This window comes from Chryseobacterium sp. X308 (assembly GCF_020733145.1).
Taxonomy (GTDB): Bacteria; Bacteroidota; Bacteroidia; order Flavobacteriales; family Weeksellaceae; genus Chryseobacterium; species Chryseobacterium cupriresistens.
On the sequence record NZ_JAJFZH010000006.1, the window covers coordinates 1 to 57,671 of the forward strand.

General features: G+C 37.2%; 47 protein-coding genes and 4 tRNA genes (1 of these 51 running past the window's edge). 16 read left to right on the plus strand and 35 right to left on the minus strand.

The features are described 5' to 3' along the window. Positions 1-44: 44 nt before the first annotated feature. The gene (locus LIV57_RS08375; RefSeq protein ID WP_227942262.1) at positions 45-4,835 is read right to left on the minus strand and encodes a translocation/assembly module TamB; all 4,791 of its coding nucleotides are present in this window, start codon (positions 4,833-4,835) and stop codon (positions 45-47) included. Positions 4,836-4,839: 4 nt separating this feature from the next. Here LIV57_RS08375 and tsaD point away from each other — a divergent pair, with 4 nt between their 5' ends. The 3 genes from tsaD to LIV57_RS08390 all read left to right on the plus strand — a co-directional run bounded on the left by tsaD (position 4,840) and on the right by LIV57_RS08390 (position 7,209). Next, positions 4,840-5,856, plus strand: coding sequence for a tRNA (adenosine(37)-N6)-threonylcarbamoyltransferase complex transferase subunit TsaD (tsaD, locus tag LIV57_RS08380; RefSeq protein WP_227942263.1), 1,017 nt, complete (start codon positions 4,840-4,842; stop codon positions 5,854-5,856). A gap of 50 nt (positions 5,857-5,906) precedes the next feature. Next, positions 5,907-6,410 (plus strand): IS200/IS605 family transposase, encoded by a 504-nt coding sequence (tnpA, locus tag LIV57_RS08385; protein ID WP_227942264.1) that lies wholly within the window; start codon positions 5,907-5,909, stop codon positions 6,408-6,410. A 103-nt stretch (positions 6,411-6,513) separates the two neighbouring features. Further along, entirely contained in the window at positions 6,514-7,209 is a 696-nt protein-coding gene (locus LIV57_RS08390) for an RsmE family RNA methyltransferase (protein ID WP_227942265.1), read from the plus strand. 40 nt (positions 7,210-7,249) lie between these two features. Here LIV57_RS08390 and LIV57_RS08395 read toward each other — a convergent pair whose 3' ends face one another. Further along, complete coding sequence (locus tag LIV57_RS08395; protein WP_227942419.1) at positions 7,250-7,930, minus strand: TrmH family RNA methyltransferase; 681 nt, start codon at positions 7,928-7,930, stop codon at positions 7,250-7,252. A gap of 161 nt (positions 7,931-8,091) precedes the next feature. On the opposite strand from LIV57_RS08395, the gene LIV57_RS08400 reads away from it, so the two are divergent. From LIV57_RS08400 to LIV57_RS08415, 4 genes are all read left to right on the plus strand, one after another. Further along, on the plus strand, positions 8,092-9,108 hold the full coding sequence (locus tag LIV57_RS08400) for an asparaginase (protein WP_227942266.1): 1,017 nt from the start codon (positions 8,092-8,094) through the stop codon (positions 9,106-9,108). Positions 9,109-9,163: 55 nt separating this feature from the next. Continuing rightward, positions 9,164-9,250: transfer RNA gene (locus tag LIV57_RS08405), tRNA-Ser, on the plus strand. A 187-nt stretch (positions 9,251-9,437) separates the two neighbouring features. Beyond that, positions 9,438-9,854, plus strand: coding sequence for a hypothetical protein (locus LIV57_RS08410; protein WP_047428034.1), 417 nt, complete (start codon positions 9,438-9,440; stop codon positions 9,852-9,854). A 405-nt stretch (positions 9,855-10,259) separates the two neighbouring features. Next, complete coding sequence (locus LIV57_RS08415) at positions 10,260-11,054, plus strand: DUF2490 domain-containing protein (RefSeq protein WP_227942267.1); 795 nt, start codon at positions 10,260-10,262, stop codon at positions 11,052-11,054. Between the two features lie 104 nt (positions 11,055-11,158). Here LIV57_RS08415 and LIV57_RS08420 read toward each other — a convergent pair whose 3' ends face one another. The 7 genes from LIV57_RS08420 to LIV57_RS08450 all read right to left on the minus strand — a co-directional run bounded on the left by LIV57_RS08420 (position 11,159) and on the right by LIV57_RS08450 (position 21,334). After that, positions 11,159-11,854, minus strand: a complete 696-nt coding sequence (locus LIV57_RS08420; protein WP_227942268.1) for a hypothetical protein — start codon at positions 11,852-11,854, stop codon at positions 11,159-11,161. A 343-nt stretch (positions 11,855-12,197) separates the two neighbouring features. Beyond that, on the minus strand, positions 12,198-13,730 hold the full coding sequence (locus LIV57_RS08425; RefSeq protein WP_227942269.1) for a M20/M25/M40 family metallo-hydrolase: 1,533 nt from the start codon (positions 13,728-13,730) through the stop codon (positions 12,198-12,200). A 386-nt stretch (positions 13,731-14,116) separates the two neighbouring features. After that, positions 14,117-14,881 carry a type I methionyl aminopeptidase gene (gene map / locus LIV57_RS08430; protein ID WP_227942270.1) on the minus strand — a complete coding sequence of 255 codons (765 nt, stop codon included), beginning with the start codon at positions 14,879-14,881 and terminating at the stop codon, positions 14,117-14,119. Between the two features lie 196 nt (positions 14,882-15,077). Then, positions 15,078-16,535: a TolC family protein gene (locus LIV57_RS08435; RefSeq protein ID WP_227942271.1), complete on the minus strand. Its 1,458-nt coding sequence runs from the start codon at positions 16,533-16,535 to the stop codon at positions 15,078-15,080. Beyond that, positions 16,507-19,698 (minus strand): efflux RND transporter permease subunit, encoded by a 3,192-nt coding sequence (locus tag LIV57_RS08440; protein WP_202843431.1) that lies wholly within the window; start codon positions 19,696-19,698, stop codon positions 16,507-16,509. Before LIV57_RS08440 ends, LIV57_RS08435 begins: the two co-directional genes overlap by 29 nt. Positions 19,699-19,719: 21 nt before the next feature. Next, on the minus strand, positions 19,720-20,802 hold the full coding sequence (locus LIV57_RS08445) for an efflux RND transporter periplasmic adaptor subunit (RefSeq protein ID WP_410673557.1): 1,083 nt from the start codon (positions 20,800-20,802) through the stop codon (positions 19,720-19,722). Positions 20,803-20,947: 145 nt separating this feature from the next. Then, positions 20,948-21,334 carry a hypothetical protein gene (locus tag LIV57_RS08450; protein ID WP_110009503.1) on the minus strand — a complete coding sequence of 129 codons (387 nt, stop codon included), beginning with the start codon at positions 21,332-21,334 and terminating at the stop codon, positions 20,948-20,950. Positions 21,335-21,970: 636 nt separating this feature from the next. On the opposite strand from LIV57_RS08450, the gene LIV57_RS08455 reads away from it, so the two are divergent. Further along, positions 21,971-22,363 carry a multicopper oxidase domain-containing protein gene (locus LIV57_RS08455; protein ID WP_120233455.1) on the plus strand — a complete coding sequence of 131 codons (393 nt, stop codon included), beginning with the start codon at positions 21,971-21,973 and terminating at the stop codon, positions 22,361-22,363. Between the two features lie 38 nt (positions 22,364-22,401). Next, positions 22,402-22,836 carry an META domain-containing protein gene (locus LIV57_RS08460; RefSeq protein WP_202843434.1) on the plus strand — a complete coding sequence of 145 codons (435 nt, stop codon included), beginning with the start codon at positions 22,402-22,404 and terminating at the stop codon, positions 22,834-22,836. 53 nt (positions 22,837-22,889) lie between these two features. Here LIV57_RS08460 and LIV57_RS08465 read toward each other — a convergent pair whose 3' ends face one another. The 9 genes from LIV57_RS08465 to LIV57_RS08505 form a co-directional block, all read right to left on the minus strand. Continuing rightward, entirely contained in the window at positions 22,890-23,147 is a 258-nt protein-coding gene (locus tag LIV57_RS08465; RefSeq protein WP_227942273.1) for a SemiSWEET transporter, read from the minus strand. A gap of 34 nt (positions 23,148-23,181) precedes the next feature. Beyond that, the gene (locus tag LIV57_RS08470; protein WP_227942274.1) at positions 23,182-24,216 is read right to left on the minus strand and encodes an NAD(P)/FAD-dependent oxidoreductase; all 1,035 of its coding nucleotides are present in this window, start codon (positions 24,214-24,216) and stop codon (positions 23,182-23,184) included. A gap of 139 nt (positions 24,217-24,355) precedes the next feature. After that, positions 24,356-25,294, minus strand: coding sequence for a gliding motility protein GldN (gene gldN, locus LIV57_RS08475; protein ID WP_110009508.1), 939 nt, complete (start codon positions 25,292-25,294; stop codon positions 24,356-24,358). A gap of 22 nt (positions 25,295-25,316) precedes the next feature. Then, positions 25,317-26,909: a GldM family protein gene (locus LIV57_RS08480; RefSeq protein WP_202843440.1), complete on the minus strand. Its 1,593-nt coding sequence runs from the start codon at positions 26,907-26,909 to the stop codon at positions 25,317-25,319. A 51-nt stretch (positions 26,910-26,960) separates the two neighbouring features. Next, positions 26,961-27,653 (minus strand): gliding motility protein GldL, encoded by a 693-nt coding sequence (gene gldL / locus LIV57_RS08485; protein WP_137904895.1) that lies wholly within the window; start codon positions 27,651-27,653, stop codon positions 26,961-26,963. Between the two features lie 60 nt (positions 27,654-27,713). Then, on the minus strand, positions 27,714-29,135 hold the full coding sequence (gene gldK / locus LIV57_RS08490) for a gliding motility lipoprotein GldK (RefSeq protein ID WP_110009511.1): 1,422 nt from the start codon (positions 29,133-29,135) through the stop codon (positions 27,714-27,716). A 108-nt stretch (positions 29,136-29,243) separates the two neighbouring features. Then, complete coding sequence (gene glmS, locus LIV57_RS08495) at positions 29,244-31,097, minus strand: glutamine--fructose-6-phosphate transaminase (isomerizing) (RefSeq protein ID WP_110009512.1); 1,854 nt, start codon at positions 31,095-31,097, stop codon at positions 29,244-29,246. Positions 31,098-31,127: 30 nt separating this feature from the next. Next, on the minus strand, positions 31,128-32,777 hold the full coding sequence (locus LIV57_RS08500) for a DUF4270 family protein (protein WP_227942275.1): 1,650 nt from the start codon (positions 32,775-32,777) through the stop codon (positions 31,128-31,130). A 14-nt stretch (positions 32,778-32,791) separates the two neighbouring features. After that, positions 32,792-33,562 carry a glycogen/starch synthase gene (locus LIV57_RS08505; protein ID WP_110009514.1) on the minus strand — a complete coding sequence of 257 codons (771 nt, stop codon included), beginning with the start codon at positions 33,560-33,562 and terminating at the stop codon, positions 32,792-32,794. Positions 33,563-33,732: 170 nt separating this feature from the next. Between LIV57_RS08505 and panC the strand changes: the two genes are divergently transcribed. Further along, positions 33,733-34,581: a pantoate--beta-alanine ligase gene (gene panC / locus LIV57_RS08510; RefSeq protein WP_110009515.1), complete on the plus strand. Its 849-nt coding sequence runs from the start codon at positions 33,733-33,735 to the stop codon at positions 34,579-34,581. 181 nt (positions 34,582-34,762) lie between these two features. Here panC and LIV57_RS08515 read toward each other — a convergent pair. The 3 genes from LIV57_RS08515 to LIV57_RS08525 all read right to left on the minus strand — a co-directional run bounded on the left by LIV57_RS08515 (position 34,763) and on the right by LIV57_RS08525 (position 35,081). Continuing rightward, positions 34,763-34,835: transfer RNA gene (locus tag LIV57_RS08515), tRNA-Lys, on the minus strand. Positions 34,836-34,890: 55 nt separating this feature from the next. Then, positions 34,891-34,973: transfer RNA gene (locus LIV57_RS08520), tRNA-Leu, on the minus strand. Positions 34,974-35,008: 35 nt separating this feature from the next. Beyond that, positions 35,009-35,081: transfer RNA gene (locus tag LIV57_RS08525), tRNA-Lys, on the minus strand. Between the two features lie 115 nt (positions 35,082-35,196). Between LIV57_RS08525 and LIV57_RS08530 the strand changes: the two genes are divergently transcribed. Next, positions 35,197-35,712: a shikimate kinase gene (locus LIV57_RS08530; RefSeq protein WP_047428102.1), complete on the plus strand. Its 516-nt coding sequence runs from the start codon at positions 35,197-35,199 to the stop codon at positions 35,710-35,712. Positions 35,713-35,731: 19 nt separating this feature from the next. Here LIV57_RS08530 and LIV57_RS08535 read toward each other — a convergent pair whose 3' ends face one another. Next, positions 35,732-36,169 (minus strand): RNA-binding S4 domain-containing protein, encoded by a 438-nt coding sequence (locus LIV57_RS08535; protein ID WP_110009516.1) that lies wholly within the window; start codon positions 36,167-36,169, stop codon positions 35,732-35,734. A 55-nt stretch (positions 36,170-36,224) separates the two neighbouring features. On the opposite strand from LIV57_RS08535, the gene LIV57_RS08540 reads away from it, so the two are divergent. Further along, positions 36,225-36,992 carry a hypothetical protein gene (locus LIV57_RS08540; RefSeq protein ID WP_227942276.1) on the plus strand — a complete coding sequence of 256 codons (768 nt, stop codon included), beginning with the start codon at positions 36,225-36,227 and terminating at the stop codon, positions 36,990-36,992. A gap of 63 nt (positions 36,993-37,055) precedes the next feature. Here LIV57_RS08540 and LIV57_RS08545 read toward each other — a convergent pair whose 3' ends face one another. The 5 genes from LIV57_RS08545 to LIV57_RS08565 form a co-directional block, all read right to left on the minus strand. Then, the gene (locus tag LIV57_RS08545; RefSeq protein WP_110009518.1) at positions 37,056-38,573 is read right to left on the minus strand and encodes an FMN-binding glutamate synthase family protein; all 1,518 of its coding nucleotides are present in this window, start codon (positions 38,571-38,573) and stop codon (positions 37,056-37,058) included. Positions 38,574-38,627: 54 nt separating this feature from the next. Continuing rightward, positions 38,628-39,974: a tRNA (N(6)-L-threonylcarbamoyladenosine(37)-C(2))-methylthiotransferase MtaB gene (mtaB, locus tag LIV57_RS08550; RefSeq protein WP_110009519.1), complete on the minus strand. Its 1,347-nt coding sequence runs from the start codon at positions 39,972-39,974 to the stop codon at positions 38,628-38,630. 66 nt (positions 39,975-40,040) lie between these two features. Further along, the gene (locus LIV57_RS08555) at positions 40,041-40,631 is read right to left on the minus strand and encodes a DUF1572 domain-containing protein (RefSeq protein ID WP_227942277.1); all 591 of its coding nucleotides are present in this window, start codon (positions 40,629-40,631) and stop codon (positions 40,041-40,043) included. A gap of 84 nt (positions 40,632-40,715) precedes the next feature. Next, the gene (locus tag LIV57_RS08560) at positions 40,716-42,818 is read right to left on the minus strand and encodes a T9SS type B sorting domain-containing protein (RefSeq protein ID WP_227942278.1); all 2,103 of its coding nucleotides are present in this window, start codon (positions 42,816-42,818) and stop codon (positions 40,716-40,718) included. A 199-nt stretch (positions 42,819-43,017) separates the two neighbouring features. Next, positions 43,018-43,815, minus strand: coding sequence for a hypothetical protein (locus LIV57_RS08565; protein ID WP_227942279.1), 798 nt, complete (start codon positions 43,813-43,815; stop codon positions 43,018-43,020). A 204-nt stretch (positions 43,816-44,019) separates the two neighbouring features. Between LIV57_RS08565 and glgP the strand changes: the two genes are divergently transcribed. Beyond that, positions 44,020-45,684 (plus strand): alpha-glucan family phosphorylase, encoded by a 1,665-nt coding sequence (gene glgP, locus LIV57_RS08570; RefSeq protein ID WP_202843469.1) that lies wholly within the window; start codon positions 44,020-44,022, stop codon positions 45,682-45,684. Positions 45,685-45,686: 2 nt separating this feature from the next. On the opposite strand, the gene LIV57_RS08575 is transcribed toward glgP, so the two are convergent. The 5 genes from LIV57_RS08575 to LIV57_RS08595 all read right to left on the minus strand — a co-directional run bounded on the left by LIV57_RS08575 (position 45,687) and on the right by LIV57_RS08595 (position 51,156). Next, a complete protein-coding gene (locus LIV57_RS08575; protein ID WP_227942280.1) occupies positions 45,687-46,784 on the minus strand; it encodes a formylglycine-generating enzyme family protein in 1,098 nt (365 codons plus the stop codon). Positions 46,785-46,828: 44 nt separating this feature from the next. Continuing rightward, positions 46,829-48,439, minus strand: coding sequence for a sulfatase (locus LIV57_RS08580; RefSeq protein ID WP_227942281.1), 1,611 nt, complete (start codon positions 48,437-48,439; stop codon positions 46,829-46,831). A gap of 16 nt (positions 48,440-48,455) precedes the next feature. Next, complete coding sequence (locus tag LIV57_RS08585; RefSeq protein ID WP_227942282.1) at positions 48,456-50,051, minus strand: sulfatase; 1,596 nt, start codon at positions 50,049-50,051, stop codon at positions 48,456-48,458. 430 nt (positions 50,052-50,481) lie between these two features. Then, positions 50,482-50,670 (minus strand): DUF6496 domain-containing protein, encoded by a 189-nt coding sequence (locus tag LIV57_RS08590; protein WP_227942283.1) that lies wholly within the window; start codon positions 50,668-50,670, stop codon positions 50,482-50,484. A 12-nt stretch (positions 50,671-50,682) separates the two neighbouring features. Continuing rightward, a complete protein-coding gene (locus LIV57_RS08595) occupies positions 50,683-51,156 on the minus strand; it encodes a hypothetical protein (protein WP_062675487.1) in 474 nt (157 codons plus the stop codon). Between the two features lie 120 nt (positions 51,157-51,276). On the opposite strand from LIV57_RS08595, the gene LIV57_RS08600 reads away from it, so the two are divergent. After that, positions 51,277-53,406 (plus strand): S9 family peptidase, encoded by a 2,130-nt coding sequence (locus LIV57_RS08600; RefSeq protein WP_227942284.1) that lies wholly within the window; start codon positions 51,277-51,279, stop codon positions 53,404-53,406. Between the two features lie 57 nt (positions 53,407-53,463). Here LIV57_RS08600 and LIV57_RS08605 read toward each other — a convergent pair whose 3' ends face one another. The 3 genes from LIV57_RS08605 to LIV57_RS08615 all read right to left on the minus strand — a co-directional run bounded on the left by LIV57_RS08605 (position 53,464) and on the right by LIV57_RS08615 (position 55,471). Continuing rightward, the gene (locus LIV57_RS08605; protein ID WP_227942285.1) at positions 53,464-54,285 is read right to left on the minus strand and encodes a GLPGLI family protein; all 822 of its coding nucleotides are present in this window, start codon (positions 54,283-54,285) and stop codon (positions 53,464-53,466) included. Positions 54,286-54,410: 125 nt separating this feature from the next. Next, positions 54,411-55,208: a GLPGLI family protein gene (locus LIV57_RS08610; RefSeq protein ID WP_227942286.1), complete on the minus strand. Its 798-nt coding sequence runs from the start codon at positions 55,206-55,208 to the stop codon at positions 54,411-54,413. 89 nt (positions 55,209-55,297) lie between these two features. Further along, positions 55,298-55,471, minus strand: coding sequence for a bacteriocin-like protein (locus LIV57_RS08615; RefSeq protein WP_227942287.1), 174 nt, complete (start codon positions 55,469-55,471; stop codon positions 55,298-55,300). Positions 55,472-55,735: 264 nt separating this feature from the next. Here LIV57_RS08615 and LIV57_RS08620 point away from each other — a divergent pair, with 264 nt between their 5' ends. Further along, a complete protein-coding gene (locus LIV57_RS08620; protein ID WP_227942288.1) occupies positions 55,736-57,391 on the plus strand; it encodes a peptide MFS transporter in 1,656 nt (551 codons plus the stop codon). A gap of 134 nt (positions 57,392-57,525) precedes the next feature. Beyond that, positions 57,526-57,671: the beginning of a peptide MFS transporter gene (locus tag LIV57_RS08625; protein WP_227942289.1), read on the plus strand. Its footprint extends 1,609 nt past the window's final position; only the first 146 of its 1,755 coding nucleotides appear in the window; the start codon lies at positions 57,526-57,528; the stop codon falls past the right edge of the window.

Genomic DNA, 57,671 nt, shown 5'->3' on the forward strand with positions numbered 1-57,671 from the left:
CCCCCGCAACACCTTCCGGAACTCCAAATGTATTAAAGCTCCAGTTATTTACCATTCGATTTTATAGAATCTGTTTTTATTTCACCTTTTGCATCTGAAGTTTTTTTGTCTTTTTTCTTCTTTTTAAACAAAGAATTGAAGCTTTTACTCCACACTACCCCTCCGCCATAAGCTTGATTAGCAGAACCGTTTGTACTCACCATACCGATGTTTGTAGGCTTGGAATACGCACGTATCACCAATGAGCCATCATTCTTTTTAGACAGATCATATTCTACAGATCCTTCCGTGGAAAGGTAATTGTTTTGTGCACCATCCGTTTTTGATAAAGGAATACCTAAACCGGTCTTGATATTGACTCTCGGGGAAAGGGCTACACTTACTCCCGCATTGGCTCTGTCTCCATAATTTGAGTTCTGATCTCCTTTCACATAATTAAGGTCAATCTGAAATTCGTTACTCATCGTATTAAGAACAGATCCCAACTGCTTCAGAAGTATATTATATCCTGAGGATTCCGCTACATTTCCTACATTTACATCGAATCCACCTGTATTGGATACGTTAAAGGTACTCAATAGCAATACAGATCCGAACTGGAGAACCTTCTCTCCTTCCTGGCTCATTTTCGCTGCAAGGGTTTCTCTTACCTGGCTGGATACGTCCATTGCAGTCACATTAAGATCAATCTGAGGGTCTACCAACGACTGGGTGATATGGGCCTGCAGTAGAATACTGATAGGCTGCAGTTTCCCCATACTAAGATATTCTCCCGCATTGGAAACCATTCTGATGTAGTTGGCATTAATATCCAGCATTGGTTTCATCGCATCACCATCCCACCTTATACTGCTGTTTCTTTCGATCTGGAATGTTTTATTAAGAATGGCCTTAGAGACAAATGTTCCGTTATCTACTTTATAGGTACCGCTCATCGCAATATTCCCCTGTCTGTTCATATGGAACCTCAACGGATCAGCTGATCCTTTTACCGTAATATTTCCCACATCGTCTCCTACCAGTACATTTACGGTGGTTCCTTTATCTACCGCCAGATTGAAGTCAATATTCATATTGGCTCCTGTTTTCTTCTTTTCTTCCAGCGTAATCAGACCATCTTTTCCTTCTTTCAGGAACCTCAGCATTTTAAATTCTTCTACATTGGACGTTGAGCTGGAATTAAAGGTAAAGGTACTTCCGTTAAGCGCCTTCATATTAGGAGTAGTTATACTTAATCCTGAAACTGGTCCGTCCACGTACAGATCTCCTTGTCCGTACACTCTTCCCCAGAACAGGTCAAAATCTTTTTGCGTAGTATTCAGCATCAACAGGTTGTCTGCTCTCATTACGAGAGATACCCCCATGGAAGAAAGGGTTTCAAACTGAATCGCTCCGGAGATATTCCCTTTGGAATTGGTTCTTCCGTCGTGTACTTCAATATTATTGAGGATAGCAAGTCCTTTGGAAAGCTGAATCACAGTATCATCAAATGAATAATCTACCCCGGTAAACAATAGTTTTAATCCAAAATCTTTTAAAGCAATATCTCCGCTATAATCAAGATTGTTAAGCTTTCCATTGATTTTAAGATCTCCTGTTGCCTTTCCGCGAAGGTTTCCGAAAATAGTCTGCACAAACTGCTGCGTAAATGCCAGGTCAAAATCACGCATTTCCGCAGTAAGATCAATAATCGGCGAAGAAGTATTATTATTAACTGTTCCTGTAAGGTTAAGGCTGTTGTTTCCAAGTACGCCGGCAGAGTGAACTTTCACATCGATATCATACACATTCAGCGAGAATCCATTAGTGGCAGAGATAGAGATATCCCCCATATCATCGCCATTCATCTTAATATCATCAATATTAAGATCTACCAGTGGCTGAAGTGTACTTTTATCCATTTTGATTTTAACGCTTCCGTTGGCAAGACCTTTAATATCCATAGTATTTCCTCCGGATTGCATTTCCAGCAGCTTTTCTACCGCAAAATCGTTGATGTCTGCATCTACATAAAAGTCTTTTGCTGACTTAAACTGGGCTTCCTTAATAAACAAAGCACTTTTATCGGAATATACCCTCAGATTCCTGATATCAAAATCTCCAGTTTTCTTTCTGTAGGTAATAGAGTGATTCAGTTCAGGGCTGGTATCTATAGCCCAGGTAACTTCATTGAATTTTACCTCGGTAGGTTCAAACCTGAATACATAATCACCAGCTGCATCCGTAGACTGATCCACATTGATCGCATATTCTTTAAGCTTTTCATTAATTTCATCATCAGGACTGCCATGCTTGAACACGGTTGCTAAATGGAGTGTATTTCCATTTTCATTATTCCCTTTAAGCTCAAAATCTTTAATTACATTTTTATTATAAATGACCCTGTTGATCTTAGCATACAATTGCTGGTTAAGGTCTCCGGTATTAATTCTCACTTTAACACTATCCACCATTGCACTGTCTCTGCTGAGATTTTTTCGGTCATTAATTTTATAATCAGGATTTGAAGATGCCAGCGACTGGTCAGCATCTGTAATCTCATCTTCCTTGGTCATTATATATTTTAAAGATGCCGCATCAAGATTCAGGATCAGGTTGTTGGAATTCCCATCATATTCCCCTTCTACAAGCGCCCCCTGTGGCAGTCTCAATTCGGGTAAGAAATAATTAACAAGGCCCTGCTGGACATCAAACTTCAACGCAAAATTCTGTCCACGGTATAATTTTCTTGGCGGCGGTCCCACTAATATTTTCCCTACTCCATTTTCTACCATTCCTGCAAGATCTGCAAGGTTATATTTTCCTGAAATTTTACCTGTGGCAGCTCCCGGAGCATCTACATCAATGACACGACCTCCTGCTTCAACAAACGTTTTTAACCTGGCATTCGGAATATTATATTTTTGAGTAGCTGAAGCAAAGTGAAGGTTATTGGCATTCACATCTAAAGTTAGATCGTTGATAGAAGACATGGCCATTTTCCCTTCAACCTGACCACTTACCACCTGAGTGCCGGGCTTGTTGGTAAAGTAATTCATGTTCAGGTAAGTGACGTCTGCATTAACGTCCATAGCAATCCTTGAAGTACTGAAATCGATCAATCCTTTGACTGTAGCTTTAGCCTGCTCATCATTAACAGTGATGAGTCCGTTATATTTTTTATGATCCAATAAACCATCCAGATATAGATTATTGATCGTTTTATCCATAATTTCAATACTGGCAATCTGAGATTTCGTGGTCAGAAGCATGGTATTGACATCAAAGCTTTGTCCGTTAAGATCAAATTTACCGGAAATTAAGCCTACCGATTTATTCTTTGTGATGACTGAGGTATTCAGATCTTTTACATCAAGATAACCGGAATATTTCGGCATAGCAGTACTGTAGCCAGTCAAGGTAAGCTTGGAAATTTTCGCCTGCCCTATTCCTGTCATTAAGTTACCATTATCCACATAAATCTGATCCGGATTCACTTTTGCGGTTCCGTTATATTTCAGTTTTCCGAAATCATCTGCAAAGTTCTTCATCTTTTTGGAGATGAATGAAGGCATCATGGCTTTTAAATCCTTGTACGTAAAATCTGTGGAAAGATCTTTTGTTTCAATAGCAAAATTTCCTTTCAGTAAATTATTAACCTTCATCGTTTTGGTAGCAATATTGACGTCAGGGTTTCTGATCAGAAAATTTTCAAGATGAAATTTGTTCAACGGACCAGTCATAACCCCAGAGAGATTGAAAGGTTTGATATTATCCCAGTTGGTTACAAAATAACTGATATCATATCCGCTTAGCTGGCTTCCCTGTTTGATATTCATATCCCAGCGTACTTTGTCTGCAAAATCTGCCCAGGATCCGTCGTGAAGATTAAATTTGATATCTCCCTGAAGTAAGGTATGATCTGTATTCAGGGTAAGGTCTTTTAATGACAAAAACTGCTTCGTTAAAGACAGTTCTGTTGAAAAGGTATCCACAAAGTGAAATTTCCCCCACCTTGAAGTTACAAATGACATATTATTAATCAACGCCGAAACATTCGGTCCGTTGACTTTTACGTTCGGTGCTTTTAAATTGAATTTTGTTGCGGTAAGCCATTTTCCCTGGTCTCCGGGAGAATTTTCATTAACGATGGAAACCTTAGAATCAATGATCTGAATTCTGGAATTCAGCTGAAAAGGAGGTTTCTTGGGATCTCTTTTCTTACCATTATCAAAGAGTTCTACAAACCTTACAAAATTGGATATACTATCCCCTTTATAAGTAATCACTTTTACATCGGCATTCACAAGAGCCAGAGAGTTAAAACTTAAAGAATTGCTGTTTCCTGAGATAGCATTTACCGCCAGAGACATCCAGTCTGAGTCTGCACGAAACTCACGGGCTGTAATAAAATCAAACCCTTTATAATCTTTTACTTTTAAGCCTTTAATGGTTACATCACCGAAGTAATTTACATCTACACTTTCTGTAGAAAAATCAGATTTAAAATCATTATTAACAAGCTTCAGCGCCTGATCAGCGGCCCATCTTTTCGTTACCGGAAGGTTGATGGCAATAAGGACTCCACCTACAAGGAAAATACCCAGCCAAAAGAGAATCAAGAGAAGCTTTGCCCACCAGGTATAGCTGGTAACATCTTTTACAGCCTGTTTACCAAACTCTTCAGCTGTTTCCACAGGATGATGTATCGCATCCGAAGCAAGCTCAGATGCTTCTTTCACTGTTTCCCTTACTTTTCCCTCTACATTTTCAACAGTTTTCTGTACCTGATCCCCTAGGTTTTCAGCTACTGATTTTTTATTCTCATTCTCGTTATTATTCTCTAACTTTGCCATTATTATGAGCGACTCTATAATTTTAGGTATTGAATCGTCCTGTGACGACACCTCAGCAGCTATCATCAAGGGAAATTCTATTCTTTCAAACATTGCCGCGAACCAGGCCATCCACAAAGAATATGGCGGCGTTGTCCCTGAATTGGCTTCACGAGCCCATCAGCAAAATATTATCCCCGTTGTTGAAAAATCTTTTTCTAAAGCAAATATACAACAAAATGCTATCTCTGCTATAGGATTTACTCGCGGACCGGGACTTTTAGGATCTCTTCTTGTAGGAACATCATTTGCTAAGTCTTTGGCGATGAGCCTGAATGTACCATTGATTGAAGTAAATCACCTCCAAGCCCACATTCTGGCCCATTTCATCGAGGATGCAAATCCTGTGCCGCCTACCTTTCCTTTCTTATGTCTTACCGTAAGTGGCGGACATACCATGATTGTATTGGTAAAAGACTATTTTGATATGGAAATCATCGGCAAAACTATTGATGATGCAGCAGGAGAAGCTTTTGATAAAATAGGAAAGATTTTTGACCTCGATTACCCCGCAGGCCCTATCATCGACAGGTTGGCTAAGGAAGGAAACCCTGATGCTTTTACATTCAACAAACCGAAGCTTGAAAACTACGATTATTCTTTCAGCGGTATTAAAACTTCCGTGTTGTATTTCATTCAGAAAGAAGTCAGAAAAAACCCGGAATTCATCAAGGAAAACCTTAATGACCTTTGTGCTTCTGTACAGAAATCCATCATTGAAATCCTGATGAATAAGCTTGAAAAAGCAGCCAAAGATCTCAATGTAAATCAGGTGGCTATTGCAGGAGGTGTATCTGCTAATTCTGCACTTAGAAAAGCAATGGAAGACAATAAAGAAAAACTGGGATGGAGTATTTATATTCCAAAATTTGAATATACAACAGACAATGCAGCCATGATCGCTATGGTGGCAAAACTGAAGTTTGAACGTGGAGAATTTACCGATCTGAGAACTTCTGCAACAGCAAAGTATGATTTGTAAGATTGCGGAGCCACGAAGTGGTGACGTAAAAAGCAAAGAGGCTTAGCCCTTTGAAAATAAATCAGCCTAATAATAAAGAGCTACGAAGTAGCGGGATAAAAATGGGACAGTCTCTTGTTAAAAATTATGTTCATATTATTTTCTCTACTAAAAACAGAGAACCGATAATTGATGAAGCAATACAGGAGGAATTATTTTCATATCTGGCAGGAATCTGCAAAAATATGGAATGTAATCCCGTTAAAATCGGAGGCTATAGAGATCACGTTCATATTCTTTGTCTTTTATCAAAAAAAGTAACTCTCATAAAGCTTTTGGAAAGTTTTAAATCTCATTCTTCAAAATGGATTAAAACTAAAGATAAAAAATACTCTCATTTTTACTGGCAAAACGGATATGGAAGTTTTTCAGTGAATCCAAAAGAAATAGAAACCGTAGCACGCTACATTGATAACCAAAAAGAACATCATAAGATTAAAAATTTTAAAGATGAATTTTTAATATTTCTTAAAAATTATGAAATAGAATTTGATGAAAGATATATTTGGGATTAATATTTCGCTCTTTCAGAGCTCAAGGTCATATAAACAACTTTAACCAAAGACCTGCAGTCTTTGCTAATTATAGCGCCACTTCGTGGCTTGTAAAAAAAAGAAAATGAAACTATTTTACGGAGAAATAACAGATCAAAATGTCACCATCCATGACGAAGAACAGCAGCATATCGTAAAAGTTCTTCGCATGAGAGATGGTGAAACGATTCACGTGACGGATGGAAAGGGAAAACTGGCTTCCGGAAAACTGATTATAGAAGGCAAGAAAGCAGGGATTGAAGTTTCTGAGATCAAAGAAAATCTGCAGGAATTCAATCCTCAACTTCATATTGCGATTGCTCCCACTAAAAATATTGACAGAATTGAATTCTTTGTGGAAAAAGCGGTGGAAATGGGGATTTCAGAAATAAGCATTATTATCACTGAAAAAACGGAGCGTAAAAACATCAACATCGATAAAATCAGAAAGCAGGCTGTTGCAGCATCAAAACAAAGTCTGAGGTTTCATTTTCCGGTGATCAATGATGCTGTAAAACTGACGGATTTTCTGAAAAATATTGATCCGGAGCATACCTTTGTAGCGCATTGTCATCAGAATCTGGAAAGAATTGATCTTAAAAATATTCCTCAGCTGAAGCAGCTTACTTTTTTAATAGGCCCTGAAGGTGATTTTTCTGAAAAGGAGATTGCATTTCTGGCAGAAAACAAAGTAAGGGCGGTTTCTTTCGGAAATCAAAGACTGAGAACTGAAACAGCGGGAGTTTTTGTAACCGCATGGAATTATTACAATATGATATAAACGAGAAGGCACAAAACCTTCTCGTTTTTATTTCAGTTAACTATTTCCAGTCAATATTATTTTCTCTCAGATATTTTTCAAAAATCTGCTGTCCGCTTCTGATTGAATTGACAGCCCAAAGGATTTTCATTCTCAGAAGCTTTTCCTCATTTAATTTATAATCAATATCAGACTTTATCAGTTTTTGCTTCAGTTCATACATACAGATTGAAGCTGCGACAGAAACGTTAAAACTTCTCGTAAATCCATACATTGGAATAGCCAGTGTCTCGTCGGCAAAATCCAAAATTTCCTGGGAAACACCTTCCATTTCAGTTCCAAAAACCAAAGCAATAGGTTCTGTCACTTCATATTCAGGCAGCATTTTAGCATTTTTTTCCAATGAAACAGCCACTATTTTATATCCTCTGTTCTTAATATTCTGAAAAGACTCCATATTCCGGGGAAGCTTTTCTACTTCAACCCACGTATCTGCCCCTTTTGTTACGCGAAGATTGGGTTCGAAGCTGTATTCTTCCTGTAAAGCCACTACTTTATGGAAGCCGCAGGCTTCCACAGAGCGTACAATTGCGGCTGCATTTCTGAACTGATAGACATCTTCTACAACCGGAAGTACAAAGTCTGAACTTTCCTGCGAGAAATGTTCAATTTTCGCCAGTCTTTCTTCCGTTAAAAACTGTTTTAAATATTCAAAAGTTTGCGATAAATCACTCATCTGCATTTCGTTATTTTTTTCAATAGCCCTATGAAACCTCTCCATTTCTCATCCTATTTTTATAAAATTTCATGATAAACGTTTCATTCATTTTCAAATCTTTGCAAATTAACGTAATTTTGACCTATGAACCCTAATCGGGCTCCAATTCTTAATAAAATTAGTACATGAAGCGAAAAGTCCTGCTCATCTATACCGGTGGAACCATCGGAATGGAAAAAGATTATGAAACCGGAAGTCTCCGTGCCTTTGATTTTGGAAATATATTCGAAAAGATGCCTGAAATGAGGCTTATGGAGTGCGAAGTCTTTGTTCATCCTTTCGCCAAACCGCTGGACTCTTCGGATATGGGACCTGAAGAATGGAGAGTGATCGCTAATTACATTCACAAAAATTATAACGACTACGATGGCTTCCTGATTCTTCACGGAACGGATACCATGTCTTATACGGCATCTGCGCTTAGTTTCATGCTGAAAGGATTAAGAAAGCCTGTCATCATGACCGGCTCCCAGCTTCCTATTGGTGATCTGAGAACAGACGCCAAGGAAAATCTTCTGACCAGCCTTTATTATGCCAGCCTTTATGAAAATGACGAAGCAGTCATTCAGGAGGTTGCCATTTATTTTGAGTACAAATTATTAAGAGGAAACAGAACGCTGAAATATTCCGCAGAATATTTTGATGCTTACGCAAGCCCGAATTACCCTATTTTGGGACAATCCGGAGTTCATCTGAATATTATTAAAGATAACCTTTTCCGTTGTGACCCGACAGTAGAATTTCACGTGGATGAACATATTTCTGAAGATATTTTATTCTGGAGGATTTTTCCGGGAATGCATCTGAGTCACTTCAGAGAAATTCCTAAAATGAAGGTTCTTATTCTTCAGGTTTTTGGTTCGGGAACCATTTTCAGCAGTGCAAAAACGCAGGAAACGCTTCAGGAAATCCGGGATAACGGGACTGAAATTGTAGTGGTAAGTCAGTGTATTTCAGGAGGCATCTCATTCGGAAAGTATGAAAACAGTAATATTTTCGCCAGAATCGGAGCGATCAGCGGAAGAGACATGACAGCGGAAACAGCGATTACCAAAGCCATGCACCTTATTGATAACCCTAACTACTCCGGAAGCTTTGCCGATAACTTCACCAGAAGTCTTTGTGGAGAAATTACAGATTAATTTGTAAGAATAATTTGGATATTCCAGAAAATACACTATTTTTGCAATCTCAAAAAGAAAGGTGTCCGAGTGGTTGAAGGAGCTACCCTGGAAAGGTAGTATACGGGTAACTGTATCGAGGGTTCGAATCCCTTCCTTTCTGCAAGAAAGTAAAGCCTGTGCTATTAAATAGTACAGGCTTTTTTATGATCAAAATTTCTTGATTATTTTACATTCGTTCCTATAAGTATTTATACTCAGTTTAATAATTGGTCATTTATACGCTACTGCAAGTGCCTTGTTCTTCGTTACTTTGATACACAATCTAACAAACTAAAAACCAAACCAAAATGACATCAACAAGTGTAAATGCAAATTCTTCAGGTCAGTTAGTACTTGGAAACGGAGCACAATTCTGGGTGTATCTTTCCCCACAAAACGATACCTCCAAAATGATTTCTACATGGCGTGTAACTTTTTCACAAGGAGACTGGAGCGACTTCATCTCAAGTGAAAATCCTACCAAACAGATTCAGACTCCCAATCTTTCAGGAATCTTTGAAATCAGAGTAGAATTATTAAGCGGATCTACCGGTACCTGGCGCCAGATTCCACCTCAGGCCGGAAGTCATAATGAAATAGGCTGTAATTCCAACTGTGCTTCTATGGTAGGAATTGTTGCTGACAGTACCAATCCGCCTATCGGAGCTATTAATGCCCATTTCTGGACAACATGGGATGCTATGTGCGGAGTAAGACAGAATTAATAGTAAATAAACCAGTCCATAAACCAAATTGCCACAGTATTTATATTGTGGCAATTTACTTTATATACCATACAAAATAAAATAATTACACAGTAAACCAATAAATACATAGTGCTTTTCCACAAACTACTAACAAGTTACTCACATTTTATCCACAATTAAAATATTATTACAACATTCAGTTTTTCCATTAGAATCCTATTCCTAATTCTATCCTAAATCAGGCCTTTACTTTGTCTTGTTTTTAAACAGTATTAAAAGATTTTGAATAAACATTCTATGAACAAAGCCCCTAATTTTGGTATTATAAAGTATTCTCTCTGCGTATCAACAGCATTCTTATCCGTCTCATGGTTTCGCAGTTATTTAAAATTAACAGTAAAACAAATATTCCCCCTATTGAGCATGAAGAAATTTTTTGCAGGATTATTTTTATTGGGATGTATAGGAACATCTATCAAAGCACAGATCAGCCCGCCTGGACTGGGAGACGCCAACAATGCATTCTGGGGAGCCTTCGGAGTGAAGCGACAACTTGATTCTCTGGGAAAAAAGCAGGCTTTGAGCTATGTTGCCATCGGAAGAAAAAGCAGTCCGGATCACCATAATCTGTTTTCGAAGCAGGCTATCATTGTGTTAAATCATGAAGTCTATCATTCATTTGCTCCTCACCAGCAGTATAGCTATGCATTAAGTTACCGTCGTCAGCCACAGTATGAAAGCACGGCTCCTTATGATAAGGAAAATACAGAACAGGAATTCAGACTTTACGGAAGATACACCTACACTTTTGATCTTGGCAGGAAATGGAAACTTAAAAATACCGTACGGCAGGAATTCAGGAAGTTTTTTGATGCAGACTTTCATCAAGTAGAGGAAGATTTTCAATTCAGGACCCGTATCAAAAGCCAATTAACCTATAATGTATCTCCCAAAAATAATCAGAAACTGGCCTTGAGCGCAGAAGCTTTGTTTTCGATAAGTCATCTCAATGAGCCGGATAAGGAGTGGAGTTCCTTTGGATATCGTGAAATGCGTATTGCTGCTTATTATATGTTTACGATTCCCAATTCCCCTTTTACCGTAGATATAGGCTATATGGATGATCTGATCAGAGACAGCAGAAGTATTCATCATGGAGGTGTTCATTATCTGGCCGCCGATCTGGTATGGAATATCCCGTATAAAAAAAACAGGTAAATAAGCTATTAATACAAAATCCCGTTCATTACTGACCGGGATTTTGGGTTGAAAAACATAAGTTTTCCGCAATATAATTAAGTATGAATGTTTGGTGTACAATTTTAGTTGCACAAAGTCAGAAACTGACGGCTCAACTGCACATTGAATTTGGCTTCCGCTCTTGAGCGTGCATAAATAGTCTGTTTAAAAGCATGCACAGTTTTTAATTTCTGATCTATAAATTCTGCAATCTGAACAACAGAAAAAAGGAAATCCCTGTATAGCGCCATATTAACCGTCTGACCATAGTATGGCAGGTACGCCTTTAAAAAAGGAATGGCTTTCTGATGGCGGTTGTAGCTGATACAATACCCTACTCCCTCCATAGAGGTAATAATAGTATAGTCATTAATATAATCCTGAATATTTTTGCTGCCATCAAGAGCATGAGCATTTTTTGAACAAAACTTATTGATCTTATCCAGAATATGCTGGGCATACTCCATCATGGAAATATTTTTAAATTCAAATACCTGATTCATTCCATTGGATGGAGAAGTTTCACTTTCACAATCAATACAGAAAGAGATTCCTATTTTTTCATGATAAGGAAAAAAGCAGTCTTTCACTTCAATGGAAGCATCCGGCTTTAGCATATCATCTGCAAAGTTATAATACACATAGGGCCTGTAAAGCTCAGCAAGCGCTTCCAGATAATCTGTTTCGCTGGTATTATGATATTCTTCAAACCATTTTTCAAGGTTATCGTAATAATTACTTTCAAAGTCGTTAAAGTTTAAGTAAAATGGCAATTCCATAGCTCTGTAATTTTGATATGACAAAGCTATATGTGTAATGCGACAAAACTTGACGTAATATATTTTTTTGTAAAAAGATTTTTGTCAATGGTCAATTTTTGCTTCGCAAAGTCAATGGTCAATCATAATTAACACTAAAGTTCGGAAGGTTTATTAATATACAGAATTTATCAGTTCGCAAAGACACTCCGTTGAGCCAAAGACATTAGTGTGTACATTGCTGAGTGAAACGTCTCTACGATCGGAAAAAATAAACATCATAAAAAACTTTGCGAACTGCGTTTAATTATATACGAACTTATAAAATTCACAAGCGCAGCGAATTGACCATTCACCATTTACATTACCTGTCGTAATTCTTCATGATGTACTCAAAATAGTGAATCATCTTCAGATAGTTTTCAATGCTAAGGTATTCATTGGTACTGTGAATACTCTGCTGCTCGGCACTGTTGATCTTGATCGGCATGAACCTGTAGACATTTTTGCTTACAATTTCATATTTACCAGCATCGGTTCCAGCCATAGTAAGATAAGGCGTAACAATGGCTCCGGGATGAATTTCTTTCACTCCGGCTTCTATCATTTTAAAAGCTCTTGTATTGGTTGGGGAAATAGCGGAGGCTTCCCTTGTATTATCAATTTCTTCTACTTCTACATCAAAGCCTTCAGTCGCTTTAGCAATATGATCTTTTACATCTTTCACCGAATTTCCGGGAAGTAATCTGAAATTAACAACAAATTCCACTTCGGGAGAAAGTACATTGGTACCATCACTTCCCTTCATCATCGTTAAAGCTGTTGTGGTTCTCACCAAAGCATTCGTTGTATTGTTTTTGGTAAGCTGAGAAATCAGTACCGGTTTTAAAAGCCATTGATTGGCCAGTGCCATTCTTGTGGCAAAAGGCATTTCACCTCCAATATTATTAAAAAATTCTTTGATTAAAGGGGTAATAACAGGCTTCATCTGATCATCTTCCAGACGCTGCATGATAACAGCTGCTTTACCGATAGCACTTTCCATTGGTGGCATTGATGAATGCCCGCCAAGTCCTTTAACTTTTATCTTTGCGGAAAGAAAACCTTTTTCTGCACATCCCACAACAGCCACATCCGTATCAATTCCGGCTACATTTCCTTTTCGCATAATCAATCCTCCTTCGTCATAAACAGCATCGAATTTCAATCCTTTTTTCTTAAAATAATCTGCGATCTGAATAGCTCCTTTTTGTCCTCCAACCTCTTCATCAAAACCGAATGCCAGATAAATATCACGTTGCGGAACCTGCTTATTTTTAATCATCGAATTCATGGATTCCATTAGGGAGAATAACATTCCTTTCATATCTATTGCCCCTCTTCCATAGATTCTTCCATTGGCTACCGCTCCTGAAAAAGGAGCAAAATCCCAGTCTTCGGCAACTTTTGAAACAGGCTGTAATGGTTTATCATCCGGACGGTATATATTTTCTTCGTTATTTTTAACATCGGCATCTCCCGGCGGAACAACATCCATATGGGAAAGAAATAAAATGGGTTCCAGAGCAGGATTGCTTCCTTTAAGCCTGAACACCAGTCCATATTGGTTGACCTCAACATTTTCCGTATTTAGATAGACCAATGGGTAGGATGTTTTCAGATAGGTTTTAAACTGATCAAACGGAGCGTAATCAAATTCACCCAAGCTCCCTGTAGAAACGGTAGGCACTTTTATTCCTCCTGAAAGTCTCATGACTGCAGAATCATTTTTTACCGGTTTCCAGCCCTCGCCTGCTCCGATATTATTTTTCTTAAACGGATAAGTATAGGTTTTAATTAATACTACAGCAGCCAGAATGACTATGATTCCCAAAAGGATTAAAAGAATTTTTTTCATAGCGAATAGTTTGTGAGGTGATTTTATTCTATAAATATAACAAAGTATTTTATGCCCAACAATTTAAAGTCTGGCTTTTTCATCAATGGAATATTTACAGCAGATTCTTTTGGGTATAAGATGACGGATCGTTTTTATAGTAAACGCAAAGTTTTCTATTCTTAAAACTGAATATAAGGGAGCAAAGCTGCAATCAAAAAGTTGATTGGATGAAGCTTGGTGATTACAGTAACGCTGTTAGTTTGTTTTTAACGCAAGGGCACAAAGTTTTTACTACTGATCTATATTTAAGGCACAAGAAAATCAAAGATTTTCAGCAGGGAATTGCAATAACATTCTTGTGCCTTAAAAATGATTATGATCGTTTTCGCACCGTTGCGGTTCTTTTAATTCAGGATTTCGTTCATTTCGGTTAAAATGATAGGTTTTCCATCGGTGATTACAATGGTATGCTCATGCTGGGCCATGTAACCGCCTTTATTCCCTACCATAGTCCATCCGTCTTTTAATTCTACAGCTATATTGGAATCGGTGGAGATAAATGTTTCAATAGCCACCACAGAGTTTTTCTTAAAACGTCTGGAATCAAACCGGTTTCTGTAGTTCAGCAGTTCATCAGGCTGTTCGTGTAAGCTTCTCCCTACTCCATGGCCTGCAAGATTCTTAATAACTTTAAGACCTCTTTTCTTCGCTTCTGTTTCCATTAAATGTCCTATGTCTGCTATTTTGACACCGCCTTTTATATTGTCGATAGCTTTTCTCAGGATATCTTTGGATGCCTCTACCAGTTTCTGATGTCCGTGAATATCTTTTCCAATCACAAAGGAACCTCCGTTATCCGCCCAAAATCCGTCCAGTTCTGCTGAAACATCAATATTGATCAGATCGCCTTCTTTCAAAATCCTTTGATCTGTTGGAATCCCATGGCAGAATTCGTTATCCACGCTGATACACGTCCAGCCTGGAAATCCATACGTCAGGTAAGGTGCTGATTTTGCTCCGAAACCTTTCAGTATTTGGGCTCCATATTCGTCCAGATCTTTGGTGGTCATGCCGGGTTCAGCGTAATCCATCATTTTCTTCAGTGTATAGGCAACAGCCTCACTTACTTTTTGCATTCCCAGCATCTGATCTTCGTTGGTGATTGACATAGTTTTGTTTTGATTGTTATTGAGAACTACAAAGTTAGGAAATTAAAACGTTCTGAGATGACCTGTTTTCATTTAACACGATCCTCCAACTGGCGCGGCCGCAACGACAAAACCTGTCCTCTTAAAAAAAGGGCCAACTCAAAAGAATTGACCCTTCCAAAAAACATTAACTGTTTATTGATAGAATTATGATATTTTATTTCCAGCCTCCACCTAAACTTTTATAGATGTCAACTACTGTGCTGAGCTGTTTCTGTTTTGCCTCAATAAGTTCCATTTTAGCATCCAAAGCATCTCTTTGGTTTAAAAGAACCTCAAGATAATCTGCTCTTGAATTTCGAAATAGCTGATTGGCAATATCTATAGACTGATCCAGGGCTTTCGTTTCCTGAGATTTCAGTTGATAATACTGATCTATGTTTTTAACCTTTGACATCAGATTGGCAACATCCAGATAAGCATTCAGAATAGTTTTATCGTATTCGTACAACGCCTGAACCTGTTTGGCATCTGCTGTCTGAAAATTAGCCTTTATCGCACTTTTGTTAATTAATGGTCCTGCTAATTCACCCACAAGATTGTAAGCTATTGATTCCGGCATTTTAACAAGGTATGAAGGTTTGAAAGCCTCCAGGCCTAATGTTGCCGAAATTTCCAGAGAAGGATAAAATTCTTTTCTTGCTGCTTCTACATCCAGTTTTGAAGCTTTCAATTCCAGCTCGGCGTGTTTGATATCAGGACGGTTGGCTAATAACTGAGATGGAATTCCGGTATAGACTGTCGGAGGAATGGTAGACATAAAGTTTTCCTTTGTTCTCACGATCGGTTGTGGATATCTTCCCAGCAAAGCATTGATTTCATTTTCTTTTTCAGTAATCTGCTGACGGATGGTATATTCTGCAGCTTTGGATTTCGCCAGTTCTGCTTCAAATTTCTTCACTGCAAGCTCCGTTGCAGCAGCAGCTTCTTTCTGAATTTTGGAAATTTCCAGCGCTTTTTGCTGAAGTTTAATATACTGTTGTATAATGTCCAATTGATTATCAAGTGCCAGCAATTCATAATAATTATCTGCAACTTCTTCAATAAGATTAGATAAAACAAAGTTTTTCCCTTCTACTGTAGAAAGATAATGGGCTACGGCAGATTCTTTTTCCGTTCTGAGCTTTTTCCAGATATCAATCTCCCAGCTGGCATTTAATCCTGCTTCAAAATTTCCAAGTGGATCCGGCATTTCCTTTCCCGGTTCAATTTCTGTGGTAGCATCACCTGCCCCTTCACTGGTATAGCGTCCGGATTTTTTCAGTCCTGCTCCTACTCCTGCAGAAACGGTTGGAGTCAATCTTCCTTTTTTAGCTAACACACCACTTTTAGCAATTTCAATCTCCTGAAGTGTGATCAGCAGCTCCTGATTATTTTTTAAAGCTGTTTCTATAAGAGTTACCAGGTTTGGATCCGTAAAGAACTGTCTCCAGGGTGTGGTTCCGCTGTTATTGTTGCCATCCTGCTGCTCTTCCTGATTAAAGTTCTGAGGAATATTTTCTTTTACCTCATCTTTTATAACAGTCGCCATCGGTGCCTTACAACTTGCGAGTACAAGTGATAAGGCAATGGCTGTGATTATATTTTTAGTCTTCGAATTTTCCATCATGTTCATAAGGTTCAGTTTGTTCTGTTAAAGGATTCTCTTCTTCATATCTCGCCAATCGTGACTTATCAGCAATGGTTCCGAAGATATAATACAATCCGGGGATAATCATCAATCCGAAAATGGTTCCGATTAGCATTCCTCCTGCTGCCGCTGTACCAATGGTTCTGTTACCTATTGCTCCCGGCCCCGTTGCAATCACCAATGGAATTAATCCGGCAATGAAGGCAAATGAGGTCATCAAAATCGGACGGAAACGGATGGCAGCACCTTCAATAGCTGCTTTTGCCACAGGGATTCCTTCTTCGGCTTTCTTCTGCACGGCAAATTCAACGATCAACACCGCATTTTTACCTAATAGTCCGATCAGCATAACCATCGCTACCTGTGCGTAAATGTTATTCTCCAATCCTAAGAGTTTTAAGCATAAAAAGGCTCCAAAAATACCTGTAGGCAGAGATAAAATAACCGGAAGCGGAAGGATGAAACTTTCATACTGTGCAGAAAGAATCAGGTAGACAAATCCTAAACAAACCAGGAAGATAAATATAGCTTCATTACCACGGCTTACTTCGTCTTTAGAGATACCCGCCCAGTCGATACCAAAACCTCTTGGAAGTGTTTTATCTGCAACTTCCTGAATCGCTTTGATCGCCTGCCCACTACTGTATCCGGGAGCAGGCGTTCCACTTACTTCTGCAGAGTTGTACATATTGTGTCTTGTAATTTCCGATAGTCCGTATACTTTTTCAAGCCTCATAAAATCTGAGTAAGGAACCATCTGGTCTTTATCATTTTTAACATACAGCTTCAACAGGTCAGTTGGAAGTGCACGATATTGAGGGCCAGCCTGAACAATTACCTTATACGGTCTGTCAAAGCGGATGAAACTCGTTTCATAGTTGGAACCGATCAATGTAGATAGATTATCCATTGCTTTTTCAATGGTTACTCCTTTTTGCTCTGCGAGATCATTGTCTATCCTAAGCATATATTGCGGGAAACTCGCAGAATAGAATGTAAATGCCGAACCAAGTTCCGGGCGTTTTTTAAGCTCCTTCACAAAGTCATTACTTACCTGTTCCATTTTATGATAATCTCCACTTCCTGCTTTATCCAGCAGACGAAGCTCAAAACCTCCTGCAGCTCCATATCCAGGAACGGAAGGCGGTTGGAAGAATTCAATATTGGCTCCCGGAATATTTTTGGCTTTTTCCTCAAGTTTTTCAATGATTTCTGCAGCTGATTCTTTACGCTCTTCCCAGCTTTTAAGGTTGATCAGACAGGTTCCTGAATTGGATCCGGTACCTTCAGTCAAAATCTCATATCCTGCAAGAGAAGAAACGGATTGTACGCCGTCAATATCTTCAGATTCTCTCAAAAGTTCTCTGGCAATCTGATTGGTTCTTTCCAATGTAGATCCCGGAGGCGTCTGAATAATGGCATAGATCATCCCCTGATCCTCGGCCGGAATAAATCCTGAAGGTAAAGAATTGCTCAGGAAGAATGTGCAGGCACAAAATGCCAATAACAATGGTAATGTTATTGTCTTTTTTGTCACTGTTTTATTCAGTAGCTTCTCATATCTTCCGGCTCCTTTTGTAAACAGGTTATTGAATTTATCAAGGAAAATAGTAATCGGTGTTTTCTTCTTCGCTTTTCCATGATTATTTCTTAAAATCAAAGCACATAAAGCCGGTGTCAAAGTAAGTGCCACTACCCCTGATAAAATAATGGATGAAGCCATTGTAATAGAGAACTGGCGGTAGAATACCCCAACCGGTCCGGACATAAATGCAATCGGAATGAATACCGATGCCATTACAAGTGTAATTGCGATAATTGCTCCACTGATCTCATGCATTGCTTCTTCGGTAGCCTTCAATGGGGAAAGATGTTTTTCTTCCATCTTGGCGTGAACAGCTTCAATAACTACAATCGCATCATCTACCACAACCCCGATGGCCATTACCAGGGCAAAGAGGGAAATCATATTCAGGGTAATTCCGAAAGCAGACATGACAGCAAATGTTCCCACCAATGAAACCGGAACAGCTAATGCCGGAATCAATGTTGAGCGCCAGTCTCCAAGGAACAGGAATACTACGATAGCAACCAGAATGAAGGCCTCAAACAACGTATGGATAACTTTTTCCATGGAGGCATCCAGGAATCTTGAAACGTCATAACTGATGTCGTAATGCATTCCCTTAGGGAAGTTATTTTTTTCAAGATCTTTCATCAATGCTTTCACATTTTTGATAACGTCACTTGCATTGGATCCGTAGGATTGTTTTACGGTGATCGCTGCGGAAGGTTTTCCGTTCAGTGTAGAATAAATATCATACATGGAACTTCCAAACTCAATATCGGCAACATCTTTCAGCCTTACAGATTCTCCGTTCGGTTTGGCTTTTAAAATAATGTTTCCATAATCTTTTTCGTTATTAAAACGTCCGGGATATTTTAATACATATTCGAAAGACTGTGAACGTTTTCCGGAACTTTCCCCTGTTTTTCCGGGAGAAGCTTCCAAACTCTGCTCATTCAGAGATTCCATTACTTCATCTGCCGAGATGTTATAGGCGGTTAATCTATCCGGTTTAAGCCAGATACGCATGGCATATTCACGGGTTCCCAGGATATCGGCAAAACCAACACCGCTTACCCTTCTCAATTCGGACATTACATTGATATCTGCATAGTTGAAAAGGAATTTCTGGTCAGCTTTAGGATCATCACTGTACAGGTTAATATACATCAACATGTTGGGTTCCTCACGAGTGATTTTTACTCCTTCACGTACTACCAGAGGCGGAAGTTTATTGACCACTGAAGATACACGGTTCTGCACGTTTACTGCAGCTACATTGGGATCCGTTCCCAGATCAAATACAATCTGAATGGAAGCTTCCCCGTCATTTCCGGCATCTGAGGTCATATATTTCATACCGGGAACTCCATTTAATCCTCTTTCTAAGGGGATTACTACGGATTTAATCAACAATTCGTTGTTGGCTCCGGGATATTCTGCGGTAATATTTACTTTAGGCGGAGAGATGGATGGGAACTGTGTCACCGGAAGTTTTACCAATGACAATATTCCCATAAATACAATAATCAATGAGATTACTATGGACAGAACTGGTCTGCGAATGAATTTCTTAAACATACTGTTTCGTTTTAGAGACCACTACTCTGCTTTTAGTTTCAATGATTGAAGAACTTTCTTAGGATCCTGGAATTTTGTTTTCACTTTCTGATCATCCTTTACTTTCTGAACTCCTTCCAAAAGAATCTGATCTCCTTTTGAAATTCCTGATGCTACCACATACAAGTCCTGTAGTTCATAAGCTACTTTGATATTTCTGGATTTTGCTACTCCATTTTTATCAATCACGAATACATATTTCTGATCCTGGATTTCATAGGTTGCTTTCTGTGGAATGATCAATGCATTATGAACCGGCATTGACATCTGTACTTTTCCGGTTTCTCCGTTTCTCAGAAGTTTATCAGGATTAGGGAATTTCGCTCGGAAAGCAATATTTCCTGTTTCATTATCAAATTCTCCTTCAATCGTCTGAATTTCTCCTTTTTGAGTATACATTTCTCCATTGGCTGTAATCAGAGAAACCTGGTTGCTGCCACGATCTGCAGCATGAGTCTGATAGCTCAGATATTCAGGTTCGGAAACATTGAAATAAGTGTAGATACTTGTATTGTCTGACAATGAGGTAAGCAGATCACCTTCATCTACAAGACTTCCCAACTTCAGAGGAATTCTGTTGATAATACCGGAAAACGGTGCTTTGATATCAGTAAAGGAAAGATGGATCTGCGCCAGTTTCATATCTGCGTTGGCAGCATCCAGCTTGGCTTTTGCCATTGCTCTTTCATTTTTAGAAACGATATTGTTTCCTGCTAATGTACTTGCGTTTTTCAGCTCAATGGAAGCCTGTTCCACTTCTGCTTTTGCTTTTAATAATTCTGCCTGATACAATTTAGGCATGATCCGGAACAATGTTTGTCCGGCCTGTACGTACTGGCCTTCATCTACAAAGATTTTTTCCAGGAAACCTTTTTCCTGAGCTCTCACTTCAATGTTTTTTACAGATTGAATCTGGGCTACGTATTCTTTATTGATTACGGTATCCATTACCACAGGGGATGTCACCGGATATACGGTAACTTCTTCTTTTTCTTCTTTTTTCTTATTGCAGCCAACTGCCAGCAGAAGGACACTCAGTGCAATTCCCGAAACAACTCTCTTTATCATAATTCTAGAGTTTATATAAATCGTTAATGTTTTGATAGAATAAAACGGTAATAAAAGGGGTACGGTGTGATGATTACCGGCATACACAGCGTAGAGTATTTCTACCCGCAATCAGGCAGAAAATCAATAAAACGGGGAATTCTTAAATTCTAATGGAACGGATAAGAATGAATCTTTTGGTAGATAAGCCAAGAACAAAACCATGAATATCCGGTTTTGAACGCTTACAACTTTTCAATCCAAAAATATAAACAAGACTGAAAACTCCGGCAAAAACAACAATAGCCTGCCATACATCAGACAGCTGGAAATCGTTTTCGGTAAGTTCTAAAGTGGAATTGTCTACATTGTCTGCCATTTGCTGAATAGAGAGCTTTTCAAAAGTCTGATTCAGGCGGTTGGCTCTTTTGGGCATATGATGAGAAACATGACCGGAATAGTCATTTCGAAGCGTTTTAACGTTGAGTCTGCTTTCCACTACAAAGAGCAGAAAAAGACCGGTTAAAAAGTATACTATAAAGTTTCTCATTTTGAAGTTGCAAATGTACACCCAGATTATGATACTATCATAGTAGATTAACAAAATTTAACTCTCCTTTAAAATACCTGAAAATAAAACACTGAAAAGTATTTAACATTTCCTTTATTTAAGCATAATTCAAGCAATTCTAATCTTTCACCTGTGCTCATTTAAAATTTCAAATATTAAGCCACTTTTTTGGATTTAAGGAAATTTTAATTTTAAAGCTGTTGCTTTTTTGAACATTTTCACGTGTCCCGGTATTCTATTTTGACCCACTTATCCAAACCTAAACTTTATCATAATTTCAGATTATTAACATTAACTTATTGTTCTTCTCTTCTTTTTGAATTATTTTTGCCAAAAATTTACACAACAAATGAAAAATGAAGAAAAACTACACTATCCTCCCCGAAACAAGTCCTTTTAAAAATCCTGAATTAACAAGGTTTATCCTAAATTTTCCACAATAATTATTGCCTTCTGTTTCGTGCATTCTGTTTCAAAAAACTGTGAGTTAAATGAGCTAATATTTTAATATTCTGTTAGTTTATGAAAAATTAACACATATTTACTAAAAATATTTGTAAATTTATATAGCATTAACAGCATCATTCATGAAACACTTTAAAATCACTTATCACTATGAAAAATTTATTAGTACCAATCCTTTTCGGATTGACCCTTATTTCCCTAACAGCGTGTAAGCATCCCGGAAAAGAAGCTGAAACCATTACCGCTGCTGCCCCAGAAAATACAGATGACATTTCAAAAAATGTGTATGTTGACAGTTATGGAGAAAAAATAGAAGTGACCATCAACAATACCAAAAATACAGCAACAATACATTTAAACGGTAAAACTTTTGACCTTAAAAAAAGTGATGCCTTACCTGAATATACAGCCTCTAATGAAGAGTATCAATATTCTGATATTAAAGGCAATATCACTTTCCTGAAAAAGAATGTAGATATGGTTCTGTTTCATCTTAAACAGGCAAAAAAAGAGTCTGGTCCTGCAAAAATGGCATCGTATTAGCATAGGGATTAGCAATTCTAATTAAAAAAATAAACATTATGAAAAGTTTATATTATTATTTTTCGGCACTTGTTATCGCAACATTTTTAGTTGTTTCGTGTAAAACACAAAATGCTCAAAAAGCGACAACTGATATTACAGGGAAAACGTGGAAACTTACAGAGCTTAACGGGAAACCGATTGAACTGAAGAATCCTAAAAACAATCCTTATTTCAAGCTTGAAATGGATGGAATGAGATATCAGGGACATGCCGGATGTAATGGCTTGGGAGGAACATTTGAGATCAAACCTGAGGTAATGAGAATTAAGTTCAATCAGGGAATGTCTACCATGATGGCTTGTGAAGATCTTGATATTGAAAATCAATTTACGAAAGCAATCCTGGCAGCAGATAATTACTCTGTAAACGGAAATACCCTTACTTTAAACAAAGCAAGAATGGCTCCTTTAGCTAAATTTGTTCTTCAATAATTAAATTTCACTTACATAAAAAAATACGCTTCATCATGATGATGCGTATTTTTTTATTTTTTATTGTACATCATATAGCATATCAGAAGACTGATATTGACCAGAACAGCAAATGCATTGGACAAAATAATGGGAAGTTCATCTTTTGCAAAGCCATACCACACCCATAAAGAGAGTCCTGAAATAAGGACCAGGAGCATAAGTAAGGAAATATCTTCCACATTTTTTTCTCTGATTACTTTGACAAGCTGTGGAATCATTGAAATGGAAGTAAGAACTCCGGCAACGATACCTAATATATTTTCATCCATAGATTTTCAGTTTGGAAATTGATACTAAGATACACTATTGAAATCTTTTCAATGAAACTTCTTCATGCAATGGAATATCCTGTTCAATAAAACGGAATAAATCTCTTGCAAAATAACAACCGTTGAGGATGCCACGGGCACCAAGTCCATTAAAAACATAAAGATTACCGAATGTTTCATGTCTTCCAATGATGGGTCTTCTATCTTTTACTGTGGGGCGGAAGCCAAAATGTACTTCTTCCACTTCAAAATCATAAGGATAAAATTCTGAAAGTCCCTTCACCAATTGGTCAACTGCTGATTCATCAATGTGATGGTGAAGCTGCTCTCTGTCATAAGTTCCACCATAAAAATACAGTCCGTTTCCGGTTGGAAATAAAAAATGTTTTTTCTTAATGGTTATGTTTTCAGGAATTGGCTGGGAAAGTTTCACCCTGATGTGGTGGCCTTTGTTGGGATTCACGGCGATATCCGAAAAATAGGGATTATCTTTCACCCCCATTCCTTCACAGAAAATAATATTTTTGAAGGTATAATCTTTATAAGTGGATTCAGATGGATTTAATTTTGAATAATCGAATTTTTCCTTTGTTAATTGATCATTTTTTTCAAAATATTCGAATAAACCGCTAAAAAATCCATTAACATTCAATCTAGCAGATTGATTCACCTTTCCGGTAAGAAAGTCGTTTTTTACTACCTCTAAACGATCAAAATTCTGATCAAGAAAATTCGACAATTCTTCATTTGCTGATTTTTTCAGCCATAAATTCTGTTCATTCTCATCATGAAAAATTCTGTGAATAGGAGCATTGATCAGATAGTTTTCCCCTGTATATGATTCTATTTCTTTAAGACTGTCTTTAAGAAAATCTATTTGTTCCTGCGCTTTCCAGAATGTGGTAAACTTCTTCAGGACCACAGGATTGATAATTCCTGCTGAGACCTGGGAAGCACTTTTTCTTCCTTCAGTAAAAATGACGAAAGATTTATCATTTTTAATTAGCTGATGGGCCAGAAAAAGCCCTGCATATCCGTCTCCTACAATAATATAATCTACTTGCTTCATATGAGAAATTTCATTTGTTTAAGGGTCATATGTAATCGCCTGTGTCATCGGATATTGTTCGGTAATAAACAAAGGGCGATTTTATCATAAAAAAACCTGAGTAAAAATACTCAGGTTTTCTATAAATATCAAGTGAAATTTAGTAATTCCACATATCATTTTCCATGTCAAGAATCTGTGCTTTGATTCTGTCGCTTTCTTCCAGCTGCTCCTCAGCGTTTCTAGGGATATAGTCTTTAATAGTACCATCTCCTAAACCGCTTGAAGATTTGTAGATAATAGAAGAGAATCTTCTTGCATTGATGACATCATCGAAAGATAAGTCAGCAGAAGAATTTTTTCTATTGAAAACATAGTTGTTTGCTAAAATATCACGAGCACTTGGATAGTAAATCCAGAACAAATCGATCAGTTCATCAGCACCAGCTAAAGGCTGACCATCAGGACCAATTCTTCCAACAGATGTCGGATCCGGACCCATAGCTGCGATACCAAGAGGTCTGTATTTCATCTGACCATCTCTTTTATCGATAAACCACATACCCATCACTTTAAGAACTTTTACTTTATCAGTAGTTGTTCTGATGATATCTGTTAATCTTTTCTTCTCGTCTTCTGTAAGTGTTCTTCCAGAGTTAAGGATATCGATAGCTTCTTCGTCAAGTCTTACACTTTCCAATCTTTTCTGAATGGCTTCCGGTGAAAGTCTGGTAACGAAGTTTTCGTCATCATAAACTTCTTTGATGTCACCTTTAAGGGCTCCATCAAGTAATAATTGATATAATGATCTTGTAGAGCTGGAAAGAAGACCATCCGGATTGTCATAATAAAACGGCTGGTTGATCTTATCATTCATATCAATGATTTCCCAAACAAACATACTTTTGTAAATATCCTTGTCATCAACGAAACCATATTCAAGAGGCTTTACTTTATTGCTGATAACAGTATCCCCTGCTTTTCTCATTGATTCAGCTCTCATTTGTCTGAATTCCTCAGGAGAAGCAGCATTCAGAATAGTTTGGGAAAAAGCGAATCCCGAAACTAAAACTAAAAGGGTGCTAATATATTTTTTCATAATATGATTTTACAAATTAACCTTATTGAACATTAATAATTACAGGTGAAATTTCCTTAAGTCTCTGGTTACCCAATCCTGTAGCCGTAGCCTGAATATCATAAATCTGGACTACATCACCAGGTCTAAGGTTCCTAAGCATACCTTCTGCTCCTGATAGTGAGCTACCTTGAATCAGAGTACCTGCTTTTCCTGGAAGCTTAATAATAAAGCTATTAACAGTGAATGAAACAGGGAAGTCAAAGTCTGGTAAAGTAGCAGAAACAATCTGGTTAGGAATAGAACCTACCGGCATAAAGTTTACCGCTTTACCTCTGATCTGACCTTGTGGTCTAGGGATATTCTTAATTCTATATTCAAATACCTGAGAAACTGTTTTACCATATGGATCTGTTCCTGATAATGTTAACTTCACTACATTTCCTGTTGTAGGAGTAACATTCCATTTACCCTGACCTGTACTCTTCACAGTAGCTCCTGCTGCAGATAATGAAAGTTTAGAATTGTCAGCACCTAAGATTGATCCTGAAACAGGGTTCTCAAGTCCTCTATACATAACGTTCATTTTATCGGCAGAAAGCAATAATCCTTTTTCAAGTTTTACTTCTCTTGGTCCTGCAATTACATTATAAGTATGTGTCCAAGGGAAAGACTGAGGTTTCCCTGAAGCATCTGTTAATGTAATCGTACCTCCTAATTTATGTTCACCAATTCCAGAACCTGAAATTTGCATAACACCTTTACCGTTTTCTACTCTGCTTACTCCAGAGATGCTGATCTTGTTACTGTTAGAATAAGTTCCTAACATTACTTTTACTTCAGCCTGTTTTCCTGCCTGGATATCTACCGGACCTGAAACGATAGGCTCATAGCTTGAGAATTTGATATTCGCATCTACTTTTTCCTGAAGTAATAGTGCCAATGCATCAGACTGAACGTTTCTGGCATCATTTTGGATAATTTCCAAATTAGATATTGCAGCGATTAGCGGCTGATGGTAAAACTTATTCTGGAACCAGGTCTTTTCATTGGGAGATGTTCCTTTCGGATACTCCGCAATAAGAGACTTGTTAGCTCTTGCAACTAAATCCTGTAACTGGGCATTGCTTCCGAAAGTAGCATTGATGTAGTTTCTTACATCATCAATTTTAGCTTTCAGATCCAGTGCATTCTTTGATGGAGTATTTTCATCTCCTTCCTTAAAGAAATATTCAGTAGTAGCTTCGTTGTTGTTCAATGCAGCAAAGTTTTCACTTACATCAATATCTTTTCCTGTTTTAGGATCCTTATCGTGAAACTCAGATTGTTTTTTCAACAGATCTTTAACATCCTGAGCAGATTTCACCAATGCGTCAATTTTGGTTTTCAATACTTTGTACTGAGCCCAAGGCTGTGCGTAAGTATCAGGAACTTGCTGAGCTTTAGCTTCCAACGTTCTCTCAAAGATCTTCTCGTTCTTTCTTTCTGTTAAAGTTCTGGTTTCATTCAATGCTCTGGTAGAGTCATAGTATGATCTGATGATTTCTGCATCAATATTTAGGGCCATCATCGCGATGAACACCAAATACATCAGGTTGATCATCTTCTGACGAGGGGTCTGTTTTCCTTGTGCCATTCTCTTTTCTTTGTTTTTTGATTAAGTAGTTAATTTAGAAATGGTTAGGAATTAAGACTTCATAGCAGTTAGCATACCACCATAAACTCTATTTAAGTTATTAAGATTAGATGTTAAACCTTGTAGCTCTTGGTTGAATTTCTCAGATTGCTCTGCAGATTTCTGCATATCAGCAACATACTTGTTAGCAAATTCAGATTGTCTCTTACCGCTTTCAAGCTGCATTGCATAAAGTGCATTCATACTTTCCATATGCTGAGCTGCTTTATTCAACTGGTCGTTATATTTATGAGTAGAAGCAGATACGTCAACAGTCTGATTGATCTGATCAACAGAGTTTGAGAATTTATCAATTCCTGTTCTTAATCTTTCAAATAATTGAACGTCTAATCTTGCATCTTCAAGCATTTTATCCAATTTGCTGGAAAGAGAGTTTTCCAATTCAGCAAATTGAGCGCTTGTATTTTTAGTTGTTACATTAGAATGTAAAGGATTTGGATTCGCATGTTTATCTAATAACTCAGGATAAACATTTTCCCAGGCATAAGACTCTTCAGTTTTTGGAGGGTCAAATGCAAAGATGATAAAGATAATAGCCTCAGTAATAAGTCCTACAGTAAGAGCCATGTTACCGTTAATAGGTCCTAAGGTAATGTGAGTAATTTTAAGCCAAGCTCCAAGAATTACAATTGCAGCACCGAATGAATAAAAGAAATTCATCCAAGCATCTTTAGTCTTAAACATATTGAGTTAGTTTTTTTAATGTTAAATAAAATTGTTATTGAAAAATAATTGTCTGATTCGTTATCTGTTAACTCTTCTTGGTTTAACGGCTGCTTCAGGAATATCCTGTACAGTTCTGAATCCGATATAGCTTCTTGCGGAATCTTTTCTTTCCCAATCTCTAGCACCTGTCATCAGTGCATATCCTATATCTTTCCAAGATCCACCTCTTACGGATTTCTTCGTATCCTTTTTATCTTTAGTAGAAGGATTTAATGTAGAAGTGAATCCAGCTGAAGAGTTGTTAAAAGAAGATAATGTCCATTCAGAAACGTTTCCAGCCATATCAAATAACCCAAACCCATTTTTCTTAAATTTCTTAACTGGAGCTGTATATGTATAAGTACCTTTTTTCTCGTCTTCCATGTAGTTACCTCTCTTAGGCTTGAAGTTGGCAAGGTAGCAACCTCTGTCATCCATTAAATATGGACCACCCCAAGGGTAAGTAGCATTTTGCATACCACCTCTGGCAGCATATTCCCATTCAGTTTCTGTTGGAAGACGGAATACTAATGGTTTTTGTTTTTTTCTTTTTAAACTTTCGTTGTAATCTGATTTCAATTTAGATCTGAAGTTACAATAAGCCCTTGCCTGATCCCAGGTAACCCCGACAACAGGATAGTCTTTATAAGCCTTGTGCCAGAAATACTGTTCAAACAATGGCTCATTGTAAGCAAAGTGGAAATCTTTTACCCAAACTGTAGTATCAGGATAGATTGCGATACTTTCACTTTTCAGGTAGTTAGCTCCTCTTTCGTTATCTGCAACAGCAGCGTCCATATCTCCCCAACGGTAAGTATATTTCAGCTTACTAACATCTAAAATTCTTTCGTTTCCAATTCTTGAAGAAGAAGGCAGGTACATAGATTCTAAAACTTCTGCGTATTCTACATCCGGATATTTTGATGTGCTCCAGTGTAAAGGGATTTTCCAATCTAATCTTTTGCTGGCATCATAGCTTCCGTCTTCACGGCCGCCCTGGCCTTCCATATATTCTTGATAAGGTGTTAAATTTTCTTCTTTTTTAGCAAGGTATGCGTAATCTCCTATGCTTGCTCCTTTACGTCCGCCTTCATCACCACCTTCTCCGGCAGCTTCAGCTAGTAAAGTTCTTGCGATAGAGTCTCTTACATAATTGATAAATACTCTGTACTCCGCATTGGTAGTTTCTGCTTCATCCATGAAGAAAGAAGAAACAGTAACTGTCTTCAATGATGCTTTTTCAGGCGTATTTGTCGGATCCTGGTCTGCTAAACCAGCAACAAACGAACCTGCAGGAATTGCGACCATTCCGTATGGTCTTTCCGCAACAAATGATTTAGTTTTTTCTCTTGGTATCAATTCTCCTTTTGTTCCTGGCTTCCCTACAGAAGAGCTGCCACCACCTGAACAAGATACCGATGCTACCGACGCAGACAATAATAAAAGAAATATCCTTTTCATGTTAATTTTTATAATTAAGCCGTAAATATATAATTTTTTTAAGAAACTTTTAAGATTTTTTTTGAAATAACGGAAGAAATCTAAATTTATTTTATTTACAACAACTTTTTATTCCACGGTAACAGATTTTGCAAGGTTTCTCGGTTGATCTACGTTGGCTCCTCTATATACTGCAATATAATAAGCAAGCAGTTGAAGAGGTACGGAAGCAACGATTGGAGAGAAACATTCAGAAGTTTCAGGGATTTCGATAACATAATCTGCCATTTCGCTCACCTGACGGTCTCCTTTATTCACTACAGCGATAATTTTACCTTTTCTCGCTTTAATTTCCTGAACGTTACTTACAATTTTATCATAGTGCCCTTTTCTAGGTGCTATAATTACAATCGGCATGTTTTCGTCGATCAGGGCAATCGGACCGTGCTTCATTTCTGCAGCCGGGTATCCTTCTGCATGGATATAAGAAATTTCTTTTAATTTTAAGGCTCCTTCCAGGGCTGCAGGATAATTGTATCCTCTTCCCAGGTAAAGGAAATTGGTAGCTTTCACAAAATCTTTTGCAATATTCTGCGTAAGCTCATGAGTGGTATTTAACACATCTTCAATTTTCTTAGGAATAGCATCAAGCTCAGCAATTAAGCTCATAAATTCAGCGTTTCCTAAGTTTCCGTTGTGTTTTCCTAATTTAAAGGCAATTAAAGTAAGAATGGTAAGCTGTGCTGTAAATGCTTTGGTAGAAGCAACCCCGATTTCCGGACCAGCATGGGTATAAGAACCTGCATCTGTAATTCTTGCAATGGAAGAATCTACAACATTACATATACCATATATAAATGCACCTTTTTCTTTTGCTAATTTTAAAGCAGCCATTGTATCAGCAGTTTCTCCGGACTGAGAAATGGCAATCACCACATCTTTATCAGTAATAATCGGGTTTCTGTATCTGAACTCTGATGCATATTCTACTTCAACAGGAATTCTTGCATATTCTTCAATCAGATATTCTCCGATAAGACCTGCATGCCATGAAGTACCGCAGGCAATGATAATAATCCTGTTGGCATTTTTGAATTTCTCCACATGATCCCAGATTCCAGCCATTTTAATAACTCCTTCATCTACAAGAAGTCTACCTCTCATTGTATCGTGTACAGATTTAGGCTGCTCGAAGATTTCTTTAAGCATGAAATGCTCGTAACCACCTTTTTCTATCTGTTCAAGACTTAATTTAAGCTCCTGAATTTCAGGCTCAATTTTAGAGTTTTCATTGATGGTTCTGATATCTACTCCGTTTTCGAGAGAGATCGTTGCCATATGTCCTTCTTCAAGATAAATAGCTTCTTTTGTAAATTCTACGAATGGAGAAGCATCGGAAGCGATAAAATATTCTTTATCACCGATTCCGATTGCAAGAGGAGAACCTAATCTTCCTACGACCAATACCCCTGGATAATCTTCATGAAGTACAGTGATGGCATATGCTCCATATACTTCATTCAATGCATATCTCACTGCTGTAGGGAAATCAATTTCAGGATTAAGATCCATAAAATACTGGATAAGGTTTACCAATACTTCAGTATCTGTCTCTGATTTGAAAGTGAATCCTTTTTCAGTAAGCATTGTCTTAATGGTATCATAGTTTTCGATAATACCATTGTGTACAATTGCAATTTTTCCGTTGTTTGACAAGTGCGGATGGGAGTTTCTGTCACTTGGAACTCCATGGGTTGCCCAACGGGTGTGTCCCATTCCAATTTTAGACTTTCCTTTTAGCTCTTTGGAAATATTCACCAAATCCTCCACTTTACCTTTTGTTTTTTCTACTTCCAGCTTGTTATCTGAACCTTCTAAAACAATTCCGGCACTGTCATACCCTCTATATTCCAATCTTCTAAGACCATTAATTACAATTTCATAAGCGTCTTGAAATCCTGTATATCCTACTATTCCGCACATATTTTATTTTGTATAGTGTTGTTTGTTGTTCTATTTTTTCGTTCCGTAAGTCACCAATAACTGGATTCTCTTCGGATTCGTATTGGTTTTATCTACTCCTGTAAGAATAATTCTGTTCATATCAAATGCTCTTGTTGTATTACGAACTCCTAAAAGGGTTCCTGTAGCATTGGCAGCAAATGTTCCAGCACTGATTATTAAAGGCTTATTAGGAATCAGCTGTTCAACTCCATCTACTGTTTCTTTCTTCCCTTCTACAAGATCCTTAACTGTTTTTGTTACGACAAAATCATAATAACCTGGTTCAGGTTTATCTTTAAAATAATATAATCCAAGCCCGTTGGTAAGATCTGAAGTAAACGCCAGTTTTTTGTAGTCAATTTTACCACCAGCATCTAATGTATTGGTTAAAAGTGAAAATCTTCGGTCTTCAGTAGAACCTGTATTTTTCCACGTTGCAGCATCAAGATAGATTCTGATTTTAGCACTTACAATACCTGCTTTATCTTTAACAAAAATATCCTTAAGCTTTGCAATCGTCTCATCTTTAATCTTAACTACCACAGATGGTCCTCCCATTCCCTGAACAAAAAGTCTTTCATCTCCTTCACTAGGGTTACTTGCAGCCAATGCAGCCGCAACAGATGATCCGGATCTGCTGTATTCATACAGCCCGAGATGCGCATTAGAACCTCCTAAGTTGAAATTAAGGGTTGTCTGCGGTCTTGTTGTTGTTCCGTTATCCGTTTTATCATATTTATAATACATGATAAGCTGTAAATCATTAGGAGAGAACTGGTAGAGATATTTATCCGTTTCATCCACAGAAATTTTTATTCCTTTAAAATATCTGATAAAGTTGGAAGCATCCTGAAGCTCAGGTTTTCCTTTTTTATCAAGAATATGAGTCTGGAAAAAGTCCGTATTACTCAACTTCATTCTGAATCCTAAGTTTCCGGTAAATACAACTGAGTTGTCAGATTTTTTAGTGATAGATGTAGAACTGATAGTACCGTCAAATACTCCTGATCCTAACAGTTCACCAGTACTTATTGTTTTATTGGAACGTTTGAAACTGTCATCATTTGCATCTATGAACGTGGTTACTTCATGTACATTGATTTTCATTGATTTTGAACCTGCTGTTTTACCGTATTTACGAACAGGGTACATTTTCTTTTCAATGGAAACCGCTGTAGCAACTCCATCTACCGGGAAATCAGTTTTCTCAAATGTTTTTGTTTTTAATGAATCGCCTTCAAAAAAGTAGGTATTCGCGGCAGTATTTGCAGGTGGTCTCACTACAAGAACTACAGAATCTACTTTTGGATTCGCTCCGTTAAAATCATAATTATCTACCGGCATTCTCAGCTGAGTAACATAAGAAGCTCTCTGCATTCCAAACTGGTTTTCAGTAAATGCTCCAAGAACACCTACATAGGAAGCCGAACCAGATTCGCTCACCCCACTGATCAGTCTGGCAGCATCACTTCTGATTGAATCGTTGTTACTATAATTGTATGCGATAACGGGATATGCAATTTCATTACCTTGTGCTGCATCATCATTAAACAACTGCTCGCCAAGAGAATCCGGATCCGGTTCACAGTTATGAAGGAATGTACTTCCGAAAAACGCCATCAAAAGTATGGCGAAGGTCCTTTTAAGATTATGAGTCATTAAAAATGTGTTTTTTAATAAAGTTGATTTATTGAATCTATGTCCAGATACTCTGATTTTTGGGTAGCAGTTTCGTTGAAAGCCTTATCCAGATCTTCATCCAGAAACTCGTCACCTTTCACAACGGCATCTACATAGTTCATACTTTCGATAACAAAACTTTTAATCGTTGGGTTATCTAACGCTTTTAATCCTGAAATATTATCAAACTGCAGTTTTTCGTCAATCTTTTTATCCAGGTCGGCATCTTTCTCATTGTAAAGAGAAAGTATAATTTTCGCGTCTTTGAAATAAGTATCTGATTCGTAGTACGTTTTAAGATAAATTGGAACAAAAGAAGACATCCATCCATTTAAATGGATAACATCCGGCACCCAGTTTAGTTTCTTAATGGTTTCAATAACTCCTCTTGCAAAGAAAATAGCTCTTTCGTCATTGTCTTCAAAAGGGTTTCCTTCATCGTCGAAATAATATTGTTTTCTTTTGAAGTATTCTTCATTGTCAATAAAGTAAACCTGAAGTCTTTCCCCCGGAAGAGACGCTACTTTAATGATCAGAGGCTGATCCAGATCATTGATAATAATATTCATCCCTGAAAGACGGATTACTTCATGAAGCTGGAATTTTCTCTCACTTATTTGTCCAAATCTTGGCATAAAAACTCTTACATCATTGCCTTCTTGGTGCATCTTAAGTGCCATTTTGTTTACCACTGCAGCCATATTTGTATCTTCCTGATATGGATACATCTCTGTAGTAATGTACAGTATTTTTTGATTCGGCATAAACTTTCTATCTAATTTTTGTAAAAATGCTTTAATGTGCAAAATTACAAAAAAACATCCAACATTATTTTAATTAACATTTTTTTACGAAAATTCCCTTTTCAAATTATTAAAACCACATATTATTATGCGATATTTTTAGTATTTTTGAAATAGTATTAAAATAAACTATGGAAGTTCTAAAAAACAGAAAAGTCCTTCAGGATTTCATTGAAAGACAGAAAGAAATGGGAAAAAGAATTGGCTTTGCCCCTACCATGGGAGCCCTGCACAAAGGCCATCTTTCTCTGTATGAAGAGGCAAGAAAGGAAAATGACCTTGTTATTTCTTCAATTTTTGTAAATCCAACTCAATTTAACAATCCTGAAGATCTTGAAAAATATCCAAGAGATGTCAACAGAGATATATTGATTCTTCAGAATTCTGGTCTTGTAGATGCAGTTTATATTCCGGAGGTAGCAGATATTTACCCTGAGAAAGCCGAAAGCCAGCGATATGATTTTGACGGACTGGAAAATGAGATGGAAGGAAAATCAAGACCGGGTCATTTTGATGGTGTAGGAACTGTTGTAGAAGAACTTTTCAGACAGGTACAGCCTGATAATGCTTATTTTGGTGAAAAAGATTTCCAGCAGCTTGCTATTATTAAAAAAATGGTAGAGAAAAAGCATCTTCCCGTTAAAATAACCGGAGTTCCTATTTACAGGGCAGAAAACGGACTGGCGCTAAGCTCAAGAAATCAAAGACTTCATGAAGACCGGAGAGAAGCCTCTAAAGTAATTTATGAGACTTTAAAAAAAGTAAACGACTGGTTCAGAACTGTTACCATTCCGGAAATCAAGGAAAGAGTAGCTGATATTTTTGATGACCAGCAGGGAATGAAACTGGAATATTTCCTGATTGCTGATGAAAAAACATTACAGGAGACTGATTTTTTCTATAAAGACAGAAGCTTCAGAGCATTTATTGTAGTGGTAGTAGATGGTGTAAGATTAATTGACAATATGCATCTGGATTAATCTTTCCAGATTAAAATATCAGATCCCTGACTTAGTCGGGGATTTTTTTATTGAATAAAGTAAGGCTAACACCATTCACAACCTTGATTCATACAAAAATCAAAGGCCTCCTGAAGGAAGCCTTTGAAACACCAAATCACAAAATATTAATATGAAAAAAATTTACTTTTCAGTAAACTTGTGACCCGGCTGGGATTCGAACCCAGGACCCATACATTAAAAGTGTATTGCTCTACCAGCTGAGCTACCGAGTCGGCCACAATTAAAATGAAATAAATTTCAATATTAATTATAAAATTTTCTTTGCAGTGCCTGCGACTGGACTCGAACCAGCACATCCTTAGGAAACCACCCCCTCAAGATGGCGTGTCTACCAATTTCACCACGCAGGCAATAAAATCACAAATTAAGTAATTATTATTGCTAGTGACCCGGCTGGGATTCGAACCCAGGACCCATACATTAAAAGTGTATTGCTCTACCAGCTGAGCTACCGAGTCGGCCACTTGTGCAACAAGTTTTCATTTAAGTAATGTCCCTTGTTTTAAGTGGTGCAAAGATATGACTTTTTTCTTTATCTCAAAACTTTTTCGCAAATTTGTTTAAAAAAAATTCATGGTAATTTCATTGATCGGATACATGGGAAGTGGCAAATCGCACATTTCCAAAATATTAAGCGAAAAAATCGATTTTAAATTAATTGACCTCGATAAAGAGATTTCCAGAAGAAATAAATTAACCATCCCCGAAATTTTCGAGAAAAAGGGAGAGATTTACTTTAGAAAACTGGAAAGGGAGGCACTTGAAGAGATATTGGCTTCTGAAGAAAATGTAGTTTTAAGTCTTGGCGGAGGAACCCCAGTGTATTATAATAATATGGAGATCATCAATCACAACTCCAAGAGCGTTTTTTTAAGAACCGGAGTGGGAACACTGGTGGAAAGACTTTCAAAGCAGAAAGAAAAAAGGCCATTGATTGCCAATATATCAGATGAAGACCTGCCGGAATTTATTGCCAAACATTTATTTGAAAGAAATCAGTTTTACAGCAAAGCACAATTCACTGTCGGGACAGATTCCAGAGAACCGGAAGACATCGTTAACGAAATAATAGAAAAGCTCTATCTCTAGAGCTTTTTTACTTTTTATATTAATCTTCATCCTCACCTTCACTGCCGGTTTCCCCAAAGAAATCATCCCAGTCTGTAAAATCGGAGTCGATATCGTTGCCTACATATTCATCCATTTCTCTTCTGTCTTTTTTGGTAGGTCTTCCCTCTCCTTTGTTTCTGTAATAGTCCTGTGACATTTTACGAAGTTTCAGCAATTCGTATTGTTCTTTGTCTGTGACGTCCTGAATGTGAAGAGGCACCAGCTTGGCTCCAATTCTGCTTTTAGGAATCTGAATTACCTTTATTTTATAATCAATCTGATTCTTACGGATTTTGATCGTATCTCCTTCTTTTACCTCTTTAGACGACTTTACGGCAGACGTTCCTATAGAAACTCTGTTCTTTTTAATCTCCTCTGCTGCAATACTTCTCGTCTTATAAAAACGAATGCTCCATAAAAATTTATCTATTCTCATATTTTTTTATACTTTTGCCGTTATATTATTTGTAAAGTAATTAAAGTTTTTTGAAATGAAAAAAATATTTTTATATATCCTTGCAGGATCTTTGTGTTTTTCTGCTTGTAAGAAAGATGATGATGTATCAACCTATGTAGAGCCGGAAGATGTTGCTACGCAAAACACGTATGATGATCAGGCCATTAAGAAATTCATGGATGAGAATTATCTGGATGCACAGGGTAATATAAAAGCTTTCAGTTCTACAGATACTGCGGATGATACTGAAAAGAAGCTGTCTGAACTGAGTCCCATAACACTACCTTCAGGAACTATCTACATTATAAGAGACGGAGCTCAGCCACCAGCTGCCTCTGCAAAAACCATTGGAGATACTGATATTATTAAAATCATGGGAAGAGCATACTCTTACCTGGCGGTTAATTCTGACGGAAACACTTCATTTACATCAAAAACCGCTTTTTTAAATACTATTGACGGAACAGGTGTTCCTGTTATTGACCCTACATATTATTATGTAAAAAAATCAATACTGGATGCTGGTACAACTGATGCTGCAAAAAAAGCAAAATATTATCAAATCCCTGGTTTCAGAGAAGCTTTACAGAAGTTCAAAGCATTTGACAATCTTACAAGTGAAACACCTTATAACTTACAGGGAGTCATTATTGTTCCTTCCAGAGCTGCTTTTGCAAGAAACCCTCATTATCCATATTCAAACATGTCTTACAGAAACAGGACTTTTGTATTCAACTTTCAGATTTATGGAAGAGAGGACAGACCTGATAGTGATAAACAGACAACAGAACAACAACAATAAAAAATATTCATACAATAAAAAACACCGCATAAATGGCGGTGTTTTTGTTATATGTAATGTTGATTACGATCTTGCTTTCTGTTTTACATTTCCTAAAATATCCGGGAAATAAAGATCTGCAAGGTGGTCAAACTCATCTCCTCTCATAAACATGGTGGCGTCTACTTCTTCATAAGAACTTCTTCCTGCAGCGGCAATGAGTTCATTGCAGGTGTGAAGTGTATTTTTATGGAAGTGATATACTCTTTCTGCTTTATCTGTCACATCCAATCCTTTGATAAGCATTTTATCCTGTGTAGCAACTCCTGTAGGACAATTGTTGGAGTTACATCTCAAGGCCTGGATGCATCCTAAAGAGAACATAAATCCTCTGGCATTGTTACACATATCTGCTCCCATAGCAATGGCTCTCAGAATGTCAAGACTGGTAAGAACTTTACCGCTGGCAATTACTCTTAATTTACTTCTCAGGTTATAGTTATTAAGCGTTCTGTTCACAAAGATCAAAGCAGGTTCCAATGGCATCCCTACTCCATCTGAAAACTCCGGTGGTGCAGCTCCTGTTCCTCCTTCTGCACCATCTATGGTAATGAAATCAGGATAAATTTTCAATACATTCATCTGTACACAGATATCTTCAAATTCTTTGGTATCACCGATACAAAGTTTAAAACCAATTGGCTTTCCTCCTGAAAGTTCTCTTAGCTGCTGTACAAACCTCAGCAATCCGGCAGCATCAGAAAAAGCGCTGTGTGAGGGTGGTGAAATAACGGTCATTCCCGGTGTGACATGACGAATCGCTGCAATTTCCGGTGTATTTTTTACTCCCGGAAGCACTCCTCCGTGTCCTGGTTTTGCTCCCTGTGATAATTTGATTTCAATCATTTTCACATTAGGAAGGGTGGAATATTTTGTAAATAATTCGGGATTGAATTTCCCCTCGCCGTCGCGACATCCGAAATACCCTGTTCCGATCTGCCAGCAAAGATCTCCTCCTTCCAGGTGATAAGGTGAAATTCCTCCTTCCCCTGTATTATGATAGAAGTTTCCTTTTTTTGCGCCTCTGTTCAGTGAAATCTGTGCTCTGTCACTCAAGGCCCCGAAACTCATTGCTGAGATGTTAAATAAAGAAGCATGATAAGGCTGTGTGCATTGTTCTCCTCCAACCCATACTCTCGGAAGTTCTTCTGATGGTGATTTTGCATAAATAGAATGCTTGATCCCTTCATACTTTCTGTGATTTACTTCCAGCTGCGTACCAAAAGCTACCGTATCACTTAAATTTTTTGCACGTCTGTATACTGCAGAACGCTGGTTTCTTGGAAATGGCTTCCCATCTGTTTCCCTTTCAATAAAGTATTGCTGCATTTCGGGTGAAATACTTTCGAAAAAATACCTGAAGTATCCCAATACAGGAAAGTTCCTCAAAATAGCATGTTTCGATTGGTAAGCATTGTAAACACCCAATGCATAAATTGCGGATAACAGCGTAGGTATCCAATAATGCGCTCTGATCAGTATTGCTATAATCCATGTAGCAGCTACTAATACAATTCCCCAAGATAAAAACTTATCTCTCATGAATGTAGTATTTAAAAGTTTAAAAATAAATTTAGTAGAATTTTAGCAAAGAGCCTACGCTTTTGCTAAAAAATTTTGGTAAGAAGATTGCACAGAAACCGTGCCATCTGACAGGATTTTTTCTAAATTCAGAAATTCGATTTGATTTACGGATGCAGGATCAAAGTCTTTCTGGACTCTCACATAGTTTTCTGTGAAGCCGAACATTTTCCCGTCTTTATTTTCGTGCTCCCAAAGAACAGGCAGCGTTTTTCCCAATTGGGTCTGATAAAATGCCATTTTCTTCTTTTCAGAAAGAATTCTCAGCATTTTATTACGTTTTTTTCTTTCCGCTACGGGAACTACTCCGTCCATAGCGGCAGCTTCCGTATTTTCTCTTTCAGAATAGGTAAATACGTGAAGGTAAGTGATAGGAAGCTCATTAAGGAAATTATAGGTTTCCATAAATCTTTCTTCTGTTTCTCCCGGGAATCCTACAATAACATCTACTCCGATAGCCGCATCAGGCATTACCTCGCGAATCTTGTTTACTCTGTCGTTATACAGTTTGGTCAGGTAACGACGTTTCATCTTTTTCAAGAGATCATCGCTTCCGGATTGTAACGGGATGTGAAAATGCGGAACAAAGCTTTTGCTTTTAGAAACCAGTTCAATACTTTCATCTTTCAAAAGATTAGGTTCGATGGAAGAGATACGGATTCTTTCTATTCCTTCTACTTTATCCAGCTCTGAAATAAGATCAAGAAAGGTATGTTCGTGTTTTTTATTTCCAAATTCCCCTTTACCGTAATCACCGATATTTACTCCTGTAAGAACAATTTCTTTGATGTCTTTTGCAGCGATTTCCGTGGCGTTTCTGAGAACATTTTCGATCGTATCAGAACGTGAAATTCCTCTGGCTAATGGAATGGTACAGTAAGTACATTTGTAATCACAGCCATCCTGTACTTTCAGGAAAGCTCTGGTTCTGTCTCCTATAGAATAACTTCCGATAAAGAAATCGGTTTCTTCAATTTCACATGAGTGAACTACACCTTCACTTTCAGATTTCTCCAAATCGTCAAGATAGCTCAGAATATTGAATTTTTCTTTTGCTCCTAAAACCAGGTCAACTCCTTCAATCTGTGAAATTTCTTCAGGTTTTAACTGTGCATAGCATCCAACAATTACAACCAGTCCTTCCGGATTAGCTTTCATTGCTCTTTTCACGTGAAGTTTACATTCACGGTCAGCATTTTCTGTCACCGAACAGGTATTGATAACATACACATTGGCTTTTTCATCAAAACTTACCTTCTCATAACCTGCATCTGTTAATTGACGGGCAATAGTAGATGTTTCTGCAAAGTTTAATTTGCAGCCCAGTGTATGAAACGCGGCAGTTCTGTGAAAAGTAGACATTTGTTACTCCTGAATTTTATGGGTGCAAAGATAGTAATTTTAATAAGAACTCAAGATTGATTCAATCTATTGTTTATATTCGTCTCTTACTTCTGGGCTGTTTTGAAAGCAGACGGGCGACGAATTGGGTGCCGGATCCTGACCTGAAAATTTGGTTTTCATTTCTGTATTAAATTCCTGAGACCGGTTTCTGGCAATAGAAAGTGTATTCCAATTTTCATTCTTTATCATTTTAGCGATATAAACAATTTGTCCGATGTGGTAAGGATAATGAGCCAATTGACGAAGAACGGCATCAATCACCGGATGTGCTTCTCCCCTGATATATGTTGTTGAATAGAGATTTTCCTCATTTATTTTTTCAAGAGCATCAAAAAAGCAGGCCCAGCCTTTTTCCCAATATTCAAGAATCTCTTCTTTCGTTGAAAATGTATTGACAAATTCTTCATCGCGGTTACGCCAGGCTTTCTCTCCGTCTTCAGTCAGGAAATTAGTCCATCGTGAAAGCATATTTCCTGCAAGATGTTTCACAATCACAGCAATAGAATTACTTTCTTCATTATACTGCCAGAACATCTGCTCATCTGTTAACTGTTCAAATGTTTTATCACCAAGAGATTTATAGTATTCAAAACGTTTTACAAACAGGTCTTTCATTCTTTCTATTTTATTTCCTAATTTAATAACTTTTAAAACTAAAAACCACCTCAATTGAAGTGGTTTTTTCTATCTGTTTTATTATTATTCTCTGTTTTTCACCAGAACCCAGCCTGTATATTTAATGGCCGTATTCTTTTTATCATTTTCATTCCACGTGATAGAATACCAGTATGTACCTGTAGGTACTCTTCTTCCACCCTGGGTTCCATCCCATTTGTAGCCGTTGGATCGGTCTGCCTGGAAAATTTTATTTCCATAACGGTCGAAAACATTCATGATCAGATTTTGTTTGTTGGCAAGGGCTGAATAATCAATCATATCATTGATTCCATCTGCATTAGGAGTTATCACGTTGATCAAATTAGGGACAACAATTCCAATTTCTATCGGATCACAGTCATAGGCATCTTTTACATATACTTTATGATCTCCTCTGGAAAGGTTATTGAAAACATTAGAATCCTGCCAGATGATATTATCTATTGAATATTTATAAGCCGGAGTTCCACCTATTACGGATACTGTGATTGTATTGTTCGAAATATCAATCCCGGAAACAACCGGCTGCTCGGAAGGAAGCACTTTTACCGTTTGTGTTGTCACACATTCTCCTGTTTTAAGTTTTACCCAATATACTCCTATTCCTGCTTTAATGGTTTGTGTAGTAGCTCCTGTACTCCACTCGTAACTTTTAAATCCGGGTCCTGCATCCAGCGTAGTCTGGTCTTCCGCACAAATTGTCACATCTTTAAGTTTATCAGAATAGACAGGCGGAATAACGATCAAAGTAACTTTAGCCACATTATAACAACCCTGAGCATTAGAAACTCTTATGTACACAAAACCATTGGGTGCAATGTAATTATTGGGATTCAGGATTTCATTGGTCTGGTTAACAGCATCTGTCAATGAAGGATAATATTTTTTTGTCGGATTGGTCTGCCCGGTTACTGAAGCATTGACAAGGTTGAAAGAAGCGGTGGCTGGACTGGATTCGATGAAGCATGATCTCAAAGTTGTTTCATTCACGACTACAACGGGATAAAATTTCAACGTAATCTGTGCCACTGCAGTACAGCCAAATTCCGATATTACTTTTACGTAAATAATTCCTTCTGCAGACACAAATGCCATCGGGTTGGTAATCTCATTGGTTCCGGCATTGAGATCCGCCATTGTAGGATAATATTTCTTAGTAACATTAGGGTTTGCAATAACATCTGCTGTGGTTAAATCAAATAAAGCTGTCCCTGCATTATTATTGTTACACTGGGTCAAAGTTGCGTTTGTAGCTGTGATAGAACCATTTTTAAATTTAAATGTTCCAACCTGCTTACATTTGTTGAGCGGATTAGATGCATTGGCCGGATCGGTATAGTTGATGCTATAATAATAGACAGTTGTTGTATTGACTGTAATAGGAGCTGTAATAGGGTTATTTCCCGTTAAGGCATCATTCTGGCTCAGATGATAACTTACTCCAAAGTTTTGATTTCCATTGAGAATTCCTGAGGATAATGTAGAAAAATCAAATAAAGCTGTTGCAGAACATATGACAACTTCTCTTGGGTCAGCAGGATTGGCCGCCGGAATTCCGGGAGGATTAAATGGCTGGGTCTGAATAGCCGGATCAGTAAATGGTGAAGCCAGTGTTGCAGTTCCTCCCCACGTTAAAGAAAACGGGGCTGTAGTAGAACTGGTACTGCTCACCCAGTTGTCAATAAACAAGTAATAGGTTTGCCCTGGTAAAACATCAAGATATCTGCAATAAGGAGTCAGGGAACCTCCTGCAGCGCTTAAAAGTGTGCTTGTCATATTCAATCCTGTAGCAGGGCCGGGTCCGATAACTGTTGCAGCATTACAACGGATCGGTGATCCTAAACTTCCACAGGTTACATTAGGACCAAAAATTGCCCAGTCATAATCGGCATCCGGATTATTTGGGACAAGGTCGAAGGTAAGTGTACCTCCTGTAGCGATTGTAATTTTATACCAGATTGAGTTGTGTTCTCCCGTAAAATCTATACAGCTTCCGGAGTTGACCAATTCCTTAATATTACCATATCCGGTAGGACTATATGTGATATTTGAGTTTCCGCAAACGGAAAGTGCGGTAGCACAGTCAGCCTGGGCATAGAAAGTATGAGAGAGACAAAGAAGTATGAAAAGTAAAAATTTCCTCATAGATTTAATGTTTTTATGGTTATATCAGTTACACATTGTATTGATAATCAACACACATCAAATATAACCTTATTTTAATTAAAAACAATAAAATCTAAACAATTTTAAACTATTACAAATTAAAACATCAAATAATTTAAAATAACCTACATTATATCAAAATACACAACAAAATAATCAAACACGAATAACATTCACTTTATTTTATACTTGTAATATTTCCACAAAGATTTTCCAGGTGAAATATTTTATGGAAAGGACTTTTTACTTCTTTCAGATGTTCCTTATCCTGAATGAAGGTATACCTTGAAGCAATGGAATTCATATCGGAAACAATAACCAGCCAGCACTCATCTACTGAGGTGTCATAATAGGGGAATTTTTCGTTCTTTTTTTCAATAAGTTCCAGAATCTTCTCAGAACAAAGCTCATCAAACAGATTCATGCTGTACTCATGGGTGATAAAGACATTTCTGCGGTGAAAAGATTTTCTCAGACTTTTTACACATCCCACAGGTTTATTTTTTTTGATGCTCTTATAGATACTGATGATGTTTTCCTGCTGCACTTCCAGATTGTCAAATTTGGTTGCCGCGTGGAATTCCAAAAAATAAACACCACGATATTTCGTAGTGTCTTCCTGTTCTAATAATATTTCTGCCTGACGGAACATCTTGTTTAAAGTGCTTTCCACTTTTTTCATTTCCAGATGGTTGATTACTTCGGTCAGTTCTATTCCGATTTTTTTGTCGTTGAGTTTGGCGATAAAGTCCGGACTCTCGCAGGTAAGGTTTTCAAATTTCACTTCGGGAAAATGATGCATAAAAGAGTTGAGAAGAAGAATCTCGGATTTCTTTCTGTATTTTTCACGGTCGTGCAGCGGAGATTCATCTATGGTACGGTGATACTTTTCTATGGGCTTTTTTTTCAAATGCCTGTTCAGGTAATATAAACTCAGATTCTTGATCAGATCTTCATCAGAAAATGTCTTTTTCATGTGTGATTTTTTTATTTAATTAAAGAACACATGCAGCCATCGGCTTTCATCATTAAAAGTTTTTGATAATCAAAAATTTACACTCTTAAAGATAAGCAAAAAAAACAATTCAACACTTAGTTTTTAATTAATTTATCGATTAATTAATGTAAAGTTTATTTTCATAATTAATACCTTTGCCTTTTTAAACACAAACCCACATTTATGGATTTCAGGAATTTCAGAATACCTTACACGATTAATCCTCAATATTCAAAAAAAGCCGTCTATTTCTCAATGGAATTTGCTCTTGAGCAGGTACTTAAAATATATTCGGGAGGACTTGGCTTTCTGGCAGGTTCTCACATGAGAAGTGCCTATAACCTTAAGCAGGATCTTATTGGAATCGGTATCCTATGGAAATTTGGTTATTATGACCAGGCAAGAAACCACGATCAGACTTTACAGCCTGTATGGACGAGAAAAATGTACAGTTTTCTTGAAGACACCGGAATAAAATTTCAAATTGAAATCCACAGTGCTCCGGTTTGGGTAAAAGTATGGTACCTTGATCCCGAAATCTTCAATACGGCACCCATGTTTTTCCTTTCTACAGATGTTCCGGAAAATGATCACGTTTCCAAAACAATCTGTCACAAATTGTATGATGCGAATGAATCTACAAAACTTGCTCAATATATTTTATTGGGAAAAGGAGGAGCCAAGCTATTGGATGAAATGAACATTGAGAGAGAAGTTTACCATCTTAACGAAGCCCATGGGCTTCCGGCAGCTTTTTATCTTCTGAGAAAATATAACGGAGATCTGAATAAAGTTAAAGAAAAACTGGTTTTCACCACTCACACTCCTGAAGAAGCTGGTAATGAAAAGCACAGCTTCAGATTATGTTATGACATGTCCTATTTTTCAGGATACAGCATGGAAGAAGTGAAAAAGATTGAAGGATCTGATGATGACCGTTTCAATCATTCTCTCTGTGCATTGAGAATGGCAAGAATGGCCAATGGAGTTTCCCAGCTTCATGGGGTTGTTTCCAGAGCCATGTGGAATAAATATCCGGGAATCTGTGAAATCACATCTATCACCAATGCTCAGGAATTTAAATACTGGTCTGATAAACCTTTATACAATGCAAAAGATGAAAACGACGCAACTGTTTTTGATTTCCGTAAGAAATATCTGAAGAAAAAACTGTTCAGCATTGTTGCAGATCAGACAGGAAATTTATTTAACCCTAATGTCTTTACCATGGTCTGGGCAAGAAGATTTGCCGGCTACAAAAGAGCAGAACTTCTTCTCCATGACAAAGAAAGATTCTACAGACTTCTGAACAATCCAAAATATCCGGTACAGATTATCTGGGCAGGAAAACCTTACCCAATGGACTACTCTGCTATTTCTACGTTCAACACGCTGGTAGAAGAAAGTAAAAACCACAAGAATATGGCTGTTCTTACGGGTTATGAGCTTTCTTTAAGCAAGTCTTTAAAACAGGGCTCTGATGTATGGCTTAATAACCCAAGGGTTCCAAGGGAAGCTTCAGGAACTTCCGGTATGACGGCTGCCATGAACGGATCTGTCAATTTATCTACAGATGACGGCTGGATCCCGGAATTTGCAAAACATGGAGACAACTCTTTCGTAGTTCCCAAAGCAGATTATCTGAATATGAGTATTTACGAACAGGATAATTATGATTTAAATAAGTTGTATGAAATTCTTGAAAATGAAATTCTTCCCACCTATTACGACCGCCCTGATGAATGGAGAAAAATCCAGCACAATGCAATGGATGATGTGAAAGATCATTTCAACAGTGACAGGATGGCGGATGAATACTACAGAATCCTCTATAATAATCAAAAATAGAATTAATGAGCAATGTCTTGAACACACCTGAATCCGGTATGTTCAAGACTTGTATCAGGACTGCTTTTCATACGCCGGGCCACCCTGTATCCACTGCAGTAACTATCATTGCATAAAAAGCTTCCTCCCCGAAGACTGCGTTTAACACTATACGGTTCCTGAGGGTCATAAGATCTGTCAGCGCCCTGAGGATTTAAAACCAGTCTGCCTTCCAGTTTTTTATAGTAATCATAATTGTATAAATCGCTGCACCATTCCCAAACGTTTCCAGCCATATCATACAATCCATATCCGTTGGCTTTAAATGATTGTACAGGGGCAAGGGTACCATAGCCGTCTTTCTTTTCATTGAGGTACGGAAACTTTCCTTCCCAGCTGTTTGCTTTAGGAGTTCCTTCATTGATGGGTTCATTTCCCCATGGATATATATTATTCTTTAATCCACCCCGTGCTGCAAATTCCCATTCTGCTTCTGTAGGCAAACGTTTACCGGACCATTTACAATATGCCTGAGCATCATCCCAGCTTATATGTACTACGGGATAATTGTCTTTTCCTTCAATATTGCTTGTAGGCCCCTGGGGATGTTTCCAGCTGGCACCTTTTACCCATTTCCACCATTGGCTGAAATCATTCAGGTTGACAGGTTTAGTTGTCGGTTTAAATACTAATGAAGCAGCTACCAACAGACTATCGGGAGGTTTCGGAGTACCTTTTGGCAGGTTTTTCTTTAATTCATCCCAATCAGGTTTACGTTCTGCCGTTGTGATATACCCTGTAGCATTTATAAATTTGCGGAACTGAGCATTCGTTACTTCGGTTATATCCATATAAAACGGAGAAACCTTTACTCTGTGTTTAGGGTATTCGTCTGGATCCGCCTGACTATTATCACCTCCCATATCAAATTCTCCCCCAGGGATTAATACCATTCCTTCCAGAGAAATTTTTCCATTAAAACTGACATGAGAAGAATCCAAAGTATTCCATCGTTTTGGTACATTCATGCAAGTGTGTCCTGACTTATTTCCCACAGGTTCCACAATTTTATTTTTATGACAGGAACTTACAAAACTTAGTATTCCTGTACAAATCATCATCTTTATAAAAGAAAACATCATCTTTATCTGAATATTTACAGTTTTTATGATTTTGGTTTACTGTATTTCCATCCTTTTTTCAACTGTAAGGAAAGTTGACCGACTAATTTTTTGGATGACACTTCTTCAGCAATATTTATATTTTCGTCAGGATCATTTTTATGATCATAAAGTTCTCTGGCCAGATAAGCGCCGGGCTTTTCAGTTTCTTTATTCCATTCAAACCATTCCACATACCGGTACCGGTCGGTACGGATAGCATATCCCATTCTTTCTACATTTTGCACACCTCTCGTTTTTACTCCGAATCTTCCTAATAAAAACTGGCTGTAGGCTGCTGTTTTCCACTTACGTTCAGGATCTGAAAGCAAAGGTTTCATACTGGTTCCCTGAAGATAATCGGGAATTTTTATTCCACTCATATCACATAAAGTAGGGTAAATATCAACAAACTCCGTTAGAGCATTGCTTGATTTTCCTTTTGCTTTTACTCCTGCCCCGCTGATAATAAGCGGTACTCTGGTATCAATCTCGTAGTTGCTCTGTTTGCACCAGCTGTTATGCTCTCCCAGTTTCCAGCCATGGTCTCCCCACAATACAATAATCGTATTCTCACTCAGTCCTAATTCATCAAGAGCTTTTAACAGCCTTCCTATCTGTGCGTCTGTATAAGAGACAGACGCATAATATGCATGGAGAAGTTCTCTTTGCTTTTCCACATCATAAGGTTTTTCCGATGGTAAAGGCAGGTCTGATCTGTCTGTATAAGCTCTCAGTTCACTGTCACCATGTACGGCAAATTCCGGAGCATTTTCAGGCATAAATTGATTTTTCGCAAGCGGTATATCGTTTCTGTTATACAAATCCCAGTATTTTTTAGGAGCATTAAATGGCAAATGCGGACGGTAATACCCTACTGAAAAAAAGAAAGGCTTATCTTTTCCTTTTAATTCTTTCAGCTTTTGAATGGCCATAGTTGTTTGCGCTCCGTCATAATAGGCATCATCATCAACGTCGGCCATTTCAACAGAATTGGCCTTTGTATAGATAAATCCATAAGCATCCGGTTTTCCTTTTCCTATTTTCTGAAGGGCAAGCTCCTTTTCTTTCTGAATCTGCTTGTTTTTCTCCAGTTGATACACAGCGTCAGGATCGAAGGGATATCCGTTTACATGAAGTTCTTCATTCCAGGATTTACCATCAGGTAAAGTGTTATGAAAGGTTTTTCCGATTCCTACGGTATAATACCCGTTATTTTTGAATACCTGCGGAAGAGTGATCACATCCGGCAGGTTTTTCCTGAAATCTGTCTGAAGATCCCATACACGAACAGAATCTGGCCTCAAACCTGTAAGAAGGCTTGCCCTCGAAGGGTTGCATACAGCCTGCTGACAGTATGCTCTATTAAAGACAACTCCTCTTGCTGCAAGCTTGTCCATATTAGGCGTTTTTATAACAGGATTTCCATAGCAGCCCATTTCAGGTCTTAAATCATCAATAGGAATAAACAGAATATTGGGTTTTGTTTCCTTGATAGCGGATCTTACATTTTTTTTAGGTTTGGGATTGTCTTTATTAAAGGTTCCACCTCTCACCGCTACGCAATTACAGATCAATATAATGAATACTATTTTTAAAAAGTTGAAATTCTTCATGAGGTATAATTTTCTTTTATTGATAAGACTTATTTGTTATCAGCTTATTTTTCACTTCTTTCCATCCTTTTTTACGTTGTTCAGAAAGCTTTTCCAGAATGTCTTTATTTTCGGGATACACTGCAATATTGAAATTCTCTTTCGGATCTGAGGTAAGATTATAAAGTTCCCGTGCCACAAGTTCTCCCGGCTTTTGAGTTGCTTTATCCCAATAGTACCACTCTATCAGATGATAGCTTTTGGTCATCATTGAATATCCCATGTAATTTTTTTTGTTAAGATCTATCCCTTCTCCTGCCGGGCGCAAAAACTGGCTGAATACCGCTCCTTTCCATTCCGCATTATTTTCATTCAGAAGTTTTTTAAAGCTCATCCCCTGCAGATAAGAGGGAGTTTCTATTCCTGCAAGATCACAGAGGGTAGGATAAAGATCTACCAACTCTACCAGTTCATTGCTTTTACTTCCCGGATTTTTCATTCCAGGTGCATATACAATAAGAGGAACACGGGTATCATTTACATAATTAGTCTGCTTACCCCATGCATTATGTTCTCCTAATTTCCAGCCGTGGTCTCCCCATAGTACAATAATGGTATTATCTAATAATTTTTGTTTTTCAAGCTCATCGACAAGTCGTCCGATACAGGCATCCACATAGCTTACGGAAGCATAATACCCATGTTTCAGGATTCTGGCTTCTTTTTCCGGCATTCTGAAGTAGGCAGGATGTTTTACATATTCAAGGTCATAGCAAGCAGTCATCTCTCTTTGGTTATACATGGCCATGCTTGGTGCATTGAACGGAATAAAGTTGTTATCTGCCATTGGTATTTCCATAGGATCATAAAGATCCCAGTACTTTTTGGGAGCTACAAAGGGTAAATGCGGCCTGAAATACCCCAATGCCATGAAGAAGGGTTTCTTTTTATTTTTAATACGGTTGATCGTTTCAATGGCAAGCGATGTCTGAGCTCCGTCATACAATGAATCATCAGGGCAGTTTGCTGCTTCTACAGAACGTCCATATGTCCAGCCGTTACCATATCTCTTAGGGTCTTTAGCTAATCTTTCCAATCTTTTGGCCGCAAGCTCAGCTTTAAGTTCTCCACTGAAATAAAAAGATTCGGGATCCCTGTCTATCATATTTTTAACGGCATATCCTTCAGGACGGAGATCTGGTTCCCGGAAAGAGATGGAATCAGGCATATGATTATGAAAAATCTTTCCGATAGATACTGTATGATAATTGAATTTTTCAAACTGCTGTGGAATTGTTACCACATCAGGATGTATTTTACGAAATTCTTCTCCCAGCACCCACACTTTGGTGGAATCCGGCCTTAAACCTGTTAAGGCACTTGCTCTTGAAGGAGCACAAACAGCTACCTGACAATAGGCATTGGTGAATGTTGTACCTCTTTGTGCCAGCTTATCAATATTAGGTGTTTTAATGATTGAATTACCATAAACTCCCAGTTCCGGTCTCAGGTCATCAACGACAATAAAAATGACATTGGGCTTGGACTTTTTTTGTGACTGTCCTGCAATAATGCCAAATGATAAAATCAATAGAAAAATATAAACTGATTTTAAAGTTGAAACTCTGAACATATCAATTGGTTTTTAAAATCAGCCTTGTAAGAATGTGAGTTGCATTACAACATTAAAGAAAAGATCCCCAAGGCTGTTATTGATTAATATTGAAAAAAGAAAAACTTTAAACATCCACAAAACATTAAGAATTCTTTTTCATCATTTGTGTTTTGTATTGAAATAAGATATAACGAGTTATGGATGTGATGCGAATTTGCAACAAAAAAGAACAAACTCTTGCAAAGTAAACTACATCACATATACATCAATAACACAAAATACACATTTACAGCATTTTATAAATTACAAAATGATCAAAACATAAAAAAAATTATAGTTTAGAAAAACAAATCAGCTGATTTTCCATGTACTCCATTTATCTCACTTCATCTCGAAATTTCGAATTAGATAAAAAAAATCCGGAAAGTTGAGCTTTCCGGATGATGAATTACTTATTTTTCTTTTTCGATGGTACTTTCATACCTTTTTCCCGCGCTTCAGAAATACCGATGGCTACGGCTTGTTTTCTGCTTGTCACTTTCTTTCCGGAAGAAGTCTTTAATTTTCCTTCCTTGAATTCGTGCATTACCTTTCCTACTTTGTCCTGAGCTTTTTCTGAATATTTAGTCTTGCTCATGATCAGATTTTTTTAAGATTTTGGCAGGGATACCCCTAATTCATAGACACAGGCATGTTTCAAATATTTTGAACGCTCTCTCGATGTTACCGATTCAAAATGATCATTTTTGATCACAATAATCGGGTCTTCTGCATTTTCAATCTCAAAATTGGCTAAATATCTTTCATCCGGTGGAGATTGTTGCAGTTTTGCTTTTATTTTTTGCAGCTCATCTGCATATTTTCTAAATCCCGGATCTGAGGAATGGATAAATTTATACTCATCGCCTGCATACACATAGTAATGAATTTTTTTCTCTATCAACCCCGCCTCATCAGTAATTTCGGGATTATCATTTCCGTCTCTAAAAACTACTTCCACCAATGTTCCTCCTTTTTTATGAGCACATTCTTCAGCGTCTTTAAAACTGGAAAAACCTGTATAAACAATCTGATCGTTTAATACATAACGGTTCAGTTTCTGGTTGTATGCATTCGTTTCCATAATTATTATTTGATTTGATTATAAGGTATGATATTCAATTTTTTTGCCAAAAAGCTTATTTGAAAAGCTTTTTTATACATTTAATAAAATTATTATCTTTGAAATCCATTACTATTAGAAATGAAAAAATTACTCTTAACTCTTACTGTTGCGGCGGTATTCCAAAATGTGTCGGCACAGGAAATCACTTTAGATAAAATATATTCAGGATATTACCGTGGAAAGGGGATCGCAGGGATCACTTCCATGAAAAACGGAGAAAATTATCTGGTCATTGAACCGTCAGGAATTGCAAAATATTCTTACAAAACTTCACAAAAAGAAGGGAATCTTGTAGATGGAAAATTTGAAAGTTATATTTTTTCTGATGATGAGTCTAAAATTCTTTTACAGGTTGAAAGCCAGCCTATTTACAGAGATTCTTTTCTGGGGAAATTTGATGTAAAAGATTTAAAATCCGGGAAAGTAATCAGCCTGAATGAAGGGAAACCTGTTCAGGAGCCTGCGTTTTCACCGGACGCTACGAAAGTAGCCTTTATTTCTGACAATAATCTTTTCTATCAGGACCTTAATTCAGGAAAAATCACACAGATTACAACGGATGGTAAAAAGAATTCAATTCTGAATGGTTTGGCAGACTGGGTATATGAGGAAGAATTCGGGCATGCAAAACAATATGAATGGACAAAAAATTCTGATGCCATCGTATTTGTGAAGTCTGATGAAAGCCAGGTTCCGGAAATCTATATTCCTATCTATGGAAAAACGCTTTATCCTACAGAAATGCGTTATAAATATCCAAAAGCAGGTGAGAAAAACTCTGTAGTTTCAGCACAGCTATACCGTCTTGATAGCGGAAAAACAATGCAGCTGAACCTGGGTTCTTTCAAAAATTATTACATCCCGAATGTATTTCAGACTGCAAAGTCGGACGAAATGGTTCTGATCACTTCTGAAAGGATACAAAATGCTTCTGATATTTTAAAAGTGAACACAAAAACCGGAGCAGTTCAGAAGTTGTTTACAGAAACAGATGAAAAATGGGTGGATACAGACAGCCCTACTCTTGAATTCCTTGAGGATGATTCATTCCTTTGGGCTTCTGAGAGAGATGGAAACCGACACCTTTACTGGTATGACAAAGATGGTAAGTTGAAAAAACAGATCACAAAAGGAAACTGGGAGGTAACCGATTATTATGGGTTTAATCCAAAGTCCAAAGAAATTTATGTTCAGACTACTGAAAAAGGAAGTATCAATAAAGTCATTTCCAAAGTCAATATTGAAAACGGAAAGACCCAGCTGATCTCTAATGCAGAAGGAAACAACTCTGCAAACTTTAGTAAAAACTATAATTATTTCATTGAAACATCTTCTACAGCAGCTAAACCTTATACCTATGTTTTAAAAGACGGTAATGGAAAAGCAGTAAAAGAGCTTCAGAACAACAATGACCAGTTACAGAAACTAAAAGCTGATAATTTTGTTGAAAAAGAATTCATTACCATTCCAAATGCTGTAGGTGACCAGATGAATGCCTGGATTATGAAGCCTAAAAATTTCGATCCAAATAAGAAATATCCTCTGTTTATGTTCCAGTATTCGGGGCCGGGATCTCAGCAGGTAGCTAACTCATGGGATAACGGAAATGCTATTTGGTTCAATCACCTTGTACAAAAAGGATATATTGTTGCTTGTGTAGACGGCCGTGGAACGGGGTATAAAGGAGCAAAATATAAGAAAGTAACTTATATGAATTTAGGAAAATATGAGATTGAAGATCAGATCACAGCAGCCAAGTGGTTCGGAAACCAATCTTATATTGATAAAAGCAGAATCGGAATGTTCGGATGGAGCTTCGGTGGTTATATGACCAGTTTAGCCATGACGAAAGGAGCTGATGTCTTCAAAGTAGGAATTGCTGTAGCACCGGTAACCAACTGGAGATATTACGACTCTGTATACACAGAAAGATTTATGAGAACACCTCAGGAAAACCCTGATGGATATGATAAAAATTCCCCTACGGAATATGCTAATCTGCTGAAGGGTAAATTTCTGTTGATCCACGGAACGGCTGATGACAACGTTCATTTCCAGAATTCTATGGAGTTTTCAGAAGCTTTGATTCAAAACAAAAAACAGTTTGATTTCATGGCTTATCCTGATAAAAACCACGGAATTTACGGTGGACAGACAAGACCTCAGTTATACCAGAAAATGACGGATTTCATCCTGAATAATCTATAATATCAAATTGATAACTCATAAAAAAATCCCTTTCAGAAATTCTGAAAGGGATTTTTATTATTTAGGGTATTTCACCGCTTTATCCAGTTCTATAGGGTTATTAAAGGCTTTTAATTTTTTTCTTTCGTTGGTTTCTGCGGGTTTCAGCTGTTCTTTGGACAAGACTGTTCCATCCTCCAAAAGCAGTTTTTTTCCTTCAGGAATTGTAAGATTTCCATTAAAAGCGTATTTAAAGGGATTGGAATAGAGGTCCAACCTTAGTTTATTTAAATCCTTCTGGGTAACGGGAATCGCTCTGGATATAAAGCCTTCCAATGAAATACGTTGATAACTCTCCGGAATTTTTTCACTTTTGATTACTTTAAAATAATAATCTTTTTTTGAATCATATAGCTCCATGATTAAACCAGGTAAACCATTAAATTTATAAGGTCCGTAGGGCATTGGAATATCTTTAGTAAACCATGCGATCCAGTTTCTTCCTCCAAATTTGGTGGTCGCCTTTTGAAGCGAAAGATGATCAGCTATTTTTGTGCTGTCTGTAATAGTCCACTGTTGCCTGGCTTCCTCAAGTATTTTATAAAAATTTACATCTCCGATATATTCATAGTTTTGGTATATATTATCATCCTTCTTTTTTAATAAAAAAGAAGTCAGTCTATTAATTGGAGTTCTCCCGGTAGCAGTAAATACTGAATCACTAATATAATTCAGTCTGTTATAATAAGCAATATCATCTTTTGTGATATCCAGATAATAATTCTCCCTGGTGATATCTTTTGAGGTCGAATCTTTCTTATATTTCACCTCATAGATGAACCTGTTGTTCTGAGCAAACATCATGCATGTTCCCAGCAATATAAATAATAAGTTTTTCATAATAATTTAATTTTCAGATAATAATTCCGGGATAAAGAACTCCAGATCTGCTCTTTCATACTGAACCGGGTATTCCGTGTCATTGATAAAGATATTAATTAAAAGGATAAGTTATAGTTAATTGGTTAAGGATATTTTACCACTTTATCTAATTCTATAGGATTGTTACCTCCTTTTATCTGCTTCTGAATACTTTCTGTAATTTCTTTAAAACTTATATGAACAGGATTTCCATTGACATCACCAATTTTTGTTTTAATATTTCTGATTTTTATTTCAGCCAATGGATCATTATAATAATCTATTTGTAATTTCTTATATGCATCCCAGGTTATTTCTTTTCCCTTTCTTAAATAGAACATATTATTTTTACCAGACTTTTTAATTTTAATAAGATTAAAATCAAAATCCTTTTGTTCATCTGAAAGTTTAATAATTAATCCCGGAAGCCCATAAAATATATAGGGTCCCTCTTGTATTGGACTTGTAGGATCAAACCAGGCAATCCAATTTCGCCCACCATACTGTGTTGTAGCTTTCTGGCATTGCACAGCATCAACTTTCATTGTATCAGATAGAACTTTCCAGTTTAACTGATCATTAATATTAATATAATATAAATCGTACATAGCAGGGTGTGTGACACTTTTGTAAACTTTATTATTGATTAAGTTTTTGAAAGAATATATATCTTCAAAAATAGGCTTACGACTATTCCAACACCCATTTTTTTGCATTAATGAGTCTGCTTCACGTGCTTTTTCTGATCTAAAAACAGATTGCTTACCCAGAACATCCAGATAATAATATTCTTGTTTTACATCTTTTTTTTCAGTTCTGAAGGTAAGCTCATATATAAAAGTAATATTCTGTGCAGCTAAAATATTCGATATGAGTAATAAGATAAAAAGTAATACTTTCATGACAGTTTAAGTTGTATTCAGTATAAGAGAATAAAGAAAAAGAGATACTAATTGTATCTCTTAAAAACCTATCATTCAGGTTAAAATCATTACATACAAGCATTATGAGATTCAACCACCTCGCCATTCTGTACCGTATACCAAAAGCCACACTCTAATCCATATTGTGCACATACATCATTAGCTCCCGGCTGACAAAAATCTTTGAAACCTCCTTGGACACTTTTTAATTTTTCTCTCGGAATCTTTTTTAATTTTTTCATATTAAATGTTTTTTAATTACGTGCCACTATTGACAGTTCGAAACTAGAAAACAAATATCACTTCACAGAGAAATCATCTTGTATATTATGTGTACAACCCCTATTTACACTATTTGCAGTGTGTGTACAAGTTAAATCCAGCAATATAAATCTCCCTTTACACTTAAAATTTTATATTTATTTCATTAATCATTTACGTGGGTATTATTTATTTTATCAATTAAAATTAAAAAGCTATTTTTGGGAAATTTGAAAATTGATTATATGAAGACTAAACATCCTAAAGGGCTGCCCTATCTCTTTTTTACAGAAATGTGGGAGCGTTTCGGGTATTACCTGATTCTTGGAATCTTTGTTCTATATGTTATTGAGCCTACGGGCATGAAAGGCGGACTTGGACTTCCGGATAAAACTGCTGATGACATTTTCGGAACTTATATTGCTTTAACTTATCTGACTCCCTTTATTGGAGGATTCCTGGCAGACAGAGTGTTAGGATATATCAAATCTATTTATCTTGGAGGTTTTTTAATGGCTGCAGGATATATAGGAATGGGAGTTTTTAAAGATTTACCCCTGTTTTATACCTCTCTGGCATTAATTATTATTGGAAACGGTTTCTTTAAGCCTACTATTTCCACATTATTAGGAAACCTTTATTCAGAAGAACCTTATAAAGCTAATAAAGACTCCGGGTATAATATTTTCTATATGGGAATCAACATCGGGGCATTTATCTGTAACATTATTGCTGCTTTCATGCGTAATAAATTCGGTTGGGGTGAAGCTTTCATCACTGCAGGTGTAGGAATGCTTATCGGAATGGTTATTTTTACCATCGGAAGAAAGCATTACATTCATGCTGCACAGATGAAACCTGTACAGGAAGGTGATACAAAACTTTCAGAGATTCTGATCAAAGTATTTGTTCCTGCAATTGTTGCCGGAGCAATAGGTTGGTTTATCCCTGATAATATTTTCGGAAGTGACAGTACAGATGCCTTTATTTTTGCATGCGTACCTGTTATTTATTTCTATGCATCCCTTTACTTTAAAGCTAAACCTGATGAAAAAGCCTCTATCGGAGCATTACTTTCTGTATTCCTGATCAGTATGTTCTTCTGGGCGGTTTTCAAACAAAACGGTACAGCATTGACAAGATGGGCAAATTATTACACGGACAGAAGTGTTCCGGCTTCTCTTGAAAAACCTCTGGAAGGTATCTATATGGTGGATGGTAAGAGTTATGAAGACAAAGAAACTCCTGTTTATGATAACCAGTTCCGTTCTCAGAAAGATGATAACGGGGAGACTAAAAAAGAAATGGGAAAAGATGTATACTTTAAAAACATATCCCCAGAGCAGCGTGCGGCTCTTGAGAAAAACCCTGAAAACAAAGTTTATCTGTACAATACAGAACTGTTTCAGTCTATCAATCCGTTCTGGGTTATTGCGCTAACTCCGGTTATTGTAGGATTCTGGGCATTGTTGAGAAGAAAAGGAAAAGAACCATTGACGCCTACCAAGATTGTTTTAGGTTTATTTATTTCAGGACTTTCCTGCCTTGTCATGGTTTTAGCCGTAATGGCCGGAGACAATGGCGCTGTAAAAGTATCTCCTCTATGGCTGGTTGCCAGCTACGGAGTCATTACTATCGGGGAGCTATGCCTTTCTCCAATGGGACTTTCTTTTGTATCCAAACTTTCGCCTGCAAGGATTACAGCACTAATGATGGGTGGATTTTTTCTGGCTAACTCAGTTGGAAATAAGCTTTCAGGAATTCTTGCAAGTACATGGTACAATTATGAAAACAAAACGAATTATTTCCTTGTTAATTTCGCTTTGTTAATATTTGCTACACTTTTAGGTCTTTCTATGTTAAAAAGGCTGAATAAGATTATGACAGAAAAAGGGCATTAAAATGCTCAATATGATAAAGATAACTAAGCTGCGGAATAGTCCCGCAGCTTTTTTATTTAAAAATAAAATTAAAACCTTGCCAAAAACCCAAAATAAACTATATTTGTCAGTCTTAACAAAAATTAACAATAGAAATGGATAATATTGAAGCATTGAGTCCGAAACCGGATGAATTTGTAGAGAATAAGAATTCCAGGCATCCTAAAGGATTATGGGTTCTTTTCGGAACAGAAATGTGGGAGCGTTTCAACTTTTATGGAATGAGAGCTCTTTTGACGCT

Bases quoted from the DNA above. Each gene is read 5' to 3' on its own strand.
- LIV57_RS08375 (WP_227942262.1), bottom strand. From the start codon at position 4,835: ATGGCAAAGTTAGAGAATAATAACGAGAATGAGAATAAAAAATCAGTA.
- tsaD (WP_227942263.1), top strand. From the start codon at position 4,840: ATGAGCGACTCTATAATTTTAGGTATTGAATCGTCCTGTGACGACACC.
- LIV57_RS08390 (WP_227942265.1), top strand. From the start codon at position 6,514: ATGAAACTATTTTACGGAGAAATAACAGATCAAAATGTCACCATCCAT.
- LIV57_RS08395 (WP_227942419.1), bottom strand. From the start codon at position 7,930: ATGCAGATGAGTGATTTATCGCAAACTTTTGAATATTTAAAACAGTTT.
- LIV57_RS08400 (WP_227942266.1), top strand. From the start codon at position 8,092: ATGAAGCGAAAAGTCCTGCTCATCTATACCGGTGGAACCATCGGAATG.
- LIV57_RS08410 (WP_047428034.1), top strand. From the start codon at position 9,438: ATGACATCAACAAGTGTAAATGCAAATTCTTCAGGTCAGTTAGTACTT.
- LIV57_RS08415 (WP_227942267.1), top strand. From the start codon at position 10,260: ATGAAGAAATTTTTTGCAGGATTATTTTTATTGGGATGTATAGGAACA.
- LIV57_RS08420 (WP_227942268.1), bottom strand. From the start codon at position 11,854: ATGGAATTGCCATTTTACTTAAACTTTAACGACTTTGAAAGTAATTAT.
- LIV57_RS08425 (WP_227942269.1), bottom strand. From the start codon at position 13,730: ATGAAAAAAATTCTTTTAATCCTTTTGGGAATCATAGTCATTCTGGCT.
- map (WP_227942270.1), bottom strand. From the start codon at position 14,881: ATGTCAATCACCAACGAAGATCAGATGCTGGGAATGCAAAAAGTAAGT.
- LIV57_RS08435 (WP_227942271.1), bottom strand. From the start codon at position 16,535: ATGAACATGATGGAAAATTCGAAGACTAAAAATATAATCACAGCCATT.
- LIV57_RS08440 (WP_202843431.1), bottom strand. From the start codon at position 19,698: ATGTTTAAGAAATTCATTCGCAGACCAGTTCTGTCCATAGTAATCTCA.
- LIV57_RS08450 (WP_110009503.1), bottom strand. From the start codon at position 21,334: ATGAGAAACTTTATAGTATACTTTTTAACCGGTCTTTTTCTGCTCTTT.
- LIV57_RS08455 (WP_120233455.1), top strand. From the start codon at position 21,971: ATGAAAAATTTATTAGTACCAATCCTTTTCGGATTGACCCTTATTTCC.
- LIV57_RS08460 (WP_202843434.1), top strand. From the start codon at position 22,402: ATGAAAAGTTTATATTATTATTTTTCGGCACTTGTTATCGCAACATTT.
- LIV57_RS08465 (WP_227942273.1), bottom strand. From the start codon at position 23,147: ATGGATGAAAATATATTAGGTATCGTTGCCGGAGTTCTTACTTCCATT.
- LIV57_RS08470 (WP_227942274.1), bottom strand. From the start codon at position 24,216: ATGAAGCAAGTAGATTATATTATTGTAGGAGACGGATATGCAGGGCTT.
- gldN (WP_110009508.1), bottom strand. From the start codon at position 25,294: ATGAAAAAATATATTAGCACCCTTTTAGTTTTAGTTTCGGGATTCGCT.
- LIV57_RS08480 (WP_202843440.1), bottom strand. From the start codon at position 26,909: ATGGCACAAGGAAAACAGACCCCTCGTCAGAAGATGATCAACCTGATG.
- gldL (WP_137904895.1), bottom strand. From the start codon at position 27,653: ATGTTTAAGACTAAAGATGCTTGGATGAATTTCTTTTATTCATTCGGT.
- gldK (WP_110009511.1), bottom strand. From the start codon at position 29,135: ATGAAAAGGATATTTCTTTTATTATTGTCTGCGTCGGTAGCATCGGTA.
- glmS (WP_110009512.1), bottom strand. From the start codon at position 31,097: ATGTGCGGAATAGTAGGATATACAGGATTTCAAGACGCTTATGAAATT.
- LIV57_RS08500 (WP_227942275.1), bottom strand. From the start codon at position 32,777: ATGACTCATAATCTTAAAAGGACCTTCGCCATACTTTTGATGGCGTTT.
- LIV57_RS08505 (WP_110009514.1), bottom strand. From the start codon at position 33,562: ATGCCGAATCAAAAAATACTGTACATTACTACAGAGATGTATCCATAT.
- panC (WP_110009515.1), top strand. From the start codon at position 33,733: ATGGAAGTTCTAAAAAACAGAAAAGTCCTTCAGGATTTCATTGAAAGA.
- LIV57_RS08530 (WP_047428102.1), top strand. From the start codon at position 35,197: ATGGTAATTTCATTGATCGGATACATGGGAAGTGGCAAATCGCACATT.
- LIV57_RS08535 (WP_110009516.1), bottom strand. From the start codon at position 36,169: ATGAGAATAGATAAATTTTTATGGAGCATTCGTTTTTATAAGACGAGA.
- LIV57_RS08540 (WP_227942276.1), top strand. From the start codon at position 36,225: ATGAAAAAAATATTTTTATATATCCTTGCAGGATCTTTGTGTTTTTCT.
- LIV57_RS08545 (WP_110009518.1), bottom strand. From the start codon at position 38,573: ATGAGAGATAAGTTTTTATCTTGGGGAATTGTATTAGTAGCTGCTACA.
- mtaB (WP_110009519.1), bottom strand. From the start codon at position 39,974: ATGTCTACTTTTCACAGAACTGCCGCGTTTCATACACTGGGCTGCAAA.
- LIV57_RS08555 (WP_227942277.1), bottom strand. From the start codon at position 40,631: ATGAAAGACCTGTTTGTAAAACGTTTTGAATACTATAAATCTCTTGGT.
- LIV57_RS08560 (WP_227942278.1), bottom strand. From the start codon at position 42,818: ATGAGGAAATTTTTACTTTTCATACTTCTTTGTCTCTCTCATACTTTC.
- LIV57_RS08565 (WP_227942279.1), bottom strand. From the start codon at position 43,815: ATGAAAAAGACATTTTCTGATGAAGATCTGATCAAGAATCTGAGTTTA.
- glgP (WP_202843469.1), top strand. From the start codon at position 44,020: ATGGATTTCAGGAATTTCAGAATACCTTACACGATTAATCCTCAATAT.
- LIV57_RS08575 (WP_227942280.1), bottom strand. From the start codon at position 46,784: ATGATGATTTGTACAGGAATACTAAGTTTTGTAAGTTCCTGTCATAAA.
- LIV57_RS08580 (WP_227942281.1), bottom strand. From the start codon at position 48,439: ATGAAGAATTTCAACTTTTTAAAAATAGTATTCATTATATTGATCTGT.
- LIV57_RS08585 (WP_227942282.1), bottom strand. From the start codon at position 50,051: ATGTTCAGAGTTTCAACTTTAAAATCAGTTTATATTTTTCTATTGATT.
- LIV57_RS08590 (WP_227942283.1), bottom strand. From the start codon at position 50,670: ATGAGCAAGACTAAATATTCAGAAAAAGCTCAGGACAAAGTAGGAAAG.
- LIV57_RS08595 (WP_062675487.1), bottom strand. From the start codon at position 51,156: ATGGAAACGAATGCATACAACCAGAAACTGAACCGTTATGTATTAAAC.
- LIV57_RS08600 (WP_227942284.1), top strand. From the start codon at position 51,277: ATGAAAAAATTACTCTTAACTCTTACTGTTGCGGCGGTATTCCAAAAT.
- LIV57_RS08605 (WP_227942285.1), bottom strand. From the start codon at position 54,285: ATGAAAAACTTATTATTTATATTGCTGGGAACATGCATGATGTTTGCT.
- LIV57_RS08610 (WP_227942286.1), bottom strand. From the start codon at position 55,208: ATGAAAGTATTACTTTTTATCTTATTACTCATATCGAATATTTTAGCT.
- LIV57_RS08615 (WP_227942287.1), bottom strand. From the start codon at position 55,471: ATGAAAAAATTAAAAAAGATTCCGAGAGAAAAATTAAAAAGTGTCCAA.
- LIV57_RS08620 (WP_227942288.1), top strand. From the start codon at position 55,736: ATGAAGACTAAACATCCTAAAGGGCTGCCCTATCTCTTTTTTACAGAA.